This window comes from Lacticaseibacillus zeae DSM 20178 = KCTC 3804, assembly GCF_000260435.1.
GTDB classification, from domain to species: Bacteria; Bacillota; Bacilli; order Lactobacillales; family Lactobacillaceae; genus Lacticaseibacillus; species Lacticaseibacillus zeae.
Genome location: NZ_BACQ01000018.1, coordinates 1 through 46,329 on the forward strand (window position 1 = coordinate 1; position 46,329 = coordinate 46,329).

The window sequence follows — 46,329 nt, forward strand, 5'->3', positions numbered from 1 at the left end:
AACTTGTCGACCGTTGACGCCATAACCTGTGACATCAATTAATACCATGTGATTATCCGAGCCGCCGGAAATCAGCCGTAAATGCGGATCTTCCTCAAAGCCGGCGACCATGGCCTGCATATTATCGAGAATCTGTTGCGTGTATGTCTTGAATTCAGGCTTCAATGCTTCGCCCAGCGCAACAGCTTTAGCGGCAATCACATGATCTAGCGGTCCGCCTTGAATGCCCGGGAACAAAGCGGAATTAATGGCTTTACCATATTCAGCCTTGGCCAGAATCATCCCGCCGCGCGGTCCCCGTAACGTCTTATGCGTCGTCGTCGTCACAACGTCTGAATACGGCACCGGGTTCATATGCACCCCACCGGCAACCAGTCCGGCAATATGCGCCATATCAACCATTAAAAAGGCACCGACATGATCGGCAATTTCGCGGAATTTCTTGAAATCAATCTCGCGACTGTAAGCCGAGGCACCGGCTACAATCAGCCGCGGCTTGATCTGTTCCGCCTGTTCCCGAATCTTGTCATAATCCAAGCGTTCGGTTTTGGCATCCAACCCGTAATGGTAAAAATGGTACTCCTGACCGCTAAAGCTAACCGGACTCCCATGGGTGAGATGGCCGCCATCGGTCAGATCCATCGCCAAGACTTTATCGCCGTCTTCCAAAAAGGCGCGATAAGCTGCCATATTGGCCTGTGATCCGGAATGCGGCTGTACATTCGCAAACTCTGCCCCAAAAAGTTTTTTTGCTCGATCAATGGCCAGCTGTTCGGTCACGTCTATGTATTGATTACCGCCATAATACCGATGGCCGGGATAGCCTTCGGAATACTTGTTGGTCAAAACCGACCCTTGAGCAGCGCGAACTGCCGGTGAAACAATGTTCTCCGAGGCAATGAGTTCGATATTATGCTCCTGACGCTCTTCTTCATGATGAATTGCGCCGAAGACTTCTGGGTCTTGTGCCATGAAATCCATGTCTCCACTCTCCGCTTGAATGCATTCATTCCTATTACCCAACAAAAAACCCGACCCATTGCAATCGTGTACGCCGTGAAAGCCTAATGTACAAGGCTTAACGCCACGAATCCAAATAAGGCCAACTGACACTCACTGGTCAGTTGGCCTTATTATAGCAAATCAAAACGAATCTGTAGGCATATTTGGTTGATAGTGGACATTACCAGCAGATTTAAGCAGGCGATTCATGTAAGCCATGCTTAATTCACTATGGGAAAACGCCTGCGCCAACACAAGTGTGACATCCGGATGAAGATCGAACCAACGCAACCCGGCAAACAAGTCATGGGTCGCACTTTTAATGTCCTGCCCCAACGAATAACCAGGCACCGCCGAGAATTTAGCAAGAATCGGATCAGTCGCCAAAATACCAAAAGTCTGTCCGGTCTTTTTGGCCCATTCGACCGCTTCGGGAAACTGGCCCGGATCATCGACAACCACCACTTGAGCAGATGGCGCATAGTGTTTATATTTCATCCCTGGTGCTTTGGGCGCTTCATTTTTGCCGACGTGATGAATCGCTGAATCGACCGGCCCTAAAATCGGCTCCAACTCGTCAGGACCAATTGCACCCGGGCGCAGAATTGCTGGTGGCGTGACAGTTAGATCGACAATGGTGGACTCAACACCGACCCGGGTTGGCCCGTCATCGAGCACGCCGGCGATTTTGCCTGACAAATCATGCAGCACATGATCCGCTGTGGTCGGGCTGGGTTTGCCAGAAGTATTGGCTGACGGGCCAACAATCGGAACGCCGGCAGTTGCAATCAACTTCCGCGTCAAGGCGTTATCCGGATTGCGGAAAGCCGCCGTCTGCAAGCCCCCTGTCACCTTCATGGACAAGCGCCCAGGCAAAATATTCAGAATCATCGTCAACGGCCCCGGCCAAAAAGTCGCCATTAGTTTAGCTGCTGCAGGGGTAATCGTCGCATATTGCCCGACCATCGCCGCATCCGCCACCGTCACAATTAGTGGATTATCTGAAGGCCGGCCCTTGGCTGCATAGACTTTGCCCACCGCATCCACATTGGTCGCGTCAGCACCCAGGCCATACACTGTTTCAGTGGGAAACGCGACTAACTCGCCGCGCTTTAAAGCAGCGGCGGCTTCCGGGATATCAGATTCATGATAACGTTTTGACAAATTCTTCTGCCTCCATATTTTGTCTGTTGCTGTGTAACGCCAAAAGAACGGGTTTCACTCCGAATCCTTATCGGCAAACGCCTAAAATTGCAGCTTGGCCATGCGCGGGTGACCGGCCATATCCTGCCGAAAAGTCACTTGCGCTTGGGGTACTTTTTCCGCAAATAACTTCTGTAGTGCCGGTTGTTGCCGGTAACCGAATTCTAAATAAGCGGCTCCGTGGTCATTCAAATGTGCTGGCAATGCCTCGATAAACCGTTCAAAAAGTGCTAGCCCATGATGATCGGCAAACAAGGCCAACTTAGGCTCATAACGCAAGGTACTTTGGTCCATCACCGGCGTTTCTTCGGGTGCGATATATGGCAAGTTGGTGACCACAAAATCAAACCGGCCCGGCAAATGACTAAATAAATCACTCGTCACGAATTGGGCCTGCACGTGTTGTGACTGGGCATTCTGCTCGGCAACTGCCAGCGCTGCTTCGGACACGTCACTTAGCGTCATCGTGACTTGTGGCAGCTGGCGAGCCAAGGTAATGCCGATCGCGCCGCTGCCGGTTCCCAAATCCAAACCGGTTCGGGCGGCGGTCTGCTCTTTTGCGACCCAGTCAACCAGCTCTTCTGTTTCAAATCGCGGAATCAAAACTGCCGGCGTTACTTTGAATATCGCACCAAAAAACGGCGCCACACCGGTGATATATTGCGCCGGCTCAAATTTTGCTAGGCGGGCAACATCTGCTTGGAATTGCTGCCATGACGCATCGGGCATCACGTCTTGCCGATGTAAAATCAATTGACTTGGCGTCCAGTTTGCCCGATTCATCATGACATACCGCGCCCCATCAGGATCAACATGGTGTTCCGTCAATAACAAAGACGCCCATTTGAGCGCCTCAGCGTATGTTTTAGACATTAAGCGATTCCATCTTCTGGGCCTGATCATGGACGATCAACGCATCGATAATTTCGTCAAGATCGCCATTCATGATGCGATCCAATTTATTAAGGGTCAAGCCGATCCGATGATCCGTTACTCGGTTTTGCGGATAATTGTAAGTGCGGATGCGCTCGGAACGATCACCAGTGCCAATGGCATTTTTACGCGTCTGATCGTATTTTTCCTGATTTTGGGTTTCGTAGTAATCGTAGACCCGTGAGCGCAGAATCTGTAACGCTCGAGCCCGGTTTTCCTGCTGGCTGCGTTCGTCCTGCATCGACACGACAATCCCGGTTGGAATGTGGGTCATCCGCACCGCCGAACTGGTTTTATTGACATGCTGACCACCGGCACCTGACGAGCGGTAAACATCTGTCCGAATATCTTTAGGATCAATTTTCAGATCCACTTCATCATATTCAGGCATCACCCCAACGGTTGCCGTGCTGGTGTGAACTCGACCGGCGCTTTCAGTCACGGGCACCCGCTGCACTCGATGCGCGCCGTTTTCATACTTCAGCTTGGAATAAACATTGTCACCGGTAATCATGACGACGACTTCTTTGTAGCCACCCACTTCAGTCGGCGTTGAATCAATGATTTCCGCTTTCCACCCCTGGCGCTCGGCGTAATGCATGTACATATTCAACAAGTCACCGGCAAAAAGGCTGGCCTCATCGCCACCGGCAGCTCCACGGATTTCCATGATGATGTTCTTATCATCGTTAGGATCCTTAGGCAGCATCAATACCTTGATCTTATCTTCAAGATCGGCTTTTTGCTTTTGCAGATCGTCAAGGTCTTCTTTAGCTAGCGCTTCCATGTCCTCGTCTTTACTCTCGCGAAGCACTTCTTCGCTTTCCTTGATGTCGGACAAAACCTGCTTGTACTTTTTATAGGCAGCCACGACATCCCGCATTCCGCCTTCTTCTTTCGACAAAGCCAGATACCGCTTCGTGTCGCTAATAACCTCGGGATCCGACATTAATTCTTCTAATTCATCATAACGATCCAAAAGACCGTCCAGTTGTTCAAAAATCTTATCCATAAAAGTCCTCCTGAGCGTGAACTGGCGCGGTTAGAAGTCGGAGTGTAAGTGGCCTTGGGTGTGATGGCGGTGGTCTTGGCCATTGCGACCAAGGCCCTTACACGCAGACTTCTGCGCCGGTAAACGCGTTATAGCTGAGCGTGAACTGGCGCAACGCCAGCAACTACTCACTAATCCTGATGCTCAATCTTATCTAACGGCGGGTGGAAATAATGATGCCGGCAAACCGGGTAATATGACTCGTTACCGCCAATCAACACTTGCTCGCCTTCATAAACCGGCTTTCCGTCATGAATCCGCAAATTCATAATGGCCTTTTTGGCGCAAAACCAGCAAATCGTTTTCATTTCTTCAATTTTATCTGCATACAGCAGCAGGTATTTAGACCCTTCAAATAACTCATTGCGAAAGTCATTCTTTAAGCCAAATGCCATCACCGGAATATGCAATTCATCGACAACCCGCGCAGCTTCGAAAATATGATGCTTTTGTAAAAACTGGGCTTCGTCAATCAGTACACACGCCGCGTGCGGATCAGTTTCTCTGATTGTTTCAAACAAGTCGGTTTCATGCTTAACCGGAATAGCTGTCCGTTCAAACCCGATGCGACTGGCAATCATGCCAACGCCGGCCCGATCATCCAAGGCGCTGGTCATCAGAATCACCCGTTTATTTTGTTCCTCATAATTATGCGCGACTTTCAGGATTTCAATACTTTTACCTGAGTTCATCGCACCGTATCGAAAGAAAAGCTGGGCCATGTGCCGCCTCCATCTAAAATCTCACAGCTCACAGTATAACGGATTTTTTTCGCAAAGAACACCGTGACTGCCGGTTTGCTTGTCGTTTATGCTAAAATAGTCCCATTAAGTTGAGAGGAAGAACGCCGTGGCATTTTCAGCAAAAGCCAGCCTGGCAACTGCCATTGGTCGCAGCAGCTACTGGTTCTTACACACATTTTTAAAAGGCGGGTCAAGCCTCCCCGGCAAACTCGCCAATAAAATCGATCCGCGCGTTTTGCAGGCGCTAGGTCGTGACTATGATGTCATCGTGGTGACCGGTACCAATGGGAAAACCCTGACGACGAGCTTAATCGTTAAAGTGCTCAAGCAAAAATATCAGGAAGTTTTGACCAATCCCACCGGCTCGAACATGCTGCAGGGCATCACCACAGCTTTCTTGGCGCAACCCAAACACGGGCATGACCGGGGCATCGCGGTTCTGGAAGTGGACGAGGCTAACGTTGCCCCGGTAGCTGCCCAGTTAAAGCCGAAAGCTTTTGTACTGACCAATATCTTCCGTGACCAGATGGATCGTTATGGTGAATTCTACACGACCTATCAGAAGATTCTGGACGGCGTCACCCTTGATCCTAAAGCTGTGGTGCTTGCTAACGGGGATGCGCCGATCTTCAGTTCCCGTAAGTTGCCGAATCCAGTTCATTATTACGGCTTTACGTTGACTGACGAAGGCGATCACAAAGCCCCGCCGAATACGGATGGCGTTTTGTGCCCGGTCTGTCAACATATCTTACATTACCACGCCATCACTTACGCTAACCTCGGCAATTATTTCTGTCCTAACTGCGGCTTCAAACGGCCACAACTGAAGTATCAGGTGAACACCGTGACCAAAATGACGCCGCAAAGCAGTGATTTCGTCATCGACGGCCAACCTTGCCATATTGATATCGGCGGTACGTATAACATATACAACGCCTTGGCCGCTTTCGCTGTTGGTCGGACTTTTGGCGTCAGTCCTGAACAAATCAGCCAAGCTTTCGCCTATGACGAGAAAGTTTTCGGCCGCCAAGAAGTCATTCAACTCGGCGATAAAAAATTAACCTTGATTTTGGTCAAAAATCCCGTCGGCTTGAATCAGGTGCTCAGCATGATCGAAACGGCGAAGCAGCCTTTTGGGTTTGCCATGCTGCTGAATGCCAATTATGCAGATGGTATCGATACCAGCTGGATTTGGGATGGTAACTTCGAAGATTTTGTTGCCAGCAAAAAAGCCGCGACATATCTGGTCGGCGGTGAGCGCTACAAAGATATTGCATTACGGCTCACAGTCGCAGGCGTTCCGGAAGACAAGCTCATGACTCAACCGGACCTTAGCAACGTCATCACGGAGTTGCAAAAAATGCCCCAGCAACAACTTTACGTTTTGTCAACTTACACCGCAATGTTACAGCTGCGCAAGAAGTTGAGCGAAGGCGGTTTTATTAAGGCTGGATTTTAAGTTGAGCCTATAAACGCCATCGTTGTATCAAAAAACAGGACCTGACTATCAAAGGTCCTGTTTTTTTGCTGCTTTGCCACGATTGGCCAGTCATTCTTCCTTCGTTCAGGACTCGGCTGTCCCTGTATCTGGCTGATCCGCCAAAAAACGTTGCACAAATTGGTCGCGTTTGCCCAGAAACTCGCGATTAGGCTGCGGGTGGACGCGGTTTGTCAACACGATCAGTGCCAGTTGACTTTGCGGCTGAATGAGCCAGAAAGTACCGGTATAGCCCGTATGGTACAGCCACAGCCGTCCCTTGCCATCACGCCGAAGATCCCAGCCAAGACTGCGACCGAGCTGATGGGCCGTCCAATCACGGGTTAGCTGCTGGGCGTGATCAGGCCATGCCGATGCCTGCTTTTGCCCAAAGAAGTATTGCGTGAACATCTCCAAGTCGGCTAGACTCGCAAACAGGCCGGCCGCCCCGCTATGACGTCCCAAGACGGCACTTTTGGGATCGTGCACGACCCCGCGTCGCAAGCCGACAACCGGGTCGTAAGTGGTTGGCACACACTGTTTCGAATCCGGCTGAAACGTTGCTTTAGGCAAACCAAGCGGACGTAGAACCTGTTGCGTGATAAGCGTTTGAATCGGCTGGTGATAGATCTGTTCCAAGGCCCATCCGACCAGCAACAAATTCACATCCCGATAAACGACTTTAGCATCGACTTCATCTGTGACGGCCAATTGCGTCATGAGGGCACGTTTCAACACTGGTGCCGGCAAGTCATCACGGTGCGGAATATATCCTTCCAGTCCAGACGTATGCGTCAATGCCTGCCGAAATGTGGTGGCGTGCGGAAACGCCGGCAAGAACCGTTTCAACGGCATCTCCGGCGCAACCAGTTTTTGATCCCAAGCCTGTAAAAAAACGGTGGTGGTGCCGATAACCTTCGTCAGGGACGCGACGTCGTAAAGCATCCCCGGCCGCAACGGCGCTGGCGTGGGCTGCCATTGCGCATCGCCGCTCACCTGGTTTTGCACATCTTTTCCCTTCATAAGCGCCACACTAAATCCGGGGATGATACGCCCAGTCACCCACGTCTGCAGCTCCGCCGTGATCGCTTGAAAATTCATCCTGGCCTTCTTCCCGACGCCGAGTCACAACCATACTACGCCACGCGGAACCACAGCGTGAGCCGATTAGGACCGGCAATCATCAAAAATTGATTCTCATGATGATAATCGTAGTCCGTTAGCCCGGCTGCATCAAGGTTCATCAAGATATTTTCCATCGCCATTTTGTCCGGCAAAATAAAGCTCACATAATCCAAACCATACATATCAGGTGTCGGCAATAATAACGTCGCTTCTAACCGCAAATTTATGCCGATGTGATGGCGATAATCACCGGCGGCCAAAAAGACTTCGCCGGTATTCGGACTAGGCTTTTCCCGAAAACCGAGTCCATCTTCCAGATAGTGACTGGTGCTGGCCAAGTCCGCCACCCGAAACTGAACGTAACCAATGGTCGTCCCGGAAGGCAATCGATCATAATCCCGCGCCGCATGTTTACCGATTTCAGCCGGATCGATGGCTTCCTCGGTCTCATCTTCCCAGTTGTACTGTCGTTCCTCTTGATACTGCTCAATCGCGCGATCAATCGTAAACGCAACGCCATTGCCTTCTGGATCCTTAGCCAAAAAGCCTTGCTGATAGCCAGTTTGAAAAGCCTTTGTCACTGGCTGATCCTGTTTCACGATTCGATACGCGGCCCCCAGTGCCCCCGGATTTGGCAGCAAAATCGCAAAATGATCCAATCCCGTCACCGGTTTCTGCGGTGAGAGTCCCTTAATTTGATGTAAAACGACTAAAACCTGTTGATTAAGGCGGGTTCCCAAATAAATCGTATCGCCATTTTGACGCAATAAATCTAATCGGGCGACCTGCTGGTACCATTGGCTCACCTTGGCCAAGTTAGCAACTTTAAGTGCAATAAAATCCACACGCGTTTCTTCTGGCAATGCAATCCCTGCCATGTTCATCCGCTCCTTGTCTGTTTAAGCCCCGATTGAGTTCCAGCTTCCCAATTCGGCCTGTTGCCAACAGCATAATGAGTCGACTCATTTTTTGCCAACAAAAAGCTTGTGATTTCAAACAATGGCGGTTATGACTAATAAATGCGCTTGCCAAGTCTTGTTATCTTTCTTACAGTTGTAGATAGTGGGGTTGTATTTTAAAGACAGTGTTCACACTCCACTTTAACGCGCTCACCGGCGCAGAAGCCTGCGTGTAAGAACCTTGGTCGCAATGGTCAAAGACCGACCATCACGCCCAAGGCCACTTACACTCCGGCTTCTACCCGCGCCGGTTCACGCTCGGGAGGTTTGTTTTACATGAAAATATTAGGTGTTTACGGTGGACAGGATGCCGATGGGTTGACGGCGAGTTTGGTTAAAGCCGTCTTATCCGGCGTGACTGCGCCTGCCACCACTGAATTTGTTGATTTAAATCAATACCAGATTCGGCCAGATGTTTCTGATCAGGCCAATCCGACACTGGACGAACTTGAAGCCAAGCTAAAGAGCGCCGATGTGTGGGTTTTAGGCACCCCAACTTACTTCGGTACGGTCGCCGGTCAGTTCAAGCAACTGCTCGACTGCATGCGTCATCGGATGACGCGCATGACTAAGGAAGGCGATACGCTGCCCGGCATTTTCAAGGATAAGCATTATGTCAGTGTGACCAGCTGCTTTGCCACTGCTCTGGACAACACGTTCACCCATCAAACCGACGCGACTTTGGTGGCAATTGACAAGGCGATGACGGCGGCTGGTGTCCATAAGATTGCCGAATTGGTGCTCCCGCATACTTGGGGCATGACGACTTTGCCCGAAGCCAAAATCAATCAGGCGCACGCGCTGGGCGCGAAACTCGCGACTTTTAAAAAGAAGGATGATGAGACTTTGAAACGTTACATATTACTATTTGGCATGATTGCGGTCATGGCCTTGGCCACCATGGGCATTCAGCAAGTCTTACCAGGAGTAGCAACTAATTTTTGGTGGCGCTATGTCAGCTTTGTCGTGATCTTCTTCGTTCTACTCGCTTGCTTACTGCATTATGCGACCTTCATGCGTCACAAGCGGCGTTAATCAGCACAGCCACGATTATGTACAAAAATAGCCTCAGGGAGATCATGTTCGTCTCTCTGAGGCTATTTTTTAATCGTAGCCAGTTAAACTTTAGCTTGCAACACAATCACGATTCCTAAGAAAACTAAATCGCAACGTTGCCGCTGAATTGGCTGTTGTACAAGTCTGCATAGAAACCATTCTTCGCCATCAATTCGTCGTGGTTGCCGGTTTCAACAATCGAGCCATGATTCATCACAATAATATTGTCTGCGTCACGAATGGTGGATAGCCGATGGGCAACAACGAAACTGGTTCGGTCGGTCAGCAAGCGATTCATCGCGTGTTGAATATGAATTTCGGTTCGCGTATCGACAGAACTCGTTGCCTCGTCCAGAATCAGAATTTCCGGATCTGCGACAAATGTCCGGGCAATCGTCAGCAATTGCCGCTGTCCTTGAGAAATGTTGGAGGCTTCTTCATTCAAAATCGTATTGTACCCATCCGGCAACTGGCGCACAAAATTATCAACATGCGCTGCTTTGGCTGCGGCAAGCACTTCATCATCTGTAGCGTCTTCGCGGCCGTATTTCAGATTATCCCAAATCGTGCCGGTAAACAGCCAAGTATCCTGAAGCACCATCGCAAAATGCGACCGAACATCTTCCCGCTTCATATCTCGGGTATCCGTTCCATTCAGCCGGATTGAACCGCCGCTGATATCGTAGAAGCGCTCCAGCAAGTTGATAATGGTCGTTTTCCCGGCACCGGTTGGCCCGACAATTGCCACCATCTGGCCAGGCTTCACTTGCAGATTATAATCTTTCAGTAACAGCGTATCTGGCGTATACCCAAATTGAACATGATCCATGACCAATTTGTTCGGATCGTTCGGCACTGCCGGCACACCGGATGGATTGTCCTGCATGTCCTCTTCGTCTAACACAGCGAAAATCCGTTCTGCACTGGCAATGGTGGACTGAATCGTATTCGCCAAATTAGCCAGTTGTGAGATTGGCTGAGAGAACTGCTGCATATATTGCAAGAAGGCTTGGACATTCCCTAAGGTAATTGTCCCGTTGGAAACTTCGATCCCGCCCATGATCGCAACGAAAACGTAACCAATGTTATTAAGGAAAATCATCAAAGGCATGATGATGCCGGAAACAAACTGGGCTTTCCATGCAGCGTCATAAAACGCCTGGTTTTGGCCTTCAAAATCCCGAACCTCATCATCTTCGCGGTTGAAGCTCTTAATAATGACTTGGCCACCGTAAGTTTCTTCAACTTGGTTGTTCAATAACCCCAGTGCCTTCTGCTGAGCAGCAAAGAAACGCTGTGACTTCGGAGCAACGATGCCGACAACAATTAACCCAAGCGGAATTGTCACCAGTGCGATCAAGGTCAATTTCCAGGAAATGGTGAGCATCATCCAGATGGTTCCGACAAACATGACGGCACTCGTAACCATCTGTGTGAGACTCTGTTGCAAAGTCGATGCGATATTATCCATATCGTTGATCGCCCGCGACATAATGTCCCCATTGCTGTGGGTATCATAATACTTGATCGGAACGGTTTTCATCTTGTATTTCAGATCTTTTCGCAGCTGGTAAACCGTGTTCTGCGAAATTCGGGTCATGATGAACTGCTGCAAGAAGCTGAATAAGGCGCTGCCCAGATAAAGAATCAACACTATCAGAATAATGTGCTTGATCTTGTCAAAATCAATCGGGTAACTACCGACCGCTATCCCGGCTTTTTGCTCCGCCTGGCCCTTCATGACACCTTTAAAGATTTCGGTCGTTGCTTCACCTAAAATCTTCGGCGTACGAATCTGAAAAACCGTTGAGGCAATGGCTAGGATCAGCACGGCGATAATACCGATCAGCCGGTTACGCATATACCCAAATAGCCGCCCGGTCGTTTTCCAGAAGTTTTTCGGCTTTTCAACGAGACCGGCTCGACCACCCGGCCTCATTCGTGGACCGGATGATGGCCGCTTGGTTGCGGATTTTTGATTGTCTGCCATTATTTCTCGTCTCCTTCCCGAATCTGTGACTTGATAATTTCCTGATAAGTTGGGTTGGAGGCTTTCAACTCAGCGTGGGTGCCTCTACCGACCATTTTGCCTTCGTCCAAGACAACAATCGTGTCCGCATCGGCGACCGTGGAAACCCGCTGGCCAACAATCACAACGACTTTAGTTTGAATTTTCTTGTCAGCCTTCAATGCTGCCCGTAAATTGGCATCAGTTTTGAAATCCAAAGCTGAAAATGAATCATCAAAGACATAGATCGACGCATCCTTCACCAAAGCACGCGCAATGGCCAATCGCTGACGCTGCCCGCCGGAGAAGTTACCGCCGCCTTGTTCAACTTGATAATCCAGACCTTCAGGATTGCTTTCGATGAAATCACGTGCCTGGGCAATATCTAGCGCGTGCCAGATATCGTCATCCGTCGCGTTTTCATTTCCGTATTTCATATTGTCACGAACGGTTCCGGTAAATAGATTGGCTTTTTGCGGCACAAACGCGACCGCTTCGTGCAGCTTCTTCAAGTCGACATTTTTAACATCTTCGCCGTCAACCCGGACTGCGCCTTTTTCAGCATCGTAAAAGCGTGGGATGAGGTTGACCATTGTGGTTTTACCGCTCCCGGTACCGCCGATAATCGCCAGCGTCTGGCCACCTTTAACATGAACGTCGATATCGCGTAACGCCGGTTCTTCAGCGTGATGATAGCGAAATTGGACATGGTCGAATGCTAAGTCAGGGGTTGCTGTATCCAACGTCTTCGGTGATGCCGGTGTGGTGATTCGGCTTTCCTGGGCCAAAACATCATTCAGACGGGCCGCTGAAGCCTGCGCCCGGGGAATGAAAACAAAGATCATGGACAGCATCATGAAGCTCATTAGAATCTGCATCGCATAAGTCATAAACGCGATCAGGTTCCCGGTTTCCAATGCCTGCTGGGCAATTAAATTACCGCCCCACCAAGTAATCCCGATATTCGTACCGCTCATAATCAACGTCATCACAGGGAAAACCGCAGCAATAATCGAGAAGACTTTGACTGCATTATGCGTATAGTCCTGGTTGACGCCTTCAAACCGATTCTGCTCAAAATCATCCTGCCGAAAAGCCCGAATAACCCGCACACCGGTGAGTCCTTCACGGAACACCAGATTAATATTATCGGTTTTCTTCTGCATTGCCTTAAACAGCGGCACCGCAAAATACATGATGATCAGCAAGAAAAACGCCAACAGCGGCAAGCTGATCAGGAAAACCATGGTCAGGGTGTGACTCTTTTGGTAGGCAAGGAAACTGGCACCAATTAACATAATCGGCGCCATAATCATCATCCGCAAGATCATCATCCAAACATTTTGGATCTGCGTCACGTCATTGGTCGTTCGCGTAATCAGTGAACTCGTCCCCACCTTATCCATTTCATCATGGGAATAGTTAATGACTTTTCGATAAATGTCCGACCGTAACTTTTGGCCCAGCTTTTGCGAGGTGTGAGACGCCAAAAAAACGTTCCCGACACTAGCGAGAATGCTGAGAAAAGCAAACAAAATCATTTTCATACCGGTTGCCCAGATGTAATCAATGTCACCCTTGGCAACCCCGTTGTTAACGATATCGGCGGTCAGATTCGGTAAATATAAATTGCTCATTACCTGAACAATCATGAACAAAATAGCGCCAATAACGGCGATGCCAGACATGCGCTTTTTTGCAAGCTTAAGCATAATTTCCTCCTAACAGATGCTTTTCGGACCCATACAGGCAGTCCGGTGTTTTACGTTTCCTAGTGATGGTTGCGATCATCACTGGCAACGCCAAATTGCAACCAGTCAAGAAGCTGATCGCTGCGTCGTTTGAGTTCAGCGACCGTAATCGGCTTACCTTCAGCCTGGTTTGAATAATAATAGGCGATCGTCTGCATGAACATACCGACAATCTGACGAATCAGTAAACTGACCTCATCATCTGTCTGAATACGAAGCCGACTGCGATCAATGCTGGTCAATAAGAAATCATGGATTTCCTGATGACCATGAGGTGGCTTTAGAAACGGCGTCTTAGATCCGGCCATTTTGGCGGCGCTATGAAAATCCATGTGTAAGAAAACGTTCCGATACAAAGCCGCATGCGGCCCATGTGCCAGCGCCGTGATGGTTTTGCCGAAAAACTCCGACATGGCAGGAAACAGATCGCCATGATGCTTCGTCATGACCTGTTGCAAAATCAAAACAGTCCGTTGCCGCACGGTTTCCAATAAATAAAAATACAGATCCGCCTTGTCATCGAAATATTGATAGTAACTACCGCGTGGAATGCCGGCATGCTTAATAATATTACTAATACTGGTTTCATTAAATGGTGCGCGGGCAAATTCTTGATACGCCGCGTCCATCAACCGCTGTTTTTTTGCTTCCGGCAAGCGGAAGAATGTTGCTTTCGGCATGGCGACCCCCTTTCTACTCCGAGTCCCTTAGCCCGGCTGGCTGCTGCTCGGTTATGACAATCCGTCATATGACAAGGTGTCATTATAGACGGAGCCGCGCAAAAAAGCAATCAAAAAACGATAATTTCAGTCAAAGGTCCGAAATTACCGTTTCGCCTTACATTTTAAATCAGACCGGAATCAAAATCGTCCAGCAAACTTGACGTCATTTCGTTTCATTTTTAGCGGCATCATCAGTTTCCGGCTCATCATGGCGCAAGGCCAAAATGTCCTGTTCCCGGGTCAGATTAACGCCGCGAACCCGCATTTTCTGATTCACAATATCAATTCGCGTCACGCTGGTATTTTTCAACAAGCTGAATGGCAACTGATCAGGTGCCAGCTGATAAATCAAAGCACTTAAAAGCAAGCCGTGCGAGACAACCAAAATATCGCTGTCATCCGGACTCTGGGCATCCACCTGTTCAAAAGCTTGGCGAGAGCGCGCTAACAAATCGGGGAAATCTTCCGCTTGATGTGTCGGATCAGCGTTGCGAATCGACCGGACTAATCCCGGAAAACGTTTTGATCCGACCCAAGCCCGCCACGCCGTTGTCAGCCCATATCGACGAATCGTCCGCGCCATAATGGCATTGCCCGGATCACCTTCTAAACCGCCAAAATAATATTCGCGCAAGGCGGACAACGCCACTAACGGCGGCTTAGGTTCATGCCCGGCAAGAATCCGTTTGGCCGTTTCCAACGTCCGCGTTCGATCACTTGAAAAGGCTTTGGCAAACGGCACCGGCTGCAATAACTCACCCAACCGATCGGCTGCATCTTGCCCTTTTGCAGTCAAATTTGCATTCGTAATCCCTTGCAATAGCCGCGCCGCGTTCATCGGCGTTTCACCATGTCTGACTAAATATAGCCTTTTGGTCATTTTGATACTCCTATAAATTTGCGTCATTGTTGTTTCAAGCCGATCCATCGCCAGATATTTCGTCAGTTTTTAAAATGGACCGGCTCACGTACCATCTTCATCCATGTTATCATGAAAAGCGTAAGCATCTTTGAATGGAGGCCCTTTTTTGATTGACGCAGCCATCATGATCCTGGCATATGCCCACGACCATCCGCAAAGTTATCACGTCCGCCAAGTCACATATCAAAACGTCGCTAGCATTCTGCTCGACGACCGCGTGATCTTTCCTAGTCAACAACTCTTCTTCCCGCCGAATCGGTTACGGGTCATCCGGTTGCCGGAACACTTTTCCTTCAACAACCCTGAGCTTAGTGCTTGGCTATTGAGTCTACTACCTGAATTAGGCGAAGACGTTGAAACCCCGTCCACTAACCAGATGTGGATGACCACAAGCCATCTGACAAAGGCTAAGCGCCTGCTGATTGAGGTATCCTTTGAATAGCGCCGTCAAAGCCGTCTTTACCCGCGGATTACGCGCGGTGTTGATGGCTTTCTTCTTATTCATCGCCAGGGCGTTTCTAACCTGGCCATGGCTAGCTTTTATGATTGCGGCTTTTTTAATCTATGCTTGCATTTGCTTTGCTTATGCGGGCTTTTTGGCATGGACACAGCGGCTTTGAGCGTTTGGTTAGTAATAATACTTGAACCATCGCCATCACGCACTCACCGGCTCCTAACAGCATTGGCAGAAGCATAAGCGTGCCTCAAGCATCCCGCAATTTTCTGGAATGAATCCTTGTTTGCGGTAAACGAAAAAAACAGAAACCTTTTTATCAAGGCTTCTGTTTTTTTCGATAAGCTATCGTCGTATCCAAGATTGGGTAGATAGGGATCGAACCTATGATTATGGATTCAGAGTCCACTGCGTTACCACTTCGCTACTACCCAGTAACTTAACAACGAGTAATATCTTAAAAAAGATTTGCGCGGTTGTCAACGACTTTTTTTACGGAGGTGCAAAAAAACTGATTCTGTCGTAAACTGTTACCAATACTTAAGAAGTGAGGCGCAAGAATGAAAATTGAATCTGCATGCACTTCGATTCTGGTTGGTAAGAAGGCCAGTATCGACGGTTCAACGATGATCGCTCGTAACGATGATACGTTTAGTCCCCTGACACCGCAACGTTTCTATATGCACGCTGGATGGAAAGGCGAAAAATCATTACACGTCAAGTCACCGCTTAATGGGTTTGAAGCGGACTTGCCGGAAAATGGTTATCGCTATAATGCCGTTCCCAATGTCGAAAACGATAAGCTCGGCGATTACGAAGAAAGTGGTATCAACGAGCGCAATGTCGCAATGTCCGCAACTGAAAGTACGTACGGTAACGAACGGGCGTTGGGCTTCGATCCGCTTGTCAAAGACGGCCTTGATGAAGATCTGATCGTCAACATGGTGCTGCCATTCATCGAATCCGCGCGCCATGGCGTTGAATACCTCGGCCAGCTGATCAAACAATACGGTTCGCCTGCAGGTAATTCCGTTCTTTTCTCCGATAAAGACAGTGTCTGGTACATGGAAATCGTCACCGGCCATCACTGGGTCGCTCAGCGTATCCCGGACGATGCTTATGCCATTGCGGCCAATCAAGTTGCCATTCAGCAGGTCGACTTCGAAGACACCGACAATTTTGCTTGGAGCGAAGGCATTCAGGAATTTGTTGAAGCGCATCATCTCAATACTGACAAAGAAGGCTGGAACTTCCGCCACATTTTCGGCACCATGAACGAAAAAGACCGTCACTACAACACGCCGCGGGTTTGGTACGGTCACAAGCTGCTCAATCCGGAAATCGAGGCAGATCCTGAGTCAGCCGACTTACCGTTCATCATGCGGACTGACCATCTGATCACTCGTGAAGATATTGCCCAGATTCTTGGCAGCCACTACAACGAGACGCCATTTGATCCTTATGGCCACGGCGCTGATGCTGACCGCTTCCGTTATCGCCCGATCGGCTTGAACCGCACCCAGAATTCCCACATCCTGCAACTGCGCAGTGACGTTCAGGAAGGCTTGGCTGCGATCATGTGGCTGGCAATCGGCATGCCATCCTTCAGTCCATATGTACCGTTTTACTGCAACGCCAATGACACGGATCCTAGCTACTCGAAAACGCCGAAAACCTTTGATCTTGATGCAGACTCCGCTTATTGGCTGCATCGCTTGCTCGACGTGTTGGTAGAAGCGCATTACACCCAGTTCATTCAGGCTGATCGCGATTATCTGACGGCACTCAACCGTGATTATCGTGAAATGCTTCAGTCCTTTGACGAAGGCGCCAAAGAATTGGGTGCCAAAGAATTGACCCAGTATCTAACCGAAGCCAACTATAAAATCGTTGCCCACACTAAGGCAGCGACTAAGGCGTTAATTAACGATTATGTCATGGAAAGTCTGAAGTTATCAAAGCTCACCTTCAACATGGACAAGAATCTTTAGTCACGTTTTTTAAGCAAAATAAGTACCACGCATTCAATGAATTTCGAATCCGTCAATTAGAAAACATTCTTGCCGTTTTTGTGCGCGAGGATGTTTTTTTATCGTTTCATATTGGCTATTTTCTCTGTTGGTGCAAAAACGCTACTTTTCGTAAAAACGCAATTGACCCCATGCCAAGGCTTGACGTACCATGACATTATTGCGTTATTGCCAAATTCGGCAGTGGCTGTAATTAATCAGGTAAGGAGGCAATGTTGATGGCGCACGAAATCAGGCTACGCTGGCTGCTTACAGGAGCACTGTTAAGTAGCATTGGGATGAGCTTCATCTGGCCACTAACCAGTATTTATCTACATAATCGTCTCGGCATCTCGTTAACGGTCATCGGGATTGTCTTGTTGCTGAACTCACTGGGTAGCGTCATCGGCAGCATTGTTGGCGGACGGCTGTACGATCAGGGAGATCCATACCGGTTAACCCTTTTTGGCGTCGGCCTCACCGGACTTGTACTCATTGGCCTGACTGTTTGGCATGGTTGGCCTGCCTACTGCATCTGGCTTACCTTACTCGGTATCGGATCCGGCTGGAACATCACCATGGTCAACTCGCTGGGAACCAGTTTGCGCTCAAAAGACGGTCGCTACGTTTTTACCATGTTATATTTCGCCCAAAATGTCGGCGTTGTAATCGGAACGGCGCTGGTCGGTTTTGTTTATGATATCAGCGTAACCTTACTGTTCTTAATTGCCGTCATTTTATATTCATTATTCTTCACAGTCGTGCTCACAAAGTTTCGGCCAGCTGCAAAAATACCCCAAGCCCAGCCAAAAGAAGTTACCGCAACAGCAGAGAAGCCATCTTTACCCGCAGCAAACAAATTGATGCTGACGACTTTCTTCTTTGCACTACTGGTTTTTTGGTTGATGTACCAACAATGGTCCTCAAACTTGTCGGTATATATGACAAGCCTCGGCATCCCGCTGCGCAACTACAGCTTCTTATGGACGCTCAACGCTGCGCTAATTGTGGTCATTCAACTCTTTTTGAATTGGTTCAATGAACATGTGAATGGGATCCGCATTATTTACCAAATCCTGTTTGGCCTTGTCATGGTCGCCATATCCTTCCTCATCCTCATCACTGCGCGGACATATAGCTTCTTTGTCATCGCCATGATTGCGCTAACCACCGGCGAAGCCACCGCCTCCCCTGCGATTCCCGCCTTGGTCAATGATCTGACACCCCGCGCCATCAAAGGCCGTTATCAAGGCTTCGTAAACTCCTGGGGATCCGTTGGCCGGGCACTCGGGCCGCTTTTTGGTGGCCTTGTCATTGACTGGCTCAGCTACCGCAGTCTTTTCATCATCGCAGCCATCGGCGTCTTCACCTTAGTCGCTATTCTCCTCTCTATCTGGCTAAAAACTCGCCACGACTTGGTTCGCTATCAGTAAGGTTCTAATTTTCAGTACCGACTACAAAAAAAGCCCCCATCCGCACCATTGGCAGTTAAGTTCATGCCAACGACGGATGGAGTTTTATTATGCGGCCTTGTTTGTCGCTTTTAAATTATGAATGGCTTGTTCAATCGTTCGACCAGTCCCAAAATGATTCTGGTCATGCGCATCAATCGCCACAAACAACTGGTTTTTAGTATCGAGTTGAATTCGATATTGCATGATGCCGTCGCCTCCATTTACAATCGTTTGGTTCTGCGTGATATGCAAGAACCCTACATTGTTTATGATAAAACAGTTGTCAAGGAGATGTCGTCTTCTCATCGCTATCATTTACTCTGTAACGCTAAATCAAGTTCAGAGGTCTCCATGAGCAAGCATTGGATTAGCAGAAGGCAGTGTCTGTGCCGAAAAAGCATCGCGACTTTTGCTACCAAATAAAAAAGAACCCCCAAACGCCGTTATAAAGGCATTTTGAGGGTTCCGTTTTATCTGGTTGCTTCTATTTCTCACCCGTACGGGATTCGAACCCGTGTTTCCGCGCTGAGAACGCGGCGTCTTAACCCCTTGACCAACGGGCAATGAGTGGCGCTTTATCGTACCCAAACTATTCTACAGGAAACCTTGGAAAAGTCAACTGTATTTTGGCCAGTATGTATTTTGGCCAGTACAAAGCCATTTGTCGACCAACACAAAGCCATCCGTAGCCTGGTACATCGTTCGCGCCGCATCTTCAAATAAATGGCATCACTCGCAACTAATACAATTTCTTTTGGGCTGTTTGATACGCTTTAAAGGCACCAATTGTCATGTCCCGATCATGTTGGCTCAATGTAAGCATCTTCCCTTTCAGGCCATCGTTAATGAAGTTATAGATGGCCGCGTCCCGAAATCCGATCGCTGCAGCATCATCCGCCGTGTTGCCATAATAAACCTGTTTGATATTGGCCCAGATGATCGCACTAAGACACATCGGACAAGGCATCGCCGAAGTATAAAGCTCGCAACCGGACAGATCATGAGTTCCCAGCGCTTGCCCAGCTTTTCTGATGGCAGTAATTTCACCGTGTGCAGTCGGATCATGGTCGACCAAAACCTTATTATGAGCGCGACTCACGATCTTCCCATCCTTGACGATGACACACCCAAAAGGACCGCCATCTGATCCATTAACATTGGCACGCGCTTCTTCATTGGCAATTTCCATAAACGATTTTTGATACATATATCTTGTTTCCCCCATGACAAACTAAGTAGAGTGGACACCTGCTAGTTTGCTCTATTTTAAAAGTCTCTCAGCTAGCAATCCATGAAAATAGCGATCATTCTTGAATCTGATTAACCAGATCTGCGACAACTGCATGTGCCAACTGACTGGTCGCAGGCGATGCCGGATTCTTGCCGTCAGGATCGGCCACGGCCTGTACGAAAGCCTGAACCATTGAAGCGAAGCCACGTGTCTCCAGCATTGGCTGCCAGTTCGGGGCAAAGGTCTGTGAAGCACCACCACGACCGTAAACAACTAGCTGATCCAAATTCTGCACTCTTTGGACACCGCTTGGAGCTGCCACTTGTGCTTCTTCAAGATTGGTGCCAGCCTGCAAGTCGATGCCGGCCTCCCCGCGAATGCCAGGGGCTGTGAAGGTCACGCTTGCCTGTTGAAGTTGACCATCTGAAGTTGTATGCAACGCATATCGCGTGTTTGGTTTTTCAGGATAACCTGCCAACATAAGCGCTGTGTCCACTGGATGAATGAAGAGATCCCACAAGGCGTGTTTTGTGTCATCAAGTGCGTCAATTCTGTTCTTATCCACGCGCACACCGGTTTTATCTGCTACTTGAGCCAGATCCTGAATCATCGGGGCAAACCGACGATTAAACCCGACCGTCAACATCACGTGCTGGGATTCGGCCAAGTCATAAAGTTCATTAACCTGTCCCATGTCAGTTGCCAACGGCTTATCGACAAAAACATGAATACCTTTTTCCAAAAAATGTTTGACATATTGATAGTGAGTTTCTGTTGGCGTATGAATCATGACGGCATCAAGCTGCTTTGCGTCTAACGCTTCCAACGAATTTCCCGCCGCAGCCAGTCCATACTGCTTTGATAGTTGTTGTAATTTATCTTCATCGCGGGTGCTCAACAGCCATTGCACCTGATCTTGCATTTGAGCATAAACCGGTAGATATGCTTTTCGGGCAATTGAGCCCAAGCCCATGACACCAATCGTTAACATAACTTCACCTGTTCTTTCATTGATATGGATACTCTCACACTAGCACAGGCCTCTTCAAGGGTAAAGATAAGCATTTATTAGGATTTTTATATTGGCTATCTTCTAAGTTTTCTGTATAACCCTCATGATGTCTTTAGACTTTTTAATCATACAGCTCTGAAATACGATTGTCCGCACGAAAGTCAGCATGTAGAAGCCTCTGTCGCAATGGTCGAGCTCTCCTCCAAACCGACTTATAACCGCGCTCATTCACGTACTCTGATCCGGGCAAACTTGAAAATTTTTAATATTTGACTTACGGTTATTATGTAAACTAAATTAAACATTAGGTCTTCGCAGAATCTTTTCATTAAACGGGTACCGCTGCTGTAAAAATGGCAGTGGCACCAGGCCTCTTTTTTCTACCCAATTTTTCTGCTTGCGGCCTACATGCTCAGTATGCCAATCGATAGGAGGAACGGCTGTGAAACCTGCAAAAACTAAATTCAATGATGCCCCTGATGGCAGCATTCATCAGTATAATCAGATACTTAAATATTTCAATGACCGGCCGGCCGATCAGACTAAGCCGCGCGGTAATCGAATAACGTTTGTTTCAACTGGGATCATTGGTTACGATGGTGGCCAAACAACCATGTTACATTTAGGCACGCTCCTAGCCAACGCGGGGTATGACGTTTATTACCTCAGCTATGTCCCGCAAAGCCAAGACGAAATGATCCAAAATGCTGAATTTAATTACCCCGGCTATAAAGGTACATGCCTGCCGATGGGTGAACTCGAATCGCACCAATCCGATATTTGGATCGCCACTTTATGGGAATCGGTCTACATCATTAAAAATAAACCCGGCTATAAGATGTACTTTGTCCAGGATTACGAACCGTATTTCTACCCTTATGGTGACCGCTACCAGATGGCGCGACGTACGTATAGCCTCGGCCTGCACATGGTGACGCTTGGTCCATGGTGCGCACATATGATCACAACGCATTGCCAGGTCAATAGTCCAATTGACGTCATCAATTTTCCGGTTGATGTTGCCCGATATCCATTTAAAGAACGTGACACTGCTCCGTATCAAAAAAAGCAGCAAATTACGTTAGCTGTTTACACCAAATGGAGCAGTCCGCGACGGGCGCCTGTCACGATTCAAATTGTCCTTGAAAATTGCCGCCACATCTTGCGTGCTAAGGGTATTGATCTAAAAATCAAATACTTCGGTACGGGGCGTAGCAAGCGTTTCATCAATGGTGAGAATCTCGGAAAGCTAACACCGCCAGAGCTTAACCAGCTTTATCATGAAGCTGATTTCGGCATCGCAACCTCGATGACTAATTTCTCCTTGGTTCCTTACGAAATGATGAGCGCCGGTCTTCCTTTGATTGATTTCAAAGAAGGTACTGGCAGTTACTTCTTGAAAGACAATACCTACTTCTCTTGTCACCTTGATGAGCGTGATCTTGCCAAAACGCTTCAGGCAGCATGTGCAAATCCTGACACGATCACACAGCATATTGAAAAAGCCCAAGCTTATCTGAAAACAATCAGCTGGGAACGAACCGAAAAAGACATGCTGGCAATTATCGCCAATCTTTATGCCAATGTTGACGTTGTAAAGTCATAAATTGAATCCGACGCAGTCATAAGTCAAAAATTAAGTCCGACGCTTGCCGTTGGGCTTTTTTTCTGGGAAAATAAACTTTAGAAATAAGTTCATACGAATATTTTTTAATCGCAATATTCGTACAATTGTCACTAGGGAATTTGGAGGAGAAAAATGTCAATACTGGGCAATTTATTTGTCATGCTCGGACTGATTGGTACAGTCTGGGGCACGATTCGTTTGGTGCGGCAACGCAAGCATCCATTAACGAAACGTTTCAACCTTATTATATTGATCGGCGGCATTGTGCTCATGTTTGTGGGCAGTCCGATGGTCGACACAAAACCATCAACAGCTTCATCAGCGCAAACAACCACCAAGAAACTGACTGCAAAGCAGAAAAGTCTTTTAAAATCGGAAAAAGCACGTGGCAAGGTTTTGTTAGCAGCCAAGGCTAAGAAGTCTTCAGAATTAAAGGCACTGAAGAAGGAACAAACCAAGCTGGAAGACCAGCTTGACGCCCGTGCCTCATCATCACGAGCCGTTGAAGAATCAGCATCTTCGGCAGCTTCAGAATCAGCGTCCCGGGAAGCATCAGCCAGCAAAGTCGCGGCGTCATCTGCACAGGCAGCTTCTTCATCCCAAGCCGCCGCAGCAGCTGCGGCGGCTAAACAGCAGGCAGAAGAAGCAAAGAAATCTGCAGCACAACAGCAGCAACAACAAGCTGCCACAACCCAGCAGCAAGCACCGACCAATCAAGGCGATATGAATACAGGCGATCAGGGAACAATTGTCGGCAATAGCCGTAGCAAGATCTATCATGTTCCCGGACAGGCCGGTTATCGTATGAATTCTGCTAATGCCGTCTATTTCAACACTGAAGCCGAAGCACAAGCGGCAGGTTATCGAAAGGCGCTGCGATGATGAAAAGAAAGTTAATGAAATACCTCACCCCTTTAGTTGTTCTGGGTGTCCTGTTAGTTGGCTGCAGTTCTGAAAGCAGTTCGAAATCAGCCAAAACAGTGGTCGATCCGGTGGCTAGTCAGACCAAGCTTAACAAGAAAACCGCGTCAGCTATCAGCAGCCTTGACGATGCGATCACTGACAAACGTGAACAGGTCAGCAAACTCAAAACAACCTTAAACAAGCAGGAACCAGAAGCAAAAGCATCAGAGGCCCCGAGCAGTTCCCCGGATACCAGCAACTTAGCTAGTCTTGACTACACCGGCCAACAAGAAATAACCGTCAACAACAATGACCCCGCTTTTAACAAAAGTGACCTTTCCACAGCAAAAGGTGCCTGGGCAACTTACAGCGATTTAGACAGCCAAAATCGCGTTACCGATGCGAATGCACTTTTGAACAAATCGCTGATGCCCTCAGCCAAACGTGAACCCCTCACCTGGAATCCAACCGGCTGGCATAACAAAAAGACAGCACACGGATGGCTCTACAATCGCAGCCATCTGATCGGTTACCAGCTGACTGGCGAAAATAACAATCCTAAGAACCTGATGACGGGAACCCAAACGCTTAATAGTCCGCTCATGTTGGCTCATGAAATGGACATCGCTTACTACCTTAAACAAAACAGCCAGCATTACGTACGTTATGAAGTCAAGCCAATCTTCCGCGGCAATGAGCTCGTTGCCCGTGGCGTCCAAATGCGGGCGCAAAGCGTTGGCGACGACACAGTTCGATTCAACGTTTATATCTTCAACGTTGAACCAGGATATACTATCAATTACGCAGATGGTACCAGTACCAAAAACTAAAACACAAGAATCCTTTACTGAAAGCCGTTAGACAACATTTGTCCGTACGGCTTTTTTCTTCGGCCATTTTCAATTGTTGAAGTGGGTTCGTTTGTGATGTTCCAAATCACTTTTGACACAGCCCAATCATTCAGCTATGATCTCACCCACTTGCAACAATTATGACGCGGTAAATTGCTAGTAATCGGGTATAATGAAATTATGTTAAGGCGTCTCTTTAAACGCCTTTGTCAATACATTACGCCACAACAAACCCAAACCCCTTAGGAGGATTCAAATGAAAGTCATTAATGTCACGTTAAAGGTAAAGCCGGAGCTGACGGACAAGTATCGTCACTTCATCAGTCTGCTGGTCGAAGGATCGCGTGCCGAGGCTGGCAATCTTAGCTATGATCATTTCCAAAGCCTCACCGACCCCAACAAATATGAAATCATCGAGCATTGGCAAGACGCCGCAGCTGTCGAACTACATAACCAAACGGCGCATTTTCAAAAGTTTCTAGCGGGGATTGACGACTTTTTGGCAGAGCCGCTTGAAATTGTGCGGATGGATTATGCGGAGTAATTGGGATTTGGCCAAGGAATCAAAATCGTTTGTTCGATCAGATATGGTTTTTTCGTCAATCGAATCTGCCGTTTAACCCACTTTGCTTGCCAGTTTGTAAGCTCTTAAATTATCTTTAGTTTAGTCTATTTACACATTGCCCTTAAGATGTATCGCAAGTTAGGGGTTTTCCAGAAGTTTTGTAAGCGCTTAATCTTCTGGTAACTTTGATTTTTAATCCGACTTTCTGGTGAACATCAAATAGATCTTTTTTAAGACAACCACACCCACTAGTCCAAATTCTGATGACTTTAAAAGCTGAAAATTTTGGAGGGACAAAAATGAAGAAAAGCCTTGTTTTAGTCGCCGCAGTATCGGCGTTGCTAACTTTATCAGCTTGCGGATCAACAAGTGGAAAATCAGGTTCAAATAATGCGAAATCTAGTCAGGTAGCATCTAAGAAATCTGAATTTCATAAAATTGGTGAATCCGCCACGGTAGACAAAGTCACTTATACTTTAACTGGTGTGGCAACTACGGACGAGCGTAATGAGTTTGATGACACGAAACCAGCAAATGTCATCAAAGTCACTTATACGATCAAGAACGGCTCTGACAAAGAAGTTCCCGTTGGCACCGACCTTGAAGTCTATGGCCCTGATGGTAAAAAACTAGAATCATATGCCAATACAAACACCATGGATTCTGTTGCAGCTGGCAAGTCAATTGATGCAGTGGCAAACTTTGGTACTGCAAAGTTGGGTGAATTTGAATTGCAATTTGCCCCATTTATGAGTTTCTCAAATGCTGCCAAATTCAAAGCTACCGTTCAATAAACACAAATCACGTTAAAAGCCTAGCAATGGGCTTTTTATTTTTCGACATAATCCGAACACACGCTTGAACTACTGACATTTAAAATCCAAAAAGTTCGATTTTAGTATGTCAGTTCATTCTTACAAACAAAAGCAGAAAAAAGCAGGAAAATCATCGGCGATTTGAAAAATACCTCAATAAATGAGTGGATAAAAAAGGCTCCAAAACCTGTAGACAACTCCAAATGGTTTACCAAAAGTTAACCATTGAGAATTACAACAGGTTCTGGAGCTTTATTTCTAAATCATCTTAAAACGCGCAAACCCTCACTATTACAGCCGTGCATTCAATTCCTTCGTCATATCCTCATACCCAGGACGACCAAGCAATGTGAACATGTTCTTCTTGTATGCTTCAACGCCTGGCTGGTTGAATGGGTTGATACCATTCAGGTAGCCGGAGATTGAAACGGCCGCTTCAAAGAAGTAGATCAGATAGCCTAAGGTGTAGGCATCTTGTTTAGGAATGGAAACGGTCATAACCGGAACGCCGCCATCGGTGTGTGCCAAAACAACACCTTCATAGGCTTTGCGGTTGACAAATGACATCTTCTTGCCGGCGAGATAGCCGAGGCCGTCGAGGTTCTGGGCGTCGTCTGGAATGGTCAGATCGCGGTTAGGTTCTTCAACCCAAACAACGGTTTCCATTAAGTTGCGCAAGCCTTCTTGGATGTACTGGCCTAGACTGTGAAGGTCGGTACTGAAGTTGGCGCTTGAAGGATAGATCCCCTTTTGGTCTTTACCTTCAGATTCACCCATCAATTGTTTCCACCATTCGCCCAGATACTGAAGCGTTGGTTCGTAATTTTCCAGCAATTCGGTGGTGTAGCCTTTGCGATACAGGATGTTCCGCAAAGCAGCATATTGATAGGCTTCATTTTCCTTCAAGTCAGCAGATGCATAAGCTTTGCGACCATCGCCGAGTCCACGCATCATTTCATCGATGTCGCCGCCAGCTACGGCAATTGGTAACAGACCCACCGCAGACATAACGGAGAAGCGGCCACCAACATCATCCGGCACAACGAATTCTTCGTAGCCTTCAGCGTCAGCTTCTTGTTTCAAGGCACCCTTGGCCCGATCGGTTGTGGCATAGATGCGTTCCTTGGCGCCTTCCTTGCCATACTTTTCAATTAACTTGGCCTTCAAAATGCGGAAAGCAATTGAAGGTTCGGTTGTCGTACCGGACTTGCTGATGACATTGATCGAGAAGTCGCGATCACCAATGATGTCGAGCAAGTCAGCCAGATAAGTACCGGAAATTGAGTTGCCGGCAAAATAAACTTCTGGGAACTTCAGATCAGGATCAAGGTTACGGAAGGTCTGGGAAAGAAAATCAACGGCCATCCGTGCGCCTAAATAAGAACCGCCAATCCCGATCGCAACGAAGACCTGTGAGTTGCCCTGAATCTTCTTGGCTGCTGCCTTGATCCGGGCAAACTCATCTTTATCATAATTAACCGGCAAATCAAGAAAACCGCGAAAATCCTTACCGGCACCGGTTCCTTCACGCAATTCCTTGTCAGCTGCAGTTACCAACGGCTGCATCTGTTCAAGCTCATTGGCATGAACGAACTTGTCCAGCTTAGATGAATCAAATTTGATGTACGACATCGTGTGCGTTCCTCCTCTAAATACGTCAATCGCTGACAAAACTTTTGCTTTGACCGCCATTATAAAAAGATTGCGGCACCGCTTCCAAACAAAATTTTAACCAGCAAAAGGCGCTGTTCAAATTCACACTCTAACAAGTTAACTTTAAAATTGAATTTGTAAAAAAGCAAGCAATCTGGCAACTTCTCATCAGATTACTTTGCTTTCATGATGCCCAGTACAACGCCGCCGAGAATGACGAGTGCCGAGCCCCAGCTGACCCAAATCATTTCCTTGTGCGTCTTGCGTTCGCCGAGTAAGTAAATGGAACCAAATGTCGAAATCACGATCCCCATTTGTGAAAGCGAGTAAGAAACCGCCAACCCGACTTTCGCCATGGACAATAGCATGAAAACATTCCCGGTGCCCCAAAGCAGCCCAGTTAAAATATTCTTCACAGTTGCCTTGGCAAAAGGCTGATGGCCAATACTCATTAATAAAGCACCAATAATCATCCCCACAGATTGCGGCATGACGACTGCCAGTGCCCCTAATTGCCCTGCATTGACGATGATGGTGTACCCGGCATATCCGGCTGTGGAAATCAGCAAGGTCCGGATGCCTTTGGACACGCCGGACGCAGACGTGACATCATCGTTTTGTTCGCGCCGTGACGTTAACGTGGCACCAATAATCAGTAACGCCAACGCTAAAATACCAAGCGTCACATCCCTGCCGTTATGCCATTCGTGAAACAACAGCGCGCCAGCCAGTGTGGTCGCAATGAGTTGCATGCCGGTGGAGATGGGCATGGTCATCGAGACACCCATATACTTCATTGATTGAAACTGCTGACCTTGGCCCAACGCCCAAAAAAGCCCGGAAATAATACCAAGCAGCCAGGTTTTGCTATCTAGCGCCGGGTGCATGACGAGCAAGGTTCCAACGCCGAAAACCAGCGCGCCAAACGTCATTCCCAAAGTTTGCTGATACGCATTGCCTCCAAGTTTTCCACTGACCAAACCAATGGAGCCCCAGGCAAACATCGGGATCAGCGCAAGTAAAATTACCATAACGCGCCTCTTTCTATATATCGTATCGTTAAGCTAAAAATAGAATACAGGCTAGTATTCTATCGGTTTTCCAGTAGCAAAACAACCAAAAAATCAGTTAGAAAACTAAGAGAACTTTTGGTTTAATCGATACTCGGTACGCAAAAATCTTTTCGACACCGGTTAGCGATGTAGATGCCACATGCGGTAAAAACCGTAACCCAGGATGGCGCCAATCAAATTAAAAATCACGTCGTCAATATCGGCCACCCCGCTGATCAGCAAGAATTGCAGCGTTTCAATGCTCAGGGATGTCACCAATCCGATTCCGATGGCAGAACCCAGTCGTCGCCGATGTGTACTGATCCAAGGCACGCCAAACCCTAATGGCATAAACCAGGCAATGTTCCCCAGTGATTGGTACCATAGATCAAAATGACTCGCCGCTTGCCGCAACTTCAATGTTTCAACAAGTGGCTGTAAGTTAATCACTGAAAGCGGTCGATCCCAATGAAACGTCAACTGCCATGGGTAATAAACATCACGGAAAACTGTCAACGCAAACAGTAAGATTAGATAGCCCACAAACAGGCCCAGTTTAAGCTCATGGCCAAATGATGTGCGCCGGTGAGTCGTTAGCAGCCAGAAGCACCGTAATGCCGCAAATATTAATAGGTAAAGGATCGTTTTGTCCAAACTATAAACCACCAGCCGCACCAAAGGAAAATGGTTGACGCGGCTTAATGATGTGCTGTTAATCCAATTGTAAAATGGCCCCAGAAAAAGCATCACGTTACCTCCAGTAGTCATTGTAGCAAACCACTTACCGGATACCCACAGTACATCTGGATTTCACTAACTTTTAAAGACTCCATAAGAATCGGCCAGTCTTGACTGAATTTGACTCAGTTGCGGTATGCTGTTTCGGTGCGAAAATGTCGCCTGACAACATCACAACTCGTTCACTGGCACAGAAGCCTGTGTGTATGGACCTTGGTCGCAATGGCCAAAGACCGGCCATCTCACCCAAGGCCGCTTATGCTCCGGTTTCTAACCGGGCTGGTTCACGCTCTCTTTGTGCAAACGCCTATTTGCGGGTACAATGACAAAGAACAAAGTGGAAAGGAGTTACCGCTTTGAAACGGTTACGACTCAATCGCCTTTTATTGTGGCTTCGCAACACCCGGATCGGCTTTTTGGCGCTCCTGCTTGTTTTATTGTGGGCTAAAACCCTTTTCGGCTATTTTTTTGATTTCTCGCTTGGCCTAAATGACCCGCTGCAATATACCTTGCTCATCCTCAACCCCTTAGGCACTGGCATCATTTTGCTCTCGTTGGGACTTTATCCAAAACATGCCCGCCGCGGTTACCTGCTCGGCATCATTGTCTACATATTGAGTACCTTATTATTGCTCGCTAACGTCCTTTACTATCGTGAGTTCACTGATTTTCTGACGGTAACCACCATCCTCGGCGTTTCAAAAGTCAGCCAGGGACTTGGTGCCAGTTCGCTAAGCATGGTGAAGCCACATGACATCATTTATGTGCTGGATATTGTCCTAGTTGCGCTAACTTATCTGGGTTATGGCATTTGGAACATCTGGCGCTATATCCACAATCAACCACTGAAATGGCCGCATTTTGGCTTATCGCTTGATGCCAGCCGCATGCCTTTCCACTTACCGCAAGCAGTAACGGTGTTTGGTGTGGCCTTTTTTGCCTTGCTCACTGCTACCAGTGAAATGAATCGTCCGCAGCTGTTGACCCGGACCTTTGACCGCAATTACATTGTCAAATACTTAGGTTTGGCTCCGTTTACCATCTATGATGCCGCCAAAACTGCCCAGAACAATCAGGTTCGCGCCCAGGCAGACAGTGCCAATCTCGATCCGGTTTTGCAATACACCCGCTCTCATTACGCCGAACCCAATGCCAGTTATTACGGAGCAGCCAAGGGCAAGAATGTCATTATCATTCACCTTGAAAGTTTCCAGCAGTTTCTGATCGGCCAGAAAATTGACGGCCAGGAAGTCACGCCGTTTCTCAATTCGCTCATAAAAGAAAAGGACACACTCAGTTTCAACAACTTTTTCCACCAGGTCGGCCTCGGTAAAACCAGTGACGCAGAAAACATGTTGGAAACCAGCACGTTCGGGATTGCTAACGGCTCACTGTTCAGCAGTCTCGGCACAGAAAATACCTTCGAAGGCGCCCCGGCTATTCTTAAACAGCGCGCCGGCTACACAAGCGCGGTCTTTCATGGTGGTTCTGCCTCCTTCTGGAACCGGGACAATGTTTATAAAAGTCTTGGCTATGACAATTACTTTTCCGGCAACTTTTATAATCATGACGAAAAAGCGGCTACGGAATACGGCATCAAAGATAAGCTGATGCTGGCTGAAACACCTAAATATTTAGAACACTTGCAACAGCCGTTTTACACGAAAATCATCACGACCAGTAATCATAATCCTTTTTATATTACCCAGGCAGATTCTGACTTTCCCGATGCCGGAACCGACGATGCGACCATCAACGGGTATTTTAAAACGGCTCATTATCTGGATGAGGCGTTACGCGAATTCTTCGATTATCTGAAAACCAGCGGCTTGGAAAAGAATTCATTGGTGATGCTTTATGGGGACCATTTTGGGATCAGTAACGACCGTAATACGACCCTGGCACCGTTATTAGGTAAAGATCCCAGCAAGTGGACAGCATTCGATAATGCGCAGTTACAGCGGGTTCCGCTGATCTTCCACATGCCAGGCCTCAAAGGCGGTATCAACAATACGTATGGCGGTGAAATCGATGTTTTGCCAACATTACTGCACTTGCTGGGCATCAGCAGTAAACGCTATGTTCAGTTTGGCACGGATCTGCTTTCGAGCCAGCATGATGATGTTGTTGCGTTTAGGAACCACAATTTTGTGACGCCGAAATACACCGTTTTAGGCAGCAAGGTTTATGACAACACAACCGGCAAACTCGTGACCATGACCCCTACTTTGCAGGCGGCCATCACCAAAGACCAGAAATCGGTTGATACGCGGTTAAGCCTCTCTGACGATGTGGCCAATCGTAATTTGTTACGTTTCTATGTGCCATTGGGGTTCAAACCGGTTAATCCGGGCCAGTATGACTACAACCAGAGTCTAAGCAAGGTCTTGTCGCTCGAACACAGTCTCGGCAGCAAGAGCACCAGTCTCTACAGTAAAAATAATGACCAATCAACCACCAACCTCTATCAAACCGATGCTCCTGAATTAGCCGATGACACCCAGCCAATCACCGATTTCCCTGAAAAAGTCCAGGCACAAACCGATTCGTCTGCAAGCGAATCCGAATCTAGCAGCTCCGAAACGGTTGATATTAGGACCAAACAAATCAAATAACATAGTGAATGTACGCTTTAAGTTCACACTTTGTTCAAATTCTTTGCTTATACTGCTTGTGAGGTGAACGGGTAGATGCATTTCTTTGAGCGAACGTTCTCGGGTTTCCGTTATCATCGCCGCTACTACATTGTGATGATGCTGCTGTCGGTTGCGTTCTGCTTGATCAGCATCATGCTGATGACGAGTGAAATGATCGATCAATCCGCACAAGGGGCATTTCTGCAGCGTCTTAATTCTTTTGGCGATCAAAATAAAGAAGCCATTCTGCTGAGTACGCAGGTTGGTCAGGCACATATCAAAATGGTTCAGTCTGCGCAATCATTGTTGAATCGGGTCATGATCCTCAATGGTATCTGCTGGCTGATCGGCATGGCTTGGCTATGGCATCATCGCCGCTCTGAAACCGACGCGCTTTATTTAGTAGGCAAAAGCAGTATGTCCATTGGCTTGCAGTATGCTTTTGAAGCTTTCTTTAGTTTCTGGATCAGTTTTATGATCAGTGTCTTTTTGATCATTCTGTTTAACGACCAATTGATCCAGTTTCTAACCAATGCGAACCGCTCCGTTTTTGGCCATCTGCTGCAGGAAGGCTATCAAAGTGTGGATATGAACCGGGCTTTTCGGCAATTATTTGCCCGTCACCTAACCGGATTTACTCGTGAAACTTTATTTTATTACGGCGGTAGAACTGACGACATCACCCAACCAACGGGCTTCCTAACAACTTTAGGTAGCGGAATGGCCGTGATTTTCATCACCAATCTTGGATTAGTGACCCCGCTTTCAATGATTCGTAAGCGACGGGTCATGCCGCGTTAGGAGATATCTATGTTATTTCGGTCAAAACAACTTGATGTGTATCGTGAAAACCTCGCGAAGCTTTTTGCCCCTAAAACGATTCAATACTTGTACGTGCCAGACGAGGCATCGCTGAATGACTTGCGCGACCAATATATCAAGAACTTTGCGAGCGGTGGCCTGCTGAAGCAACTTGCATTCATTAGCAGCCGTGATACAGGTATTCTGGATTATCTCAGCGTCCGCAATAATCTGTATATTAATGGGCACAGCAAAAACACGGATTTTTTGCCGGAATGGTTGAATAGTAACTCGCCAATTCTCGATCAGCCAGCTGCTACATTGGACACCATGCAACGGCTATACCTGCAATTTTATCGTGGCTTAGTGGGTAAAAAACGTTATTTGCTGCTAAGCGGCCGTGCTGAAGTGTTTGATCCACAAGTCACCCGTTCCTTTTTAACCGAAGCCAGTCGCGCCTTGCAGCAAACCGACAGCTGCCTACTTGTCTTGACCACGGATCAATCGCTTTTAAGCGCCAATCCGCAAAATGCGTGGGAACAGCCACCGGTATTGTCTTTGAATGCCATTACCAAATAGCCTGACTCATCTGAACTCTGTACTTTAAGTCAAAAACCGGCGCTAGACAAATTGCTGTCTAGCGCCGGTTTTGTTTTAAGTTTTCACTTGTTAAAACATGTAGCGGGCAGGAGGTTATGCCAATCCAACGCGCTTGAATATTTCGTCAACATGCTTGAGATGATAATGATAGTCAAAGGCGTCATCCAAATCGGCCTTGGACAGGCGGCCCATGATTTCAGGATCTGCCTCAAGCAACGGCCGGAAATCACGATGCTCATCCCAGGCGACTGCCGTTTTTGGCTGAACCAGATCGTAGGCTTGCTCACGACTTAGGCCACTTTCGATGAGCTTGAGCATGACCCGCTGACTATAAATCAAGCCGTGTGTCAAATTCATGTTTGCCTTCATTCGTTCCGGGAAGACGTCCAGATGATCAAGGATGCTGGTAAAGCGGTGCAGGATATAATCCAACAGGCCGGTTGCATCCGGCAGCATGATCCGTTCGGCACTGGAATGTGAAATATCACGCTCATGCCACAGTAAAACGTCTTCTAATGCTGGCGTTTCGTAACCGCGGATGACGCGGGCTAACCCTGAGACATTCTCTGAACCGATCGGATTACGCTTATGCGGCATCGCACTGGAACCTTTCTGGCCTTTGTTGAAGTGTTCTTCGACCTCATGGACCTCCGTGCGCTGCATATGGCGAATTTGCAAGGCAAAACGTTCAACTGATGTCGCAATCAATCCTAACGTCTGAATGTAATGCGCGTGCAGATCACGTGGCAGCACCTGCGTCGAGATTTCCTGCGCGCGAATGCCCAGTTGCTTGGTCACATAAGCTTCAACCGCTGGCGGCGTATTGGCAAACGTGCCCACCGCGCCGCTAATTTTACCTGCCTCAACATCACTTGCGGCGTCTTCAAACCGCCGAATATCCCGATTAATTTCGGAATACCAAGTCGCGACCACGAGACCAAATGTCGTTGGCTCAGCGTGGACACCATGCGTCCGCCCCATCATCACCGTATCTTTATGGTCCTTCGCCAATTTGGCCAGACTGGCTTTTAAAGCGTCCAGATCCGACCGCAGAATTTGATTAGCCTGTTTCAATAAGTAACCTTGTGCCGTGTCGACCACATCGGTACTGGTTAAGCCAAAATGAACCCATTTTTTCTCCGGTCCAAGGCTTTCGGAAACATCGCGGGTAAAGGCGACCACATCATGGTGGGTCACGGTTTCGATTTCATGAATCCGATCAACATCGAATTTGGCATTGGCACGCAAGGCTTTGACATCGCTAGCTGGGATTTCCCCTAACTTAGACCAAGCTTCGGCTGCCAAAATTTCGACCTCCAGCCAAGCAGCATACCGGTTCTTTTCTGACCAAATTGCCGCCATCTCAGGACGACTATAACGCGGAATCACAGGTTTTTTCCTCCTCTAAGGTGAGCACGACTTTTAGAATCCATGAGGCTCAGATCCAGCCAATTAATAACCACTAATTGGTCAATCCGAAACCTTGTAGCTTGATAAAAACGTTACTGAATAACAAAATGTCCGGTTGCGTTAATACTGTCTTTGATTGCCTTCAAATCGCCAACGATTTCAATTTCACCGACTAACTCGCCGCCGTTCGGATAGAAAGCGAAGCGCCAGTCAGGCTTGATTTGAATTTGCGTCAACACCGCATCCATATCTTTTTGCCGGAGCGGAATACCAACCCCGTCCTCAGCCAGTTCCAATTCCGGTAACGGCCAACCAAGAATGGCCCGCAGATGTAACTCGTATTCGGAAATGTCGCTGGTGCTCTGCATAAGATGACCGTATAACTTTGGCCCCGGGTAAACTCGCTTGACGTACAACGTGCCATTAGTCGCCAAGAAGAACTCAAGGCTGAAAATGCCGGTATAGTCAAGTTTCTTGGCAATTTTTTCGGCAATGCGCCGGATCTCCACAATAACGGCCGGATCAACGTCAGCGCGCACCGATGAAGCTTTGAGCTGATGGTGGTCAAAATAATTTTGAATGACCGGACCGATGCGAATAGTCGTGCCGGCTTTTGCCACCATCACGGCCACCTCTTTGATGTTCTGCAAATAGGCTTCCAAAATATACGGACGTTGTTGTAACAGTTGCTTAGCGCGATCCACATCATCCGGTGTCGACAACAATAACTGCTGATCGACCCCCATCCCTTTTTGAATTGGCTTCAATAAGGCGGGATAGCCAATCGTATCAATCGCTTCATTGATATCGCCAGGCGTGATCACCTGGGTATAAGGCAAAATATTCATGTTGAGATCGTCAAGAAAGACTTTTTCCAGATAACGATCCTGCGTTACCGTCAAAATGTCGCTTCCTGAAGGCAATTGACTCGCGGTTGCTAACTCCGCTAAGATTGCGCCGTCCACATTCTCGTCGGTAAACGTCATCACTGTACTCATTTGCGTCAATTCCTTTAACGCAGTGCGGTCATCTGACTTACCTACCAATGGAATATCGGCTTTTTCAAGCGCAATATCGGTTTGCGTTGGTGCCAAAACCACAGTACGCATGCCCATCAGACTGGCGGTATCAGCCATGCGAAAAGCTGAAACTCCACCGCCGATGATGCCAATAGTGGCTCCTGGACTAATAAATTGCGTCACATTTGTTCCTCGCTTTGACTTTATTTATCTGAATCATTTTCGTTTAAACCGCGATCAATCGGCATTTCCGGTGTTCGGCTAGGTGAATTGAAAATCCAGTTCAACAGCACGGCGCTTAAGCTGGTCATCAAAATGCCCGATCCGAAAAGCAGTTGAATGGTCTTAGGCAAAAACTGGACGATATGCGGCTGAACGGTCACCCCTAAGCCTAGTCCGATCGAAATGGCAGCAACCAACAGATTCTTATCATTTTCAAAATCAACCTGTTGCAGCATCCGGATGCCTTGAACCGCCACCATGCCAAACATCACTAGCATCGCGCCACCAAGAACCGGCGCCGGAATGATCGTGGCCAGCGCACCGATTTTTGGTAACAGGCCCAAAATAACCAGGAAAATTGCCGAATAGATGACCGGTTTTCGCGTTTTAATCCCTGAAAGCTGCACCAAGCCGACGTTTTGCGAGAAGGTCGTGTACGGGAAGGTATTAAACAAACCGCCTAACATGACTGCCAAGCCCTCCGCGCGATAGCCACGTTTCAGATCGTCCGCTTCGATTTTCCGCCCAACGATATCACCTAAGGCAAAGAAAACGCCAGTACTTTCAACCATCGACGTCATCGAAATCAGAATCATCGTGACGATCGAACTCCATTCAAAATGCGGCACCCCAAAATAAAATGGCGTCGGCACATGGAACCAGCTAGCCTCAATGACTGGTTGGAAACTAACCAAACCGAAAAAGCCGGCTAACACGGTACCGGCAATCAAGCCGACCAGAATGGCGATGGAGTGCAAAAAGCCTCTGCCCCAAACGTTAATGGCCAGAATCAGCAACACCGTGAACGTTCCGACCAGCAGATTCGTCATGTTACCGAAATCTTTGGCCGTTGTGGAGCCGCCGCCAAGATTCTGGAAGGCGACCGGAATTAACGATAATCCGATAACCGTAATCAGCGAGCCGGTCACCAGCGGCGGAAACAAAAAGCGCAATTTTGAAAACGCCCCGCCAATCAGAAAGACAAATAAACCAGCAACGATAATGGCACCATACATCGTTTGAAAATTAAATTTCTGCCCGATCATGATCAGCGGCGCCACCGCCTGAACCGCACAACCTAAAACAACCGGTAATTTGATACCAAAATACTTATTGCCAAATACCTGTAAAGCAGTAGCAATGCCACACATAAAAATATCAATCGAAACCAGATAGGTCATCTGCTCTGAAGTAAAGTGCAAAGAGGCACCAATCAGAATCGGCACCAGCACCGATCCCGAATACATGGCTAACAGATGTTGCAGACCCAGTGCCGCCGCTTTTGGATTGGAAATGCTTTTACTTTTCATGTTTGCGCTTAGTCCTCCGGTGCAAAAATGACGTGGCCATCTTCAAACGCACTGATTCTTGCCAAAGATTCAACCCGGACATGTTTGTCATCCAACAACTTGCGGCCCTTCTGGAAGGTCTTTTCGATGACAATCCCAACGCCGCTCAACGTTGCGCCGGCTTGGGCAATGATCTCCATCAACCCTTCAACCGCTTGGCCATTCGCCAAAAAATCATCAATAATCAGCACATTGTCGCCCGCGGAAAGGAACTTGCGGGAAATCGCAATTTCATTGGAAGTCTTTTTGGTAAATGAATAAACCGTGGCAGTGTACAGATGATCCTTTAAGGTCAGACTCTTGTGCTTGCGGGCAAACACAAGCGGCTTGTGAAACTCCATCGCCGTTGCAATCGCAGGGGCAATGCCGGAACTTTCAACAGTAAGGATTTTGGTGATCGGCTCATTGCTGAAACGCCGGTAAAATTCCTTACCCAGATCGGCCATTAAATCAGGATCGACTTGATGATTCAGGAAGTTATCCACCTTCAACACATCTGTTCCGATAACTTGGCCATCCTTTTTGATCCGGTCTTCCAGTAATTTCACCACAAGCACTCCTTCTATTTGTAAATTTTCAACAAGCTTACCATAAAAAACGTTGTGGAACAATATAGCTTCGGCAATTCCCGAACGAGACAAGTAGCCGCTTTCACGACAGTAAGAGAACAAAACCCCTGTGATTTGGGGCTATTAAAGCCAAACAACAGGGATTGTGCAAACATTAAAATACGAACATTCAGCTGTCATATTGCGTCAGGTTCCAAGTTTCAATCAGATGAATCAACTTTTGCGGATAATCAGGATCGGTCGCATACCCATCTGTCTGTAGAGCCGATGCTGCCGATTTGTAATCCTTGGCCGCGCGCACGGTTGCGTACTGTTGTGGATTCCAATCAGTCCCGTTGACAAATAACAGCGCGTGATCACGGATTGATGCCGTATCATCGCTGTACACCCGAAACCGTCCATCAACCGTAATCCACTTATCATTGACATATTCTTTGGTTCGTAGCACCTTGGTGTTCGCAGGATTCGTTCCTTTAATGCCGAACAGATTGTGATAATCTTTGGCCAATGTGCTTGTGCCCCAGTCGGATTCAAGAATCGCCTGTGCCAACGTAATACTGGTCAAAACGCCATACTGTTTCTGCATGGCTTGTGCTGTCGGTGCCAGTCGCTTAATGAAAGCCTCTTTCTTCGCCTTTTCGGCCGCTTTCTTATCGATAATGGCCTGCTGTTGTGAAACTTCAGCTTGACGCTGTGACCAATATGAACCGACCACCAACGTTGCCCCGACTGCAAAAAACGCCAGAACGAGCCAGGCAGCCAGCGGAATCTTTTTCAATGTAAAACGGCGGCGCTTTTTCGCCAATGGCCTTTACCCCTTCGTCTCATTTTCACGTGTCAGTAACAACTTGCGCCGTAAAACCAGCATATCCTGCAACTTCAATCCATCAGCATAGACAGGCTGGCTGTATTGGTCAAAAAAGTGTTTACGAATCGAATCCAACCGAAACCCGCGTCGCATGTAGAAGCGGAGATTATCAAAATCAACATCGCCAGTGCCCACCAAAATTTCCTGATACTGCTGAGTGGCATATACCAAGCCCACGTGCCGCAATAAGCCGGACGCAATGCCTTGACGGCGGCGCGCAGGCGCGACCGCAAGATTTTTCAATTCAATCGTCTGCTCATCTACTGGAACAACCATCGCGACGCCGACCGGCACCTGATCATCAAGCGCGGCAAAAAGTGTCCCTGTACTTAAATAGCGACTAAGCATGGCGGGATCTTCATCCCCCACCAATAGGAGATCTAAATATTGAATCCTTGCCTCAGGTGCCACTTCTTCAAATTTTAACATCGCGCCCCAGCCTCCATTAGCCCTATCCAAAGATGATGATTTTGTTATAGATTAGTTTACCATGGACCAATGGCTCTGATGTTACGAAACATTGTTTTTTTTACGAAAAGCTAGAGAATCAGCTCCTGGCTCACGCCATAACGCGCTCACGGTCGCAGAAATCTACGTGTAAGGACCACAGACCTAAATGGCCAAAGACCAGCCATTTTAGGTCTGAGGCCACTTACACTCCGATTTCTAAGCGCTCCCGTTCGCGCTCAACAAATAAAAACCGACTGCATCGAATGCAGTCGGTCAATGGTTTCTTTAATTAGTCTTTGTTAACGTTAACCGCTTGTGGGCCACGATCGCTGTCTTCGACTTCAAACGTTACCGCTTGGCCTTCTTCGAGGGTCTTATAACCGTCGCCTTGGATAGCTGAGAAGTGAACGAAAACATCGCTGCCATCTTCCCGTGTGATAAAGCCGTAACCCTTTTCAGCGTTGAACCATTTAACTGTGCCGTGTTCCATGAGAACATTCCTCCTTGCGTCATTTGACGCATGATAATATCGTGTATTTCTGTTTGGTACAAGTGGAAGAAAGTTCTGAAACCATGCAACCACGACCATTCAAAAAGTACATGTTTAGTCTACCATCACGGCAAAAGCGCCGCAAGTGTCAGCACTTTCAGAAATCAATTTTGCGAGGAAATAATATGATTAAAATTGCGCTTTAACTGTAGCAAGCGGGAGAAGTCTTCCAAAAAATAAAATAAGCGGGCGCGGCTTTCAAACGATGCACGATCAGTCGGCAGCGGTGAAGCCGCAAAGTTGCGCTGAATCTTTTTGACCATCGTAACTAGTTGCGTCGCCGGATTATCTTCATTCAACACACTAGCTGTCATCGACAAGGCATCGCTGATCACAGCCGCCTGCAAAACCGGTGTTTCGATTCGATCCAGGCTATCCTGCATTTGGCGTAACAGTTCATATTGATTGGCCCGCATTTCGAAGTAAGCTTGGTAATAGTCATTTTCCGACCACAATTGATTGTCACTGTGGCGATTGGCCCAAGCCACTGCCGCATCCAGCGTCATTTTCAAATCTGATAAATTCGCCCAGTTATCGGCACTTTTAAGATGCTCCGGCCCTAGCTGTTGACTCATATGATCGATGATTTCCCGCATTTCCGCTTCGACCTGTGCCTGGAATTCCGTGATTTTGGCTTCCAGGCTCGGCATAAACAGATTTGCCACAAGCGCAACGCCGGCACCGACTGCCAACAACAAAAGTTCATTGCGAATCCAGAACCAGCTACAGCTTTTGGCCATCATAAAATGCGTGACCAACACGGCCGTCATCACAATGCCGCTTTGCACTTCAAACACGTTGGTTAGCGGGATGAAGATTAAAAGGAAAACGCCAAACGCCAGCGCATTGTATCCCAGAACCAAAAATGCCCCGATCGCAATGACAAAGCCCAGCACAGTCGCCAGCAGTCGGTAGGCAACCAGCCGGAACGATGCTTTGGTGGTATTCTGAACTGACAGAATCGTAATGATACCGGCAGCTGTCCAATATTCAAGATGTAAGGCATAAGCGATGAGCATCGCAACTGCTGTCCCCACCGCTGTTTTAACCGTTCGCATACCGATATGCATAAGCAATTCCTCCATTTGCCCTTAGTTTATCATACGTTGTTTTGTTATTAGCGTGATTGCTTCTAAGCCCGCTCACCATGTAGCCTCTAGTAATTCCTTTGTTGTTACGCTACCATAGAAAAAGAGGACTAAGACATGAAAAAATTACTGCCATTATTAGCCGTGCTAGCCTTTCTTTTTGTTGGGTGTTCGGCTACTTTAAATCAAAAAAACAACTGCTGACAACGACGCAGACTGTGCAGACCCAAGTGCAGCAAGAGCAGCAAGCGTTGCAGGTCATTGGCTCGACGGTGAACGATTTTCCGTCCACCTTTGAGAAGGCTTACCAAGATGACCCGTCGGCAGATCTAAAAAATGACGATGGTGCCGTCAAGAAATTGTTGGATAAGCGCGCCGCAGCGTTTAAATCATTGGAAGCGGCGAACACAGCGCTGACTGATGCCAATAACACCTTGACCAAACTCAATAACCAACCGTCTGAAGACATGCCACAAGCGCCGCTGAGCAAGGTGCTCACCAGTCTCAAGCTGGCCAAACTCGATCACAAAACCCTAGTTAGTTATTATCGGGAAATGTTGAGTGCCGAGGACGACTTTTTTGCGGCCACGGCTGGCAGCAACGTGTCGCAAGCAGACTTGGAAACTCAGATCTCACAACTCAATCAATATTACAGTTCATTGAATCAACAAATTGATGTCATGACGGCTAATCTGACAACCGTAACGAGTCAGAATACTAAGTTAACCAAAGCAGTCAAGGCGATGCATGACTGAGTGCTTGTCATCATCATAACGCGTTCGCTAGCCCAGAAACCGGAGCGTAAGAACCTTGGCGCAATGGCCAAAACCGGGCCATCACACCCAAGGCCACTTACACTCCGACTTCTAATCGCGCTGGCTCGCGCTCACTTTTCTAAGGAGGTCCCTTCTATGCCGCAAAGCGTGGCAATTATTATCCCTTGTCATAATGAATCCGAAAATGTTCCTTTGATCTATCAAGCTTTAATGAAAACTTTTCAAACCGACCTGACTCAGCTGGAGCCGCAAATCTGGTATGTCAACGATGGCTCGACTGATGACACGCTCGCCCAAGTCCAGCATCTGCAAGATAGCAATGCGCAAGTGCACTACATTGATCTATCGCGGTCATTTGGTAAGGAAGCGGCGATGTATGCGGGATTGGTCACCGCCAAAGCTGATTATTATGCCGTGATGGACGCTGACCTGCAAGATCCGCCAGCCATGTTGCCGGATATGTACGCTGCCCTTCAGGAAGGTTATGACATGGCCGGCGCCCAGCGGACAGATCGTTCCGGTGAAGCGCCAGTGCGGTCATTCTTTTCCAATCTCTTCTATAAGTTCATCAATCGTGTTTCTCAGACCCAGATTGTTCCCGGCGCTCGCGATTTTCGGCTCATGACCCGCCAAGTGGTTGATGCAATTGTACATATGACCGAACGTAATCGGTTTTCGAAGGGGCTTTTCAGTTGGGTTGGCTTTAAAACCAAGTACCTTCCCTACCAGAATATTGAGCGCCAACACGGTGAAACCAGTTGGTCGTTTACTGGCCTTTTGCGTTACGCCATTGATGGGATTATTGATTTTTCCGATGCCCCGCTGACCTTCGTTTCGATGATCGGCATTATTAGCTTTTTAGGTGCGTTTGCGGCACTGGTATTTATTGTCATTCGGGCGGCGCTCTATGGTGATCCGACAGCAGGCTGGCCGTCAATGGTCTCGATTTTCCTCATGATCGGCGGCATTCAACTATTCGCGCTGGGTATTGTGGGTCGTTACATCGGCCGGATCTATATCGAAACCAAGCAACGCCCGATTTTTATTGCCCGTAAAATCAAATAAAACCGGCATGCAGACTTTGCAGCTAGTTCAGCGCAAAAGTCTGACACACCGGTACATTGACCATAACGCACTACTTCGTATCTTCGGAAGTGGTGCTTTTTTCTGGATCAAAATTGCGAATCGCGACAAAGATCCAGCTCAGGAAAAATATAATGGCAGCCGCCAAGGAAAGCCATCCAGTAACATGTTGCAACCGCGTGCCGGTATAAACAACCCGCACCCGATGACTGCCAGCCGGTGCCGTGATGGTCAAGCGGGCATTTTTACCTTGGGCACGATACGGAACGACTTTCCCGTCAACGGTGACGTTGTAGCCGACGTAGGCAAACTTAGGTAATTGCAAGACAACCGATCGCGTGCTGGTATAACCAAAGCGCAAATCGTTATAATGCTGGGTCAGCGGGGTCAGGCGCTGAAGTTTATGTGACGGCAAAACCACGGTCTGGTCTTTCTTGAAAAAAGTGGTGGAATCGAATTGTTTCGGTGCATACTCCGAACCGCCGCCAGTCGCATCGCCATAGTAAGCGACGGCATTTTCGTCCGTTACTCGGTAGGTATTGGCATTCGTCATGGTTGTATTGATTGTTGCGGCATAGCTAAACCCGACCACGCAGGCCGCCAAGACCATCCCCCATGCAAAACGTCGCGGATGCACTTTCTCCGTCACTAACAACGCCACGGCCAGACTCAGGAATAAAGTCGTTAGTTCCAAGTATCGCCAAGGAAACTGAATCGTGCCTAAAACGGTCTTTCGAAACAGTGACCATGGGAAAAGATTAGTGCTTAAGAAAATGGTGACAAAACCAAGTCCGGTCGCTACTTTGACGGAGCGGCTCAACTTCGGCCACCAAAGCGCCAACCCAATCGCAATACCCAGCATCAAAACGCCCATCCCCGGACGGAACGTCTGATTCACGTTTTGCATGTTGCTGGTGGAGGCATACATACTCAATGAATTCTGGAACAGGTCGCCTAGGCTATATTGCAGGTAATTGAGCCAAATGGTGGCAGATTCGGCAAGTTTTAGCGGCAAATGTTGCGAAATCTCCAACATAGGCAGGTAGCTGCCCACCCCCATCAACAGGGAGCTGATCGCCGCGTATGCCGTATACCGGACCATCCGCCACGAAACGCGTCTTAATGCCACCAACACTAGGAACCCGCCAACCAGAAACTCGAGCACCATCACGAGCGACAACATATGGGCATACATCAAGCCGGTCACGCCAAAGGCCAATAAGAACCAGTTGTCTGACTGCTTTATGTAGATCAGGTACATGCCAGCAGCAATGATCGGTAAAAAGATAAAGGCAAGATTTTCACCAAGAGCTCCGCGAACAAAGGCATCCAGCATCCGATAGACCGCTGTTGTATACACGACACTGAAAACGAATGCCGCAAGCGGACGGCGACGAATTTTCAGAAAGCTAGCGTAGGCTGCCAATACGGTTGCTACCAAAATCAATGTTTGATAGCCGTAATAGGCGCTGACCACCCCGAGTCCGGCTAACCGCAGCCAAACATACGGAAGCAGCATTAAGGACGGATAAAAAGCGTCAAAGGCATAGCCAAAGTGGCGAACTTCTTCAGGAAAAACTTTAGGAAAATACGCGCCATGCTGCACGCTGGTGACATAGCTTTCCATGCGGCGCAATTGCGGCATCGTGTCGTCTTGGTGGAAAATATAGGACAGATGCAATTGCGGCCACTGTACCAATAACACTAAAGCAACTGCCAACATCGGCAGCAGCCAGATCGCATTGGTTTTTAAAAATCTCCTGATGTCTGAACTTCTTGTTTGTGTTGCCATAAAAGCCCTCCAAACGATGATCAACGCGCACGTTCTCTTAATATTGTAACAATAACGGCAACAGCGGGCGAAGTGATTTTTAAAGAATCATCAAGACTTGCAACTTAAAACGTTTTCATGCTGTTCCGGCTGCTGCACCTAGCCAGTCTCGCGTTATGATTAAGTTAATATTTAAACTTAGCTTATTTTTTATTCAGCGCGGTTTTTGCTATCATATTAATTATTAACGACTAACCGATTGCTTTTCAAAGGAGTCCTGCCTGGATATGTTGCATTTCAAAAAAACCAAAACCTGGCCGCTACTGCTTGTGAGTTTTGCGCTGACTTTTCTCATCAGTCTCTGTGTTTTTGCCGCTTTAAAAATGGCACCATTTGGCTCATCGTCCATTCTCGCCAATGACTCGGCAGTGCAATACATCGACTTTTTTACTTATCTCAAACACGCATTGGCAGGAACCGCAGGCAAGGCGTATTCCTTTTCGAACAGTCTTGGCGGCGGTATGTATGCTAACTGGACTTACTACTTACTGAGTCCGTTTAATCTGATTTTTGTGCTTGTGTCCCGGCATGCGTTGCCGGTTGCCATGTTGTTTGTGACGGCACTTAAATACAGTGCCGCAGCGTTGACGGCTCAGTGCTATGCCAGTCATCATGCCGGCGCCCGCTGGTACACGTTGGTCTTCAGTATCAGCTATGGCTTGTCCGGCTTTTTAGTGGCCAACTTTCTTAACATCATGTGGATGGACGGCGTGATTCTACTGCCATTAGTAGTCTTAGGTATTGATCGGCTGTTTGAAACGCATCGGATCATGCCGTACGTCTTGCCGCTCAGTCTTAGTTTCATAACGAACTATTACATCGGCTTCATGATTGCCATTTTTGCGGTTTTATATTTTGGTTGGCGTTGGGCGATCCACCATCAAACCCACCTACTCCGCAAAATCGGCCTATTTGCTGGCGGTTCGTTACTAAGCGGGATGCTTGCCGCCGTGGTGTTAATTCCGACTTACTTTGCCTTGGCTGCTTCACGGCTATCAAGTGCCGGTGCGGATTTCAGTGTGAAGGCACTTTATTCGTTGCTCGACTTGCCTTCTAAGTTTATCCCCGGGAGTTTTAACTTCGACCAACTTTCCAACGGCTTACCCAATCTTTACATGGGCATGATTGCGTTGCTGGGAGCGGTGTGCTACTTTTTAGCAGCGTCGATTCCAGTCCGCGAACGGCTCGTCTCTGGTGGGTTGACCCTGCTGCTGATCCTGTCGATTTGGCTGAATCCGCTTGTGTTGATTTGGCAAGGCTTCCGCGCCCCGGTCTGGTACCTTTACCGCCATTCGTTCATCGTGATCTTCTGGCTGCTCATACTGGGTCTGCGCGGATTAGCCCATCTGCCATCCGTTTCCCGCTTTCGCCTCGGCATGGCCAGCATCGCCACAGCAGGCTGCTTAATGATCCCAACGATTTTAAGAATGGCCACTCATAAATACGTCACCGCACTCAACCTCACCCTCGGCGGCGTCTTTTTGCTGGTTGCCGCACTCCTGCTTTATAGTATCCGCGGTCGGCTGCTACCGCAAAAATGGCTGGTTAGTGGCATCGTGATCTTGCTTGTTTTAGACATGGGCACTAATGCGTTCACGAGTCTAAAAGCGATTAGTTTCGTGTCCGCGGCGGACTTCACGGTTACCAGCAAAGTCCTTCAAGCCGGTTATGACGATGCTAAGAAACTCAGCTCAGGCGGCTTTTACCGAATGAATGCCGATAGCCAACGCTCCATGGATGACCCGTATCAATATAATTTTA

42 protein-coding genes, 2 tRNA genes and 1 pseudogene are annotated in these 46,329 nt (G+C 47.9%); 17 read left to right on the plus strand and 28 right to left on the minus strand.

The genetic code is table 11. The features are described from left to right. From glyA to GSO_RS03235, 5 genes are all read right to left on the minus strand, one after another. A partial coding sequence (glyA, locus tag GSO_RS03215; protein ID WP_010488904.1) for a serine hydroxymethyltransferase occupies positions 1–981 on the minus strand: 981 nt, incomplete at its 3' end. Between the two features lie 162 nt (positions 982–1,143). Then, positions 1,144–2,166, minus strand: a complete 1,023-nt coding sequence (locus GSO_RS03220; RefSeq protein ID WP_010488905.1) for an L-threonylcarbamoyladenylate synthase — start codon at positions 2,164–2,166, stop codon at positions 1,144–1,146. Between the two features lie 81 nt (positions 2,167–2,247). Then, positions 2,248–3,078 carry a peptide chain release factor N(5)-glutamine methyltransferase gene (gene prmC, locus GSO_RS03225; RefSeq protein WP_010488906.1) on the minus strand — a complete coding sequence of 277 codons (831 nt, stop codon included), beginning with the start codon at positions 3,076–3,078 and terminating at the stop codon, positions 2,248–2,250. Next, positions 3,071–4,150 (minus strand): peptide chain release factor 1, encoded by a 1,080-nt coding sequence (gene prfA, locus GSO_RS03230; protein ID WP_010488907.1) that lies wholly within the window; start codon positions 4,148–4,150, stop codon positions 3,071–3,073. The genes prmC and prfA overlap by 8 nt, the downstream gene beginning before the upstream one ends. Before the next feature lie 170 nt (positions 4,151–4,320). Next, the gene (locus GSO_RS03235; RefSeq protein WP_010488908.1) at positions 4,321–4,911 is read right to left on the minus strand and encodes a thymidine kinase; all 591 of its coding nucleotides are present in this window, start codon (positions 4,909–4,911) and stop codon (positions 4,321–4,323) included. A 127-nt stretch (positions 4,912–5,038) separates the two neighbouring features. Here GSO_RS03235 and GSO_RS03240 point away from each other — a divergent pair, with 127 nt between their 5' ends. Next, positions 5,039–6,391, plus strand: a complete 1,353-nt coding sequence (locus GSO_RS03240; protein WP_010488909.1) for a Mur ligase family protein — start codon at positions 5,039–5,041, stop codon at positions 6,389–6,391. Positions 6,392–6,496: 105 nt separating this feature from the next. Here the strand turns inward: GSO_RS03240 and GSO_RS03245 are convergent, their stop codons facing one another. Continuing rightward, entirely contained in the window at positions 6,497–7,510 is a 1,014-nt protein-coding gene (locus tag GSO_RS03245) for a serine hydrolase domain-containing protein (protein ID WP_010488910.1), read from the minus strand. 35 nt (positions 7,511–7,545) lie between these two features. Next, the gene (locus GSO_RS03250) at positions 7,546–8,412 is read right to left on the minus strand and encodes a VOC family protein (RefSeq protein WP_010488912.1); all 867 of its coding nucleotides are present in this window, start codon (positions 8,410–8,412) and stop codon (positions 7,546–7,548) included. Between the two features lie 357 nt (positions 8,413–8,769). Between GSO_RS03250 and GSO_RS03255 the strand changes: the two genes are divergently transcribed. Continuing rightward, positions 8,770–9,528 carry a flavodoxin family protein gene (locus GSO_RS03255; protein WP_010488914.1) on the plus strand — a complete coding sequence of 253 codons (759 nt, stop codon included), beginning with the start codon at positions 8,770–8,772 and terminating at the stop codon, positions 9,526–9,528. A 124-nt stretch (positions 9,529–9,652) separates the two neighbouring features. On the opposite strand, the gene GSO_RS03260 is transcribed toward GSO_RS03255, so the two are convergent. The 4 genes from GSO_RS03260 to GSO_RS03275 form a co-directional block, all read right to left on the minus strand. Beyond that, the gene (locus GSO_RS03260; RefSeq protein ID WP_010488916.1) at positions 9,653–11,539 is read right to left on the minus strand and encodes an ABC transporter ATP-binding protein; all 1,887 of its coding nucleotides are present in this window, start codon (positions 11,537–11,539) and stop codon (positions 9,653–9,655) included. Then, on the minus strand, positions 11,539–13,269 hold the full coding sequence (locus GSO_RS03265) for an ABC transporter ATP-binding protein (RefSeq protein WP_010488917.1): 1,731 nt from the start codon (positions 13,267–13,269) through the stop codon (positions 11,539–11,541). Before GSO_RS03265 ends, GSO_RS03260 begins: the two co-directional genes overlap by 1 nt. A gap of 59 nt (positions 13,270–13,328) precedes the next feature. Continuing rightward, the gene (locus tag GSO_RS03270) at positions 13,329–13,988 is read right to left on the minus strand and encodes a TetR/AcrR family transcriptional regulator (RefSeq protein WP_010488920.1); all 660 of its coding nucleotides are present in this window, start codon (positions 13,986–13,988) and stop codon (positions 13,329–13,331) included. Positions 13,989–14,193: 205 nt separating this feature from the next. Beyond that, on the minus strand, positions 14,194–14,910 hold the full coding sequence (locus GSO_RS03275; protein ID WP_010488921.1) for a histidine phosphatase family protein: 717 nt from the start codon (positions 14,908–14,910) through the stop codon (positions 14,194–14,196). A 148-nt stretch (positions 14,911–15,058) separates the two neighbouring features. On the opposite strand from GSO_RS03275, the gene GSO_RS03280 reads away from it, so the two are divergent. Continuing rightward, positions 15,059–15,394, plus strand: coding sequence for a hypothetical protein (locus tag GSO_RS03280; protein WP_010488923.1), 336 nt, complete (start codon positions 15,059–15,061; stop codon positions 15,392–15,394). Then, positions 15,387–15,572, plus strand: a complete 186-nt coding sequence (locus GSO_RS03285; RefSeq protein WP_010488926.1) for a hypothetical protein — start codon at positions 15,387–15,389, stop codon at positions 15,570–15,572. Before GSO_RS03280 ends, GSO_RS03285 begins: the two co-directional genes overlap by 8 nt. Before the next feature lie 197 nt (positions 15,573–15,769). Here GSO_RS03285 and GSO_RS03290 read toward each other — a convergent pair. Then, positions 15,770–15,840, minus strand: a tRNA-Gln gene (locus GSO_RS03290). A gap of 126 nt (positions 15,841–15,966) precedes the next feature. Between GSO_RS03290 and GSO_RS03295 the strand changes: the two genes are divergently transcribed. After that, positions 15,967–17,397 carry a C69 family dipeptidase gene (locus GSO_RS03295; protein WP_010488927.1) on the plus strand — a complete coding sequence of 477 codons (1,431 nt, stop codon included), beginning with the start codon at positions 15,967–15,969 and terminating at the stop codon, positions 17,395–17,397. Between the two features lie 257 nt (positions 17,398–17,654). Then, a complete protein-coding gene (locus GSO_RS03300) occupies positions 17,655–18,848 on the plus strand; it encodes an MDR family MFS transporter (protein WP_010488929.1) in 1,194 nt (397 codons plus the stop codon). A gap of 87 nt (positions 18,849–18,935) precedes the next feature. On the opposite strand, the gene GSO_RS18065 is transcribed toward GSO_RS03300, so the two are convergent. From GSO_RS18065 to GSO_RS03320, 4 genes are all read right to left on the minus strand, one after another. Continuing rightward, on the minus strand, positions 18,936–19,073 hold the full coding sequence (locus GSO_RS18065; protein ID WP_010488931.1) for a hypothetical protein: 138 nt from the start codon (positions 19,071–19,073) through the stop codon (positions 18,936–18,938). 287 nt (positions 19,074–19,360) lie between these two features. Next, a tRNA-Glu gene (locus GSO_RS03310) sits at positions 19,361–19,432 on the minus strand. 176 nt (positions 19,433–19,608) lie between these two features. Further along, positions 19,609–20,076 carry a nucleoside deaminase gene (locus GSO_RS03315; RefSeq protein ID WP_010488933.1) on the minus strand — a complete coding sequence of 156 codons (468 nt, stop codon included), beginning with the start codon at positions 20,074–20,076 and terminating at the stop codon, positions 19,609–19,611. A 97-nt stretch (positions 20,077–20,173) separates the two neighbouring features. Beyond that, positions 20,174–21,091, minus strand: coding sequence for a Gfo/Idh/MocA family protein (locus GSO_RS03320; RefSeq protein ID WP_010488935.1), 918 nt, complete (start codon positions 21,089–21,091; stop codon positions 20,174–20,176). Positions 21,092–21,554: 463 nt separating this feature from the next. On the opposite strand from GSO_RS03320, the gene GSO_RS03325 reads away from it, so the two are divergent. The 5 genes from GSO_RS03325 (at position 21,555) to GSO_RS03345 (ending at position 25,852) form a co-directional block, all read left to right on the plus strand. Further along, positions 21,555–22,718: a glycosyltransferase family protein gene (locus GSO_RS03325; RefSeq protein ID WP_010488937.1), complete on the plus strand. Its 1,164-nt coding sequence runs from the start codon at positions 21,555–21,557 to the stop codon at positions 22,716–22,718. 153 nt (positions 22,719–22,871) lie between these two features. Next, positions 22,872–23,621 (plus strand): sunset domain-containing protein, encoded by a 750-nt coding sequence (locus tag GSO_RS03330; protein WP_010488939.1) that lies wholly within the window; start codon positions 22,872–22,874, stop codon positions 23,619–23,621. Next, positions 23,618–24,472 (plus strand): DNA/RNA non-specific endonuclease, encoded by an 855-nt coding sequence (locus GSO_RS03335; RefSeq protein WP_029345509.1) that lies wholly within the window; start codon positions 23,618–23,620, stop codon positions 24,470–24,472. The genes GSO_RS03330 and GSO_RS03335 overlap by 4 nt, the downstream gene beginning before the upstream one ends. 277 nt (positions 24,473–24,749) lie before the next feature. Then, positions 24,750–25,037, plus strand: coding sequence for a putative quinol monooxygenase (locus tag GSO_RS03340; protein ID WP_010488944.1), 288 nt, complete (start codon positions 24,750–24,752; stop codon positions 25,035–25,037). Between the two features lie 320 nt (positions 25,038–25,357). Further along, positions 25,358–25,852, plus strand: coding sequence for a DUF4352 domain-containing protein (locus tag GSO_RS03345; protein ID WP_010488946.1), 495 nt, complete (start codon positions 25,358–25,360; stop codon positions 25,850–25,852). 312 nt (positions 25,853–26,164) lie between these two features. On the opposite strand, the gene GSO_RS03350 is transcribed toward GSO_RS03345, so the two are convergent. The 3 genes from GSO_RS03350 to GSO_RS03365 form a co-directional block, all read right to left on the minus strand. After that, positions 26,165–27,505 carry a glucose-6-phosphate isomerase gene (locus tag GSO_RS03350; RefSeq protein WP_010488949.1) on the minus strand — a complete coding sequence of 447 codons (1,341 nt, stop codon included), beginning with the start codon at positions 27,503–27,505 and terminating at the stop codon, positions 26,165–26,167. A gap of 194 nt (positions 27,506–27,699) precedes the next feature. Next, entirely contained in the window at positions 27,700–28,557 is an 858-nt protein-coding gene (locus GSO_RS03360) for a GRP family sugar transporter (protein WP_010488951.1), read from the minus strand. Between the two features lie 162 nt (positions 28,558–28,719). Beyond that, the gene (locus GSO_RS03365; protein WP_010488953.1) at positions 28,720–29,325 is read right to left on the minus strand and encodes a VanZ family protein; all 606 of its coding nucleotides are present in this window, start codon (positions 29,323–29,325) and stop codon (positions 28,720–28,722) included. Between the two features lie 347 nt (positions 29,326–29,672). On the opposite strand from GSO_RS03365, the gene GSO_RS03370 reads away from it, so the two are divergent. From GSO_RS03370 to GSO_RS03380, 3 genes are all read left to right on the plus strand, one after another. Next, complete coding sequence (locus GSO_RS03370; RefSeq protein WP_010488954.1) at positions 29,673–31,931, plus strand: LTA synthase family protein; 2,259 nt, start codon at positions 29,673–29,675, stop codon at positions 31,929–31,931. A gap of 75 nt (positions 31,932–32,006) precedes the next feature. Further along, complete coding sequence (locus tag GSO_RS03375) at positions 32,007–32,753, plus strand: hypothetical protein (RefSeq protein WP_010488956.1); 747 nt, start codon at positions 32,007–32,009, stop codon at positions 32,751–32,753. A 9-nt stretch (positions 32,754–32,762) separates the two neighbouring features. Further along, positions 32,763–33,332 carry a hypothetical protein gene (locus GSO_RS03380; RefSeq protein WP_010488958.1) on the plus strand — a complete coding sequence of 190 codons (570 nt, stop codon included), beginning with the start codon at positions 32,763–32,765 and terminating at the stop codon, positions 33,330–33,332. Between the two features lie 114 nt (positions 33,333–33,446). Here GSO_RS03380 and purB read toward each other — a convergent pair whose 3' ends face one another. The 8 genes from purB to GSO_RS03420 all read right to left on the minus strand — a co-directional run bounded on the left by purB (position 33,447) and on the right by GSO_RS03420 (position 40,860). Then, on the minus strand, positions 33,447–34,742 hold the full coding sequence (gene purB / locus GSO_RS03385; protein WP_010488960.1) for an adenylosuccinate lyase: 1,296 nt from the start codon (positions 34,740–34,742) through the stop codon (positions 33,447–33,449). A gap of 113 nt (positions 34,743–34,855) precedes the next feature. Further along, positions 34,856–35,965, minus strand: a complete 1,110-nt coding sequence (locus tag GSO_RS03390) for an ATP-grasp domain-containing protein (protein WP_010488961.1) — start codon at positions 35,963–35,965, stop codon at positions 34,856–34,858. A 20-nt stretch (positions 35,966–35,985) separates the two neighbouring features. After that, a complete protein-coding gene (locus GSO_RS03395) occupies positions 35,986–37,314 on the minus strand; it encodes a nucleobase:cation symporter-2 family protein (RefSeq protein WP_010488962.1) in 1,329 nt (442 codons plus the stop codon). An 8-nt stretch (positions 37,315–37,322) separates the two neighbouring features. Continuing rightward, positions 37,323–37,901: a xanthine phosphoribosyltransferase gene (locus tag GSO_RS03400; RefSeq protein WP_010488964.1), complete on the minus strand. Its 579-nt coding sequence runs from the start codon at positions 37,899–37,901 to the stop codon at positions 37,323–37,325. Between the two features lie 190 nt (positions 37,902–38,091). Further along, the gene (locus tag GSO_RS03405; protein WP_010488967.1) at positions 38,092–38,727 is read right to left on the minus strand and encodes a glycoside hydrolase family 73 protein; all 636 of its coding nucleotides are present in this window, start codon (positions 38,725–38,727) and stop codon (positions 38,092–38,094) included. A gap of 6 nt (positions 38,728–38,733) precedes the next feature. Continuing rightward, positions 38,734–39,219 carry a GNAT family N-acetyltransferase gene (locus GSO_RS03410; RefSeq protein WP_010488969.1) on the minus strand — a complete coding sequence of 162 codons (486 nt, stop codon included), beginning with the start codon at positions 39,217–39,219 and terminating at the stop codon, positions 38,734–38,736. Positions 39,220–39,529: 310 nt separating this feature from the next. Continuing rightward, complete coding sequence (locus tag GSO_RS03415) at positions 39,530–39,730, minus strand: cold-shock protein (protein WP_003566521.1); 201 nt, start codon at positions 39,728–39,730, stop codon at positions 39,530–39,532. A 164-nt stretch (positions 39,731–39,894) separates the two neighbouring features. Further along, entirely contained in the window at positions 39,895–40,860 is a 966-nt protein-coding gene (locus tag GSO_RS03420) for an aromatic acid exporter family protein (RefSeq protein WP_010489006.1), read from the minus strand. A gap of 135 nt (positions 40,861–40,995) precedes the next feature. Here GSO_RS03420 and GSO_RS15475 point away from each other — a divergent pair. Then, positions 40,996–41,633, plus strand: a pseudogene (locus GSO_RS15475) (YkyA family protein). 156 nt (positions 41,634–41,789) lie between these two features. Continuing rightward, complete coding sequence (locus GSO_RS03430) at positions 41,790–42,719, plus strand: glycosyltransferase family 2 protein (protein WP_010489010.1); 930 nt, start codon at positions 41,790–41,792, stop codon at positions 42,717–42,719. Between the two features lie 70 nt (positions 42,720–42,789). On the opposite strand, the gene GSO_RS03435 is transcribed toward GSO_RS03430, so the two are convergent. Then, positions 42,790–44,529, minus strand: a complete 1,740-nt coding sequence (locus GSO_RS03435) for a putative glycosyltransferase family protein (RefSeq protein ID WP_010489012.1) — start codon at positions 44,527–44,529, stop codon at positions 42,790–42,792. 266 nt (positions 44,530–44,795) lie between these two features. Between GSO_RS03435 and GSO_RS03440 the strand changes: the two genes are divergently transcribed. Next, positions 44,796–46,329: YfhO family protein (locus GSO_RS03440; RefSeq protein ID WP_010489014.1), on the plus strand; the 1,534-nt coding region annotated here is incomplete at its 3' end.

What these genes read in the sequence shown, in the direction of transcription:
- GSO_RS03375 (WP_010488956.1), top strand. Translation starts at nt 32,007, where the DNA reads ATGCATTTCTTTGAGCGAACGTTCTCGGGTTTCCGTTATCATCGCCGC.
- GSO_RS03235 (WP_010488908.1), bottom strand. Translation starts at nt 4,911, where the DNA reads ATGGCCCAGCTTTTCTTTCGATACGGTGCGATGAACTCAGGTAAAAGT.
- GSO_RS03250 (WP_010488912.1), bottom strand. Translation starts at nt 8,412, where the DNA reads ATGGCAGGGATTGCATTGCCAGAAGAAACGCGTGTGGATTTTATTGCA.
- GSO_RS03330 (WP_010488939.1), top strand. Translation starts at nt 22,872, where the DNA reads ATGTCAATACTGGGCAATTTATTTGTCATGCTCGGACTGATTGGTACA.
- GSO_RS03395 (WP_010488962.1), bottom strand. Translation starts at nt 37,314, where the DNA reads ATGAAAAGTAAAAGCATTTCCAATCCAAAAGCGGCGGCACTGGGTCTG.
- GSO_RS03415 (WP_003566521.1), bottom strand. Translation starts at nt 39,730, where the DNA reads ATGGAACACGGCACAGTTAAATGGTTCAACGCTGAAAAGGGTTACGGC.
- GSO_RS03275 (WP_010488921.1), bottom strand. Translation starts at nt 14,910, where the DNA reads ATGACCAAAAGGCTATATTTAGTCAGACATGGTGAAACGCCGATGAAC.
- GSO_RS03430 (WP_010489010.1), top strand. Translation starts at nt 41,790, where the DNA reads ATGCCGCAAAGCGTGGCAATTATTATCCCTTGTCATAATGAATCCGAA.
- GSO_RS03315 (WP_010488933.1), bottom strand. Translation starts at nt 20,076, where the DNA reads ATGTATCAAAAATCGTTTATGGAAATTGCCAATGAAGAAGCGCGTGCC.
- GSO_RS03245 (WP_010488910.1), bottom strand. Translation starts at nt 7,510, where the DNA reads ATGAATTTTCAAGCGATCACGGCGGAGCTGCAGACGTGGGTGACTGGG.
- GSO_RS03255 (WP_010488914.1), top strand. Translation starts at nt 8,770, where the DNA reads ATGAAAATATTAGGTGTTTACGGTGGACAGGATGCCGATGGGTTGACG.
- GSO_RS03300 (WP_010488929.1), top strand. Translation starts at nt 17,655, where the DNA reads ATGGCGCACGAAATCAGGCTACGCTGGCTGCTTACAGGAGCACTGTTA.
- GSO_RS03270 (WP_010488920.1), bottom strand. Translation starts at nt 13,988, where the DNA reads ATGCCGAAAGCAACATTCTTCCGCTTGCCGGAAGCAAAAAAACAGCGG.
- prfA (WP_010488907.1), bottom strand. Translation starts at nt 4,150, where the DNA reads ATGGATAAGATTTTTGAACAACTGGACGGTCTTTTGGATCGTTATGAT.
- GSO_RS03345 (WP_010488946.1), top strand. Translation starts at nt 25,358, where the DNA reads ATGAAGAAAAGCCTTGTTTTAGTCGCCGCAGTATCGGCGTTGCTAACT.
- prmC (WP_010488906.1), bottom strand. Translation starts at nt 3,078, where the DNA reads ATGTCTAAAACATACGCTGAGGCGCTCAAATGGGCGTCTTTGTTATTG.
- GSO_RS03260 (WP_010488916.1), bottom strand. Translation starts at nt 11,539, where the DNA reads ATGGCAGACAATCAAAAATCCGCAACCAAGCGGCCATCATCCGGTCCA.
- GSO_RS03335 (WP_029345509.1), top strand. Translation starts at nt 23,618, where the DNA reads ATGATGAAAAGAAAGTTAATGAAATACCTCACCCCTTTAGTTGTTCTG.
- GSO_RS03340 (WP_010488944.1), top strand. Translation starts at nt 24,750, where the DNA reads ATGAAAGTCATTAATGTCACGTTAAAGGTAAAGCCGGAGCTGACGGAC.
- GSO_RS03350 (WP_010488949.1), bottom strand. Translation starts at nt 27,505, where the DNA reads ATGTCGTACATCAAATTTGATTCATCTAAGCTGGACAAGTTCGTTCAT.
- GSO_RS03265 (WP_010488917.1), bottom strand. Translation starts at nt 13,269, where the DNA reads ATGCTTAAGCTTGCAAAAAAGCGCATGTCTGGCATCGCCGTTATTGGC.
- GSO_RS03435 (WP_010489012.1), bottom strand. Translation starts at nt 44,529, where the DNA reads ATGGCAACACAAACAAGAAGTTCAGACATCAGGAGATTTTTAAAAACC.
- GSO_RS03365 (WP_010488953.1), bottom strand. Translation starts at nt 29,325, where the DNA reads ATGCTTTTTCTGGGGCCATTTTACAATTGGATTAACAGCACATCATTA.
- GSO_RS03360 (WP_010488951.1), bottom strand. Translation starts at nt 28,557, where the DNA reads ATGGTAATTTTACTTGCGCTGATCCCGATGTTTGCCTGGGGCTCCATT.
- GSO_RS18065 (WP_010488931.1), bottom strand. Translation starts at nt 19,073, where the DNA reads ATGCAATATCGAATTCAACTCGATACTAAAAACCAGTTGTTTGTGGCG.
- GSO_RS03420 (WP_010489006.1), bottom strand. Translation starts at nt 40,860, where the DNA reads ATGCATATCGGTATGCGAACGGTTAAAACAGCGGTGGGGACAGCAGTT.
- GSO_RS03320 (WP_010488935.1), bottom strand. Translation starts at nt 21,091, where the DNA reads ATGTTAACGATTGGTGTCATGGGCTTGGGCTCAATTGCCCGAAAAGCA.
- GSO_RS03410 (WP_010488969.1), bottom strand. Translation starts at nt 39,219, where the DNA reads ATGTTAAAATTTGAAGAAGTGGCACCTGAGGCAAGGATTCAATATTTA.
- GSO_RS03380 (WP_010488958.1), top strand. Translation starts at nt 32,763, where the DNA reads ATGTTATTTCGGTCAAAACAACTTGATGTGTATCGTGAAAACCTCGCG.
- GSO_RS03295 (WP_010488927.1), top strand. Translation starts at nt 15,967, where the DNA reads ATGAAAATTGAATCTGCATGCACTTCGATTCTGGTTGGTAAGAAGGCC.